General features: G+C 43.2%; 50 protein-coding genes, 1 tRNA gene, 1 pseudogene and 1 riboswitch (1 of these 53 running past the window's edge). Of the genes and pseudogenes, 18 read left to right on the top strand and 34 right to left on the bottom strand.

Translation table 11 applies throughout. From position 1 onward, the window contains the following. A riboswitch (cobalamin riboswitch) is annotated at positions 1-236 on the top strand; it begins 52 nt to the left of the window's first position. Between the two features lie 199 nt (positions 237-435). The 3 genes from Q8J82_RS01675 to cobU all read left to right on the top strand — a co-directional run bounded on the left by Q8J82_RS01675 (position 436) and on the right by cobU (position 3,584). Beyond that, a complete protein-coding gene (locus tag Q8J82_RS01675) occupies positions 436-2,304 on the top strand; it encodes a TonB-dependent receptor domain-containing protein (protein WP_304891156.1) in 1,869 nt (622 codons plus the stop codon). A 78-nt stretch (positions 2,305-2,382) separates the two neighbouring features. Continuing rightward, positions 2,383-2,964 carry a hypothetical protein gene (locus Q8J82_RS01670; RefSeq protein ID WP_304891157.1) on the top strand — a complete coding sequence of 194 codons (582 nt, stop codon included), beginning with the start codon at positions 2,383-2,385 and terminating at the stop codon, positions 2,962-2,964. A gap of 92 nt (positions 2,965-3,056) precedes the next feature. Next, positions 3,057-3,584: a bifunctional adenosylcobinamide kinase/adenosylcobinamide-phosphate guanylyltransferase gene (cobU, locus tag Q8J82_RS01665; RefSeq protein ID WP_305327644.1), complete on the top strand. Its 528-nt coding sequence runs from the start codon at positions 3,057-3,059 to the stop codon at positions 3,582-3,584. 11 nt (positions 3,585-3,595) lie between these two features. Here the strand turns inward: cobU and cobC are convergent, their stop codons facing one another. Genes cobC through cobT form a run of 3 tightly spaced genes read right to left on the bottom strand, consistent with a single transcriptional unit; the run spans position 3,596 to position 5,999 of the window. Beyond that, positions 3,596-4,186 (bottom strand): alpha-ribazole phosphatase, encoded by a 591-nt coding sequence (gene cobC / locus Q8J82_RS01660; protein ID WP_304891159.1) that lies wholly within the window; start codon positions 4,184-4,186, stop codon positions 3,596-3,598. Between the two features lie 8 nt (positions 4,187-4,194). Then, positions 4,195-4,965, bottom strand: coding sequence for an adenosylcobinamide-GDP ribazoletransferase (locus Q8J82_RS01655; protein WP_304891160.1), 771 nt, complete (start codon positions 4,963-4,965; stop codon positions 4,195-4,197). Then, positions 4,962-5,999, bottom strand: coding sequence for a nicotinate-nucleotide--dimethylbenzimidazole phosphoribosyltransferase (gene cobT, locus Q8J82_RS01650; protein WP_304891161.1), 1,038 nt, complete (start codon positions 5,997-5,999; stop codon positions 4,962-4,964). Before cobT ends, Q8J82_RS01655 begins: the two co-directional genes overlap by 4 nt. 221 nt (positions 6,000-6,220) lie before the next feature. Here cobT and Q8J82_RS01645 point away from each other — a divergent pair. Continuing rightward, positions 6,221-6,296 (top strand) — tRNA-Phe (locus Q8J82_RS01645). 303 nt (positions 6,297-6,599) lie between these two features. Here the strand turns inward: Q8J82_RS01645 and Q8J82_RS01640 are convergent. From Q8J82_RS01640 to Q8J82_RS01630, 3 genes are read right to left on the bottom strand one after another with little or no spacing between them, the layout of a single operon-like run. After that, positions 6,600-6,998 (bottom strand): type II toxin-antitoxin system HicB family antitoxin, encoded by a 399-nt coding sequence (locus tag Q8J82_RS01640; RefSeq protein ID WP_304908706.1) that lies wholly within the window; start codon positions 6,996-6,998, stop codon positions 6,600-6,602. 10 nt (positions 6,999-7,008) lie between these two features. Next, positions 7,009-7,191 (bottom strand): type II toxin-antitoxin system HicA family toxin, encoded by a 183-nt coding sequence (locus Q8J82_RS01635; protein ID WP_304890580.1) that lies wholly within the window; start codon positions 7,189-7,191, stop codon positions 7,009-7,011. Between the two features lie 48 nt (positions 7,192-7,239). Then, positions 7,240-7,713: a hypothetical protein gene (locus Q8J82_RS01630; protein ID WP_370868605.1), complete on the bottom strand. Its 474-nt coding sequence runs from the start codon at positions 7,711-7,713 to the stop codon at positions 7,240-7,242. Positions 7,714-7,742: 29 nt separating this feature from the next. On the opposite strand from Q8J82_RS01630, the gene Q8J82_RS01625 reads away from it, so the two are divergent. Further along, positions 7,743-8,750: a transposase gene (locus Q8J82_RS01625; protein WP_304908707.1), complete on the top strand. Its 1,008-nt coding sequence runs from the start codon at positions 7,743-7,745 to the stop codon at positions 8,748-8,750. 24 nt (positions 8,751-8,774) lie between these two features. Here Q8J82_RS01625 and Q8J82_RS01620 read toward each other — a convergent pair whose 3' ends face one another. After that, positions 8,775-10,592, bottom strand: coding sequence for a GGDEF domain-containing protein (locus tag Q8J82_RS01620; protein ID WP_304890583.1), 1,818 nt, complete (start codon positions 10,590-10,592; stop codon positions 8,775-8,777). A 353-nt stretch (positions 10,593-10,945) separates the two neighbouring features. Here Q8J82_RS01620 and Q8J82_RS01615 point away from each other — a divergent pair, with 353 nt between their 5' ends. Genes Q8J82_RS01615 through Q8J82_RS01605 form a run of 3 tightly spaced genes read left to right on the top strand, consistent with a single transcriptional unit; the run spans position 10,946 to position 12,008 of the window. Next, positions 10,946-11,284 carry a rhodanese-like domain-containing protein gene (locus tag Q8J82_RS01615; RefSeq protein ID WP_305327642.1) on the top strand — a complete coding sequence of 113 codons (339 nt, stop codon included), beginning with the start codon at positions 10,946-10,948 and terminating at the stop codon, positions 11,282-11,284. Then, the gene (locus tag Q8J82_RS01610; RefSeq protein ID WP_304890638.1) at positions 11,284-11,517 is read left to right on the top strand and encodes a sulfurtransferase TusA family protein; all 234 of its coding nucleotides are present in this window, start codon (positions 11,284-11,286) and stop codon (positions 11,515-11,517) included. Before Q8J82_RS01615 ends, Q8J82_RS01610 begins: the two co-directional genes overlap by 1 nt. 23 nt (positions 11,518-11,540) lie before the next feature. Then, positions 11,541-12,008 (top strand): DsrE/DsrF/DrsH-like family protein, encoded by a 468-nt coding sequence (locus tag Q8J82_RS01605; RefSeq protein ID WP_305326800.1) that lies wholly within the window; start codon positions 11,541-11,543, stop codon positions 12,006-12,008. A 96-nt stretch (positions 12,009-12,104) separates the two neighbouring features. On the opposite strand, the gene Q8J82_RS01600 is transcribed toward Q8J82_RS01605, so the two are convergent. Genes Q8J82_RS01600 through Q8J82_RS01585 form a run of 4 tightly spaced genes read right to left on the bottom strand, consistent with a single transcriptional unit; the run spans position 12,105 to position 17,747 of the window. Continuing rightward, complete coding sequence (locus tag Q8J82_RS01600) at positions 12,105-14,969, bottom strand: valine--tRNA ligase (protein ID WP_305326799.1); 2,865 nt, start codon at positions 14,967-14,969, stop codon at positions 12,105-12,107. A 33-nt stretch (positions 14,970-15,002) separates the two neighbouring features. Continuing rightward, the gene (locus Q8J82_RS01595; RefSeq protein ID WP_305252581.1) at positions 15,003-15,890 is read right to left on the bottom strand and encodes a hypothetical protein; all 888 of its coding nucleotides are present in this window, start codon (positions 15,888-15,890) and stop codon (positions 15,003-15,005) included. Positions 15,891-15,898: 8 nt separating this feature from the next. Then, the gene (locus tag Q8J82_RS01590; RefSeq protein ID WP_304890634.1) at positions 15,899-16,459 is read right to left on the bottom strand and encodes a LemA family protein; all 561 of its coding nucleotides are present in this window, start codon (positions 16,457-16,459) and stop codon (positions 15,899-15,901) included. A 58-nt stretch (positions 16,460-16,517) separates the two neighbouring features. Then, positions 16,518-17,747, bottom strand: coding sequence for an FAD-binding domain-containing protein (locus tag Q8J82_RS01585; RefSeq protein ID WP_305327641.1), 1,230 nt, complete (start codon positions 17,745-17,747; stop codon positions 16,518-16,520). A 145-nt stretch (positions 17,748-17,892) separates the two neighbouring features. On the opposite strand from Q8J82_RS01585, the gene Q8J82_RS01580 reads away from it, so the two are divergent. The 3 genes from Q8J82_RS01580 to Q8J82_RS01570 all read left to right on the top strand — a co-directional run bounded on the left by Q8J82_RS01580 (position 17,893) and on the right by Q8J82_RS01570 (position 19,677). Then, a complete protein-coding gene (locus Q8J82_RS01580) occupies positions 17,893-18,336 on the top strand; it encodes an NfeD family protein (RefSeq protein WP_305326796.1) in 444 nt (147 codons plus the stop codon). An 88-nt stretch (positions 18,337-18,424) separates the two neighbouring features. Then, on the top strand, positions 18,425-19,267 hold the full coding sequence (locus tag Q8J82_RS01575) for an SPFH domain-containing protein (RefSeq protein WP_304908525.1): 843 nt from the start codon (positions 18,425-18,427) through the stop codon (positions 19,265-19,267). A 59-nt stretch (positions 19,268-19,326) separates the two neighbouring features. Further along, positions 19,327-19,677, top strand: coding sequence for an endonuclease domain-containing protein (locus Q8J82_RS01570; protein ID WP_304908524.1), 351 nt, complete (start codon positions 19,327-19,329; stop codon positions 19,675-19,677). A 55-nt stretch (positions 19,678-19,732) separates the two neighbouring features. Here the strand turns inward: Q8J82_RS01570 and Q8J82_RS01565 are convergent, their stop codons facing one another. From Q8J82_RS01565 to rimP, 20 genes are all read right to left on the bottom strand, one after another. Continuing rightward, positions 19,733-20,479: a molybdopterin-synthase adenylyltransferase MoeB gene (locus Q8J82_RS01565; protein WP_304908523.1), complete on the bottom strand. Its 747-nt coding sequence runs from the start codon at positions 20,477-20,479 to the stop codon at positions 19,733-19,735. 6 nt (positions 20,480-20,485) lie between these two features. Continuing rightward, a complete protein-coding gene (locus Q8J82_RS01560; protein ID WP_305326795.1) occupies positions 20,486-21,250 on the bottom strand; it encodes a type II secretion system protein in 765 nt (254 codons plus the stop codon). Next, the gene (locus Q8J82_RS01555) at positions 21,247-22,971 is read right to left on the bottom strand and encodes a hypothetical protein (protein WP_304908521.1); all 1,725 of its coding nucleotides are present in this window, start codon (positions 22,969-22,971) and stop codon (positions 21,247-21,249) included. The genes Q8J82_RS01560 and Q8J82_RS01555 overlap by 4 nt, the downstream gene beginning before the upstream one ends. A gap of 12 nt (positions 22,972-22,983) precedes the next feature. Further along, the gene (locus Q8J82_RS01550) at positions 22,984-23,547 is read right to left on the bottom strand and encodes a hypothetical protein (protein WP_305327640.1); all 564 of its coding nucleotides are present in this window, start codon (positions 23,545-23,547) and stop codon (positions 22,984-22,986) included. Further along, complete coding sequence (locus Q8J82_RS01545) at positions 23,544-24,173, bottom strand: hypothetical protein (protein ID WP_305327639.1); 630 nt, start codon at positions 24,171-24,173, stop codon at positions 23,544-23,546. Before Q8J82_RS01545 ends, Q8J82_RS01550 begins: the two co-directional genes overlap by 4 nt. Positions 24,174-24,175: 2 nt before the next feature. Then, on the bottom strand, positions 24,176-25,792 hold the full coding sequence (locus Q8J82_RS01540; protein ID WP_305327638.1) for a hypothetical protein: 1,617 nt from the start codon (positions 25,790-25,792) through the stop codon (positions 24,176-24,178). A 168-nt stretch (positions 25,793-25,960) separates the two neighbouring features. Next, entirely contained in the window at positions 25,961-27,166 is a 1,206-nt protein-coding gene (locus tag Q8J82_RS01535) for a type II secretion system F family protein (protein ID WP_304890802.1), read from the bottom strand. Positions 27,167-27,172: 6 nt separating this feature from the next. Continuing rightward, positions 27,173-28,879, bottom strand: a complete 1,707-nt coding sequence (locus Q8J82_RS01530; protein ID WP_304890801.1) for a GspE/PulE family protein — start codon at positions 28,877-28,879, stop codon at positions 27,173-27,175. A gap of 62 nt (positions 28,880-28,941) precedes the next feature. Further along, positions 28,942-30,507 (bottom strand): tetratricopeptide repeat protein, encoded by a 1,566-nt coding sequence (locus Q8J82_RS01525; RefSeq protein ID WP_305327637.1) that lies wholly within the window; start codon positions 30,505-30,507, stop codon positions 28,942-28,944. Between the two features lie 8 nt (positions 30,508-30,515). Then, positions 30,516-32,345, bottom strand: coding sequence for a pilus (MSHA type) biogenesis protein MshL (mshL, locus tag Q8J82_RS01520; RefSeq protein ID WP_305326803.1), 1,830 nt, complete (start codon positions 32,343-32,345; stop codon positions 30,516-30,518). Between the two features lie 160 nt (positions 32,346-32,505). Beyond that, a complete protein-coding gene (locus tag Q8J82_RS01515) occupies positions 32,506-33,972 on the bottom strand; it encodes an ExeA family protein (protein ID WP_305327636.1) in 1,467 nt (488 codons plus the stop codon). 32 nt (positions 33,973-34,004) lie between these two features. Further along, positions 34,005-35,429 (bottom strand): sigma-54 dependent transcriptional regulator, encoded by a 1,425-nt coding sequence (locus Q8J82_RS01510; protein ID WP_304891293.1) that lies wholly within the window; start codon positions 35,427-35,429, stop codon positions 34,005-34,007. A 215-nt stretch (positions 35,430-35,644) separates the two neighbouring features. After that, entirely contained in the window at positions 35,645-37,237 is a 1,593-nt protein-coding gene (locus Q8J82_RS01505) for a hypothetical protein (protein WP_305326788.1), read from the bottom strand. Between the two features lie 648 nt (positions 37,238-37,885). Beyond that, positions 37,886-40,015: a polyribonucleotide nucleotidyltransferase gene (gene pnp / locus Q8J82_RS01500; RefSeq protein ID WP_304891295.1), complete on the bottom strand. Its 2,130-nt coding sequence runs from the start codon at positions 40,013-40,015 to the stop codon at positions 37,886-37,888. 203 nt (positions 40,016-40,218) lie between these two features. Further along, on the bottom strand, positions 40,219-40,488 hold the full coding sequence (gene rpsO, locus Q8J82_RS01495; protein ID WP_304909453.1) for a 30S ribosomal protein S15: 270 nt from the start codon (positions 40,486-40,488) through the stop codon (positions 40,219-40,221). A 135-nt stretch (positions 40,489-40,623) separates the two neighbouring features. After that, the gene (truB, locus tag Q8J82_RS01490; protein WP_305327635.1) at positions 40,624-41,532 is read right to left on the bottom strand and encodes a tRNA pseudouridine(55) synthase TruB; all 909 of its coding nucleotides are present in this window, start codon (positions 41,530-41,532) and stop codon (positions 40,624-40,626) included. Positions 41,533-41,563: 31 nt separating this feature from the next. Continuing rightward, positions 41,564-41,926: a 30S ribosome-binding factor RbfA gene (rbfA, locus tag Q8J82_RS01485; RefSeq protein WP_304891176.1), complete on the bottom strand. Its 363-nt coding sequence runs from the start codon at positions 41,924-41,926 to the stop codon at positions 41,564-41,566. Beyond that, positions 41,926-44,634 (bottom strand): translation initiation factor IF-2, encoded by a 2,709-nt coding sequence (gene infB, locus Q8J82_RS01480; protein ID WP_305252028.1) that lies wholly within the window; start codon positions 44,632-44,634, stop codon positions 41,926-41,928. Before infB ends, rbfA begins: the two co-directional genes overlap by 1 nt. Positions 44,635-44,772: 138 nt before the next feature. After that, entirely contained in the window at positions 44,773-46,239 is a 1,467-nt protein-coding gene (nusA, locus tag Q8J82_RS01475) for a transcription termination factor NusA (protein WP_304890725.1), read from the bottom strand. An 86-nt stretch (positions 46,240-46,325) separates the two neighbouring features. Continuing rightward, the gene (rimP, locus tag Q8J82_RS01470) at positions 46,326-46,817 is read right to left on the bottom strand and encodes a ribosome maturation factor RimP (protein WP_304890717.1); all 492 of its coding nucleotides are present in this window, start codon (positions 46,815-46,817) and stop codon (positions 46,326-46,328) included. A gap of 307 nt (positions 46,818-47,124) precedes the next feature. On the opposite strand from rimP, the gene Q8J82_RS01465 reads away from it, so the two are divergent. The 6 genes from Q8J82_RS01465 to Q8J82_RS01440 all read left to right on the top strand — a co-directional run bounded on the left by Q8J82_RS01465 (position 47,125) and on the right by Q8J82_RS01440 (position 52,634). Next, positions 47,125-47,379 carry a YezD family protein gene (locus Q8J82_RS01465; RefSeq protein WP_304890718.1) on the top strand — a complete coding sequence of 85 codons (255 nt, stop codon included), beginning with the start codon at positions 47,125-47,127 and terminating at the stop codon, positions 47,377-47,379. A gap of 66 nt (positions 47,380-47,445) precedes the next feature. Continuing rightward, positions 47,446-49,017, top strand: a complete 1,572-nt coding sequence (locus Q8J82_RS01460; protein WP_304890719.1) for an OprO/OprP family phosphate-selective porin — start codon at positions 47,446-47,448, stop codon at positions 49,015-49,017. A gap of 143 nt (positions 49,018-49,160) precedes the next feature. Further along, complete coding sequence (locus Q8J82_RS01455) at positions 49,161-50,171, top strand: sulfate ABC transporter substrate-binding protein (RefSeq protein WP_304890720.1); 1,011 nt, start codon at positions 49,161-49,163, stop codon at positions 50,169-50,171. Between the two features lie 93 nt (positions 50,172-50,264). Beyond that, positions 50,265-50,609 (top strand): DUF2325 domain-containing protein, encoded by a 345-nt coding sequence (locus Q8J82_RS01450; RefSeq protein WP_304890721.1) that lies wholly within the window; start codon positions 50,265-50,267, stop codon positions 50,607-50,609. Between the two features lie 74 nt (positions 50,610-50,683). After that, positions 50,684-51,325 (top strand): peroxiredoxin, encoded by a 642-nt coding sequence (locus Q8J82_RS01445; RefSeq protein ID WP_305327634.1) that lies wholly within the window; start codon positions 50,684-50,686, stop codon positions 51,323-51,325. 37 nt (positions 51,326-51,362) lie between these two features. Further along, positions 51,363-52,634, top strand: a complete 1,272-nt coding sequence (locus Q8J82_RS01440; protein WP_305327633.1) for a bifunctional O-acetylhomoserine aminocarboxypropyltransferase/cysteine synthase — start codon at positions 51,363-51,365, stop codon at positions 52,632-52,634. Positions 52,635-52,779: 145 nt separating this feature from the next. Here Q8J82_RS01440 and Q8J82_RS01435 read toward each other — a convergent pair whose 3' ends face one another. The 3 genes from Q8J82_RS01435 to epsC all read right to left on the bottom strand — a co-directional run bounded on the left by Q8J82_RS01435 (position 52,780) and on the right by epsC (position 56,687). Beyond that, complete coding sequence (locus tag Q8J82_RS01435) at positions 52,780-54,657, bottom strand: family 2A encapsulin nanocompartment cargo protein cysteine desulfurase (RefSeq protein ID WP_304908538.1); 1,878 nt, start codon at positions 54,655-54,657, stop codon at positions 52,780-52,782. Then, on the bottom strand, positions 54,644-55,558 hold the full coding sequence (locus Q8J82_RS01430) for a family 2A encapsulin nanocompartment shell protein (RefSeq protein WP_304908537.1): 915 nt from the start codon (positions 55,556-55,558) through the stop codon (positions 54,644-54,646). Before Q8J82_RS01430 ends, Q8J82_RS01435 begins: the two co-directional genes overlap by 14 nt. 82 nt (positions 55,559-55,640) lie before the next feature. Continuing rightward, positions 55,641-56,687, bottom strand: a complete 1,047-nt coding sequence (epsC, locus tag Q8J82_RS01425) for a serine O-acetyltransferase EpsC (protein WP_304908536.1) — start codon at positions 56,685-56,687, stop codon at positions 55,641-55,643. Positions 56,688-57,000: 313 nt separating this feature from the next. Between epsC and Q8J82_RS01420 the strand changes: the two are divergent. Then, positions 57,001-57,534, top strand: a pseudogene (locus Q8J82_RS01420) (sulfate ABC transporter substrate-binding protein); the annotation flags it as partial. Between the last annotated feature and the right edge of the window lie 137 nt (positions 57,535-57,671).

Below are 57,671 nucleotides of genomic sequence, written 5' to 3'. Positions count from 1 at the left end.
CTGGGAAATAGGTGCGTTACCGCTTTAGCCAATAAAGCATTAACTAGTCCTATGCTGCCCCCGCAACGGTAAGTGAGCTTTTGATTTATTCAAATGGTTTTGCAATATGCCACTGAGTTAAACCTTAGAAAAAGGTGAGACTTGGGAAGGCGCTAACCAGTGGGTTTTAAAACTATTTTTAGTTTAAACACCAACGCTCGCAAGCCCGGAGACCGGCCTAAAAACAACGCCTTATGTTAAGGCACGCTAGGAAATACCGCGGGGTGACGGTAAACAAAGGCTGCGCTTTATGTATTGTACTTTCGTACCGCGCTTTCTTTTTTATTGCATTCTTCTGTGTCCCCTAGATTTACAAACAAGACTTAAGCTAAATCTTAAAAAATTAAGTCTCTAAGAATCTACACGCGGGGTCGCGTGCGGGTTAGGGAAAATACAATGAAAAAATCCAGAATAAAACTTATGTCTGCCAGCCTGATAGGCTTGGCTTTTACTACGCCTACTTTTGCTGCTGAAGATATCAACTTGGATGATGTTGTTGTCACTGCTTCACGTGTCCCACAAACACGCGAAAGTGTAATTGCCGATGTCACGGTAATTGATCAAGAAGAAATTAAACGTGCAGGTCAATCAACTTTAGTTGAATTACTAGCGCACCAAGCTGGTATTGAAATAAGCAGCAGCGGGGGTGCTGGCACGGCTTCTGGCGTTTTTATTCGCGGCACTAATACAAGCCATGTTGTGGTGCTGATTGATGGCATGCGTGTGGATTCAGCTACTTTAGGAACTACTGCCTTTGAAAACTTGCCACTTGGTCAAATTGAAAAAATAGAAATTTTACGCGGTCCAGCATCTACCCTATATGGGCAAGATGCGATTGGCGGTGTGATACAAATCTTCACTAAAAAAGGTGAAGGAGCGGTTAAATTTAACGGAAACGTAGGTTATGGTTCATACAATACCAAACGCGCAAATGCTGGCGTAAGCGGCAGCGTGGGCGATACAAGCTTTGCTTTAAATGTTTCTAGCTTGGATACCAATAGCTTTTCAGCAATTAACACCAAAAACAAAGACTATAACGATAAAGACACTTACCGAAATTTAGCTTTCTCTGGCAAAGTTTCGCATCAAATTGAAGTGGGACATGAAATTGGCTTGCAACTTTTACATAGCGATGGACGTGTACATTTTGATAACAGTTGTCCTACTTCTGACCCTGTCACTTTTGAATGTATTACTCAAAAATTTGATAGTAAAACGGATTCTAAACAATACAGTTTTTCAGTGTTTAGCAACAATCAATTTACGGATTTTTGGCTATCAAAAGTACGCATTGGTGAAGGTGTGGATGAAAGTAGAACATTTGATTTTGGTAGCGTTACTGGTGGTGACTTTTATAAAACAAGACAATTTCAATTAAGCTGGCAAAATGATTTTAAATTACCGATTGGGACGCTAACCTTGCTTTACGATAATTTAAATCAAAATGTAAACTCAAGCGTCAGCTATACGGTTGCAGAGCGAGATAATGATGGCTTTGTGGCCAGTTACTTACTCAATTACGATGCGCATTCATTGCAACTTAGCGCTCGCCATGACAGCAACTCACAATTTGGTAGCCATAACACTGGCAGCTTAGGTTATGGTTATAAAATCAACCCGAATTGGCGCATCACTGGCAGTTATGGCACGGCTTTTAAAGCCCCTACTTTTAATGATTTGTATTACCCCTTTTTTGGTAACCCAAACTTAAAACCTGAGCTATCACGCAATATTGAGGCGAGTTTACGTTACCAAGCGGATAACACCTCTGCATCTGCCACGATATATCACCAAAAAGTGAGAGATTTAATTGGTTATGACGATGCTTTTAATGTCATGAACATCAACAAAGCACGCATCGATGGCTTAAGCTTGAGCGCCAATCAACACTTTGACAATCTAAATATGGGCGGCAGCATTGATATTCAGTCACCTAAAGACGAAAAACTCGATAAGTTATTGGTGCGCCGTGCTAATCGACATGCTAGCCTCTATGCCAATTACACACTGGGTGATTGGCGGTTTGGGGCGGAAACCATTGCATCATCTATTCGCTACAATAATTCAACGAATAGCAAATCTCTAGGTGGCTACGTATTGCTCAATGCCACAGTAGACTATAAATTCGCTAAAGACTGGTCAGTGCAAGCACGTGCCAATAATATTTTAGATAAAGAATATGCACTTGCTTTAGATTTTGGTGGTGAGGCCTACAACACGCCAGGAGCTAATTTATTTGTCAATATTCGTTATCAGCCAGAATAATCTAAAGGGTGTAAAAATGTTATGATGCACCCTTACGTTTTAATTAAGTACATAGCAAGCTTTGTAATGGAGAAAAAAATGGAAGAATCCAACAAAACGACTTATACCAAACCGCTATTGATTGCAACTGCAATTGCGTTCTTCATGCTATTGACACGCGGTAGCCATGTGCTAACCAGCGTTTCACTGCCAGATGCAAGTTTAGCTTTGCTGTTAATCGGTGGTTTGTATTTAAGAAAAGCGGCATGGTTTGCATTGTTCGTGGTGCTGGCCACTGCCATTGATTTTGGTGCCGCTGCAATTGATAGCTTTCAGGCATTCTGCCTGACTGATGGGTACTGGGGCATGTTGCCGACTTACGCGGTGATGTGGCTTGCGGGCTTGTGGTTAAGCAAACAAGCAAATAGCTTAGATGCACTTAAATTTGCACTTGCTGGCTTAGTTGCAACATTTCTAGCGTTTGTAATTTCTACGCAAACTTATTATTTATTTTCAGGCCGCTTCCCAAATAACGGCTTAATTGAAACCATGCAATATGGCTGGAATTATTTGCCAAGTTACATGGCTTTCACTGCGATGTATTTGGTGGCTTTTTGGGCTTTGGCTAAAACTTTACCAAAACTAGATTTTGTTAAATCACACACTAACAACGTCGCATAATTGGTTTTAATTTTTGATAGAGCCGCGTTAGATTTAATTTCTAACGCGGTTTTTTTACGCACATTTTATAGTGCTATTTACACGAGGCTATAATGAACAACATCACACTAATATTAGGCGGCGCACGTTCTGGTAAAAGCGTTTATGCTGAAAAACTAGCCAATGAGAGTAACCTGCCAGTAACTTATATAGCCACCGCTCAAGTCTATGATGATGAATTTAAAGCGCGTATACAACATCATAAAAATAGGCGTCCTGTTCACTGGATGCTGGTAGAGGAGCCGCACCACCTTACACAAACACTTGCAGACTTGGCTGCAAGCAATCAATACTTGATTGTGGACTGCCTGACCTTATGGCTGGCGCAGTGGATATGCCCTGACTGCAATCCGCCAAAGGACAGTAGCTGGCAATTAGAGCGAGACCAATTCTTACTGCTGCTACCAACATTCTCTGGCAGAATCATCTTAGTAAGTAACGAAGTAGGTATGGGAATTGTGCCACTCGGTGAAATTAACCGCCAATTTCAGGATGAACAAGGCAGACTCAATCAGGCCGTAGCAACTGTAGCTAAAAATGTGACTTTTATTGCAGCGGGTTTACCAATTAAACTTAAATAGTGTTTATATCACTATAAATTCATAAAATTAACTTTTGGTACTTCACCCTTAAACTCCAATTGCGTCACGCTTGCATGGTCAATGGTGATTCTAAACAAGCGCTTTAAGGGCATATTTAACACCTCGGCAATTAGAGTGCGAATCAGGCCGCCATGCGTTACAACCAATAGATTTTTTTCTTGTGAGTGGCTACTTACATCCTCCACAAAGCTTTTAGCACGCGCGCGTAGTTGAGAGAACGTTTCGCCATTGGGCGGGGCTAGATTGGCATAATCATTCGCCCAATTATCAAAGATTGCCCGCGGAATGGCATCCCACGGGCTCATTTCCCAATCACCAAAATGCAGCTCGCTTAAACGTGCATCATACTGAATATCTGCCCCAGTAAAACCCAAGCGTTCATCCGCACACAACGCCTGTGCAAGCTTATGACAGCGCTGTAATGGGCTCGTATAAATTGCATCAAACCTAAATGATGCCAGCTTGATTTGCAGCTTCTGCCGTTCATCGTCAAACTTGTCAGAAACTTCGACATCACTTTGTCCGTAACAGATACTCGGTGCGATATTTAAAGAAGTATGGCGAACTAACGTGAGTTTCATAATGCAATTTATAGTTTTAAAAACAAGGCTGTACTTGCCAGCAAGCCGACATAAAAGGCTATCTCTGTTAGTTGCTGCATGGCCCCTAAGCAATCGCCAGTGTAGCCGCCAATACGTGCTTTAGTTTTTGCACTAAACCACAGCCAAACAATGGCAACTGGCACAAGTGCAGCCAAGAATTTTATATCTAAAAATGCCATCGGCAACAAACCAAAAATAGTGGCGATAATGAGCTCTTTGACATTTAACTGCGTAGCTAGCGGTTTAGATTTACCCTCTGCCTTCACGTAACTTTGCGTAAACATTACCAATACTGCACACAAACGGCTAAGCGAGTGGCCAGCTATCATTGAAGCTGGGATAAAAACCGCAGACTGGTAGCTGAGCGCCTGATATTTGGTAAGCAATACCAGTACCAGGCCAGTTGCACCATAACTACCAATGCGTGAATCCACCATGATAGTGAGCACCTGCTCACGAGTCCAGCCTCCGCCCAAGCCATCTACCGCGTCGGTTAACCCGTCCTCGTGGAACGCGCCTGTGAGTAAAATTGTAGATGCCATGCTCAATAAAAGTGCCACTTCTAAGGGCAATAAGATGTCACTTAACCAAAACACCAAAGCGCCTATAGCACCAACCAAGATACCAACTAAAGGAAAAAACCGTGTTGCTTTATTCAGGTCAGCTTCATCAAAATGATTAAAATGAATAGGAATGCGGGTAAAGAACATTACCGCAGTCAAAAAATAGTGCCATTGATTTTGAAGTGTGAATTTCATATTTTTTGTGAAACACTTGCTGATTCAAACGAGGCCATTTGATTTATAAAATTAACTGCAGCAAGCACTAATGGATAAGCCAGCGCTGCACCCGTGCCTTCACCCAAGCGCAAATCCATATTCAGCAATGGCTTAACCTTCAAATAATCCAGCATTTTTTTATGGCCAGATTCACCCGAACAATGCGTAAATACACAATAATGTAAAATATCCGGCTGTATTTTAGCTGCAACCAATAGCGCCGAAGTGGTAATAAAACCATCAATTAACAAAATACATTGCCTCTCGGCTGCTTGCAACATTGCGCCTACCATCATCGCTATTTCAAACCCGCCAAAGGTAGCTAACACTTGCATTACATCATTGTTATTTAACTCATGATGCGCAATGGCTTGTGCCAAAATATTGGTTTTATGCAGCAAACCTGCATCATCCAAACCCGTGCCGCGCCCTACACATTGCTCAATAGGAAAATAACACAATATACTCATCAAACAACTCGCAGATGAGGTATTGCCGATGCCCATCTCACCAAATCCGAATACATTACAACCTTTAGCAACCATTGTATTAACAACGCCTGAACCACAAGTAAGCGATTGCTCACACTGTGCTAAAGTCATCGCTGGTTCGTACAGAAAATTATGTGTACCCATCGCGATTTTGGCGTCAATTAAATTTGAATTGGGTGAAAATTGATAATTCACACCACTATCTATCACTTGTAAATGAATATTATTTTGTGCTGAGAATACATTGATAGCCGCACCGCCCTGCAAAAAATTCAGCACCATCTGGGCGGTAACCGCTTGAGGATATGGGCTGACACCCGCATTTACAACGCCGTGATCGCCAGCAAATACCAACATAGTAGGATTAACCAACTGAGGTGTTAGCGTTTGTTGAATCAAGCCGATTTGCAGGGCAACCGACTCCAGCATGCCTAACGCACCCAACGGTTTAGTTTTATTGTTAATTTTATTTTCAAGCGCAGTTTTGACTATCTGACTTGGCTGAACGATATTAAATTTCATCTATATACATCAAGTTTCTTAGCTAATATTTTCTAGGTTAAGATTTTACATGAGTACATATACTTAAACGTAAATCAAAGTCAGGCATTTTATTAATCAAATAAAATTGGTCTTACTTTATTTATTTTGTTTGTATTATTTTTGTCAAACTCTCGGGAAGTTTGCTATAATGCGCGACTTGTAAACATTTACCGATGTTAACAAGTAAAAATAAGCAGTATGGCCGGGTAGCTCAGTCGGTAGAGCAGCGGATTGAAAATCCGCGTGTCACAGGTTCGATTCCCGTCCCGGCCACCAGTAATAAAACTCATACAAATCAACGACTTGCAGATAAAACTCTAAGTCGTTTTTTTACGCCTAAAAATCTAGCTGGGCTAATGGCTGGGCTAATGGATGTAACACAGTGTTGTAGAAATATTCAAAAATAAAAGCGCAATTAAGCGCCTTTGTGTTTTTATGTATCTAACCCTAAAATGCTGAAGCCACCTTTCGGCAGCTTCGCGTCCTTATGCCGAAGCAATCGGGGGAGTAATTGATACTCAATACTATCCTAAGATTTTAAGCCCGTGATGATTTACTACAGACAACAAGCGTTGTGCGCTAAGCCACGTGTAATTCAAGTGCTTTTCTTGCTATATAACCGCTTCTACTTTCACCCATCGCTTTAGCATCAGCATCAATTCTGCGTAAAACTCTTGCAGGCAGGGTAATGTTAACTCTCTCAACCTTGTCGCTTAAACTTGCTAAGTCAACTGGCACAATCGCCCAAACTAGATTCTGATAATCAGCATTTTTTTGATGAATAGAAATTTCTTGCGCAACGGGTACAGAGCCGCCATCATCAATGACCGTCTCTAACCATAATTCTATCGCTTCTTTTGCGTTATCTATCGCATCTTCCATAGTGTCGCCCGCAGAAAAGCAGCCTTCCAAGTCAGGCACAATCACGCTAAAAGCGTGAGTATCATCACCAAGCTCAATTGCAATTGGATATTTCATATTTAACCTTTTAATCTAAACCAGCTAATTTAAGTAACTTTTTAACCAAACCAATTCCTAGATCTTTTTTAGGATGTGGAACGCTAATATGACCACTTTTGTATTGATGCGTATAAATATGGTGAGAGCCTTTGATGCCCCTCAACACCCATCCATCATCCGTTAGTTTTTTAATTACTTCTTTACTGGTCATAGTGTGTATTATACATATCAATTATTGTTGGGCAAGTTTTATGCTAAACTAAAACCCAATCCTTCTAACAGGTTTCTTAAAATCCTTGAAATCCCCACCTTCCAAAACATAGACAGCCTCTTTCCTACTCTTTGCCGTCCTACCCATGGCTGCCATAATCATCTTCACGATTTCACGTGGTCCCTGGTTATCCAAAGCCTCGATCATGCTATCGCTAACTTCAGGTACAAAATGGCTGCCCCAGATATCGCGGTTATCATGCAGAATGTCAGAGTATATAGACTGAATGACGTTCACCATCTGATCAGCACTTGGAGCCTCTACCTCAATGACTGTGAATCTTGAGATAATGGCTTCAGGGATCGCAGCATCATGGTTAGCCGTGGCAACCCAGCTCACATAACTACAATTCATCTCGAGGTCCACCGCCTCATCTCTGAAGTTACATGAGCTTTCGCGATCCAGTAATTGGTATAGTGGCCCAAAACCACTGTAGCGAGAGTCGCCAGATAGTTTATCGATCTCGTCTAACAGAATAATCGGGTTAGCCGTTGTACCAATGGCAATTTCAACAATTAGGTGTTGATGGTCTGACGCTGGACCTTGATTCCACGGTCATGACCCGCTACGGTGTACAAGAAGGTAGCGCACGTGGCTACAACCCGAGCAAGCCCGGGCGCGTCTCGCATCATCCGCTGATGGCGTTTGTGGTCGATATTTGCATGATTGCCAATTGCTGGCTACGCCCAGGCAATACCGCCAGCGCCAATAACGTGGGTGCCTTTCTGGACAGCACGCTCACGAATCTTGCAGGCAAACGCATTGGCCTGCTACGCGCTGATAGCAGCTTTAGCGACAACGTCTTTCTCTACAAACTTGAAGCACAGAATACTTCACACATCATTGCCTTGCGTCTTAACCAGCCATTACAGCGCGCATTGGTAGGTGCGCAGGGTTGGTGGACCATCGACGATGGAATTGACTTAGTGAGCGTGCAGTATCAAGCGCCCAGTTGGCCACATCCGCGGACCGTAGTGGGTATCAGGCAACACATCAACAAACGGGTCAACCCCAAAGGCAAGACACTCTCTTTGTTTGCCGATGATCCAACGATTGGGCAGTACCGCTTTGGCGCACTGGTGACCAACACCACCTTGCCAGCTCAGGAAGTGTGGCGTACTTATCGGGGACGTGCAGATTGCGAGAATCGCATCAAAGAATTGAAATATGACTTTGTGGCAGACAGTTTCTGTCTGAAAGAGTTTTGGGCAACGCAGGCGTGCTTAACCATGGTGATGCTGGCCTATAACTTCATGAGCTTGTTTAGACAAGTAGCGCTCAGGCATAGCCTCATCAGTGGTGGTAAAAATGTGCAGCATACGCTCAACACTTTACGCTTGAAGCTGTTTGCCAAGGCGGGCTATATTGGTACAGAGGGAAGAAAAGACGTGCTACGACTAGCGGTCGCCATGCGCCAACGTCAGTGGTTCGAAGGCGTCTGGGATAAGTCAAAGTCCTTCAACTTGCCCGTCACGTTCAGCCCTGTTTTTACGCCTTGAAAAATCCTAATGGAAAATCTGGGATTAAGGTGGCGGCGCACCGACAACGCGGTTTCGACCAGTCTGCTTGGCCAAGTATAGTGCGGCATCGGCACGTGGCAATACCGCATCAATACTTTCACCTGTGAGGCGCTCTGAAACCCCTGCACTAAACGTAATGAGCACGCGCTCGCTATTATGCATAAAAAAGTTTTTAGTCAGATCACGTTGCACACCTATAATGACATTGACTGCATCTGCCTGCTTAGAGCCCGGCAACAGGATAACGAACTCTTCGCCACCATATCTAGCCAACACATCAGTACTGCGCAGCACACTTTTAACCACTTTTGCCAAGTGTGCTAGTGCTACATCGCCTGTTGAATGGCCCATGGTGTCGTTGATTTTCTTAAAATGATCAATGTCTATCATTGCCAGCGATAATGGCGAGTTATGCCTATCAGCACGACTAAACTCCCTTTCTATTGCATCATCCATGCCTCGTCTATTTAATGCGCCTGTTAAAAAGTCCTCATGCGCGACTTCACTAATATAATCAAGCTTAGTCGTCAGTTCATTGATTTGCTTTTCAGCTTCTTCCACTTTTTTCTGTGTTTCAAGAAAAGCCGCCTGAGAATGCTGTGCTTCAGCATTCATGGTGTGAATGTCGCCCACTAAACTTTGCAGTATGGCGTTAAGCTGGGCAATATCTTCAGTCGCAGAAATTTGCTCTTGGTAATCACTAATCTTGACCTGATAAGTGCCGGTACTTTCTGTAATGTCTGCCAAGCCGCTTACAAAGGTACTCATCATGCCTTTTAGGGTTTCTTTTGCTGCAAGGAGCCCTGGCTTGATATTAGACTGCTTAAAAATCAGCTCTTTAAGACTGCTTTCTGCATTGTAAACAGTATCTAAATTAAGTGGTTTTGAAATAATATCCTGAACAATGGCAATCTGCCCGTGCAGCCATTTATCTTCTACGGTCAGCTCGCCCATGCTTGAAACCAATAATCGTAGCATTTGTACCAGAGAATCCTGCATACGATGCTGTGAATCCGTTTGCATCTCAGCTCTAAGCAAGGTTGATTTTAATGCCTCACTTAGGGCATTAACTTCTTCTGCCGTATTGGACGCTTGTGCACGTTTGATCAGTGCTTCAATTCTTCCAGACGCTGCTGGAATATCTGCAAACTGCGGCAGTACCACCAAGGTAATAGTTCTAATCAACAAGTCACGCCAGCAAATGGCAAGTTTAAGTTGACAGTCATCAGTTACAGCTTGTTGAGTTTGAAGTTTCCCCTCTGACGTTGATTGCGCGTCATCTGGTACTAATGAGATTTCAGGCAAAGTGGTTTCATCCGGGATATTATCAGCGGACAGGGTCACCTCATGACCTTCTCCCCAAGAGGTGGCTAGCGCTTGAATCTTTTGCCCAAGCTGAATGGGGTCACTTGCAAAATTGATAATGACCCGATTCAAGCCCTCTTTTTTTCTGCTTAAAGTGATTCCGCTATGGTTTACATCTAATTGTTTTAACAGGTAACGTAAAAGCGTTGCCCAATTAACACCTTGCATATCGCTAGCCCCTGTTGGAAGTAAGCTACGCAATTGACTTTCTAAACTTTCAACATCCAGTTTTTTAACCGAAGTAGAAATTTTTTGTGCCACCGCCAGGTATTTGGGCGCTTCCTTACCCATGTCATGCAACACTTTATCCAGTGTTTTGCTCAGCATTACAGAATGATCGACAGACTTAACTCCGGAAATCTCATCATATACGCGACGAAAGTTTTCAGGCGTTGGCGGACTCTGGCTTTTTGAAAGCTGCATCAAAGTCTGGCGCGCCAGATCTAAAGGGGTCATTTTTTGTTCCATATTTTTGCCAATACTCAATCTACGTAGTGAGTTGTTACATTATGTAATGTGAATACAATAATAACCATTTCTCTATTATGTCAATTTGAAGATTAGCAACATATTCTTGCTTCAAATGCTAAGTTAACTATTTAAGTTGGCAGGATTTACCATACCAAAATTTGATTGATGATCTTGAACTGAAGTTCGAGCCAAGATAATTCAAAGAGAAGTTAGTCCAATCAAACCCAATATAATTTGGCCTCGCACTAACAATGTAGCGCCTCCTTGACGCTACATTGTTAGTGCGGTTACCCCTCAAAATTGCTATCATTTGTTTTGGTTAAATTTGGCACACGTTAATGAGTACATATATTGAAATTGAAACAAGCGAATTATCCGACATGATGGCCACTAAGCCCATGTTATTGGTAGATGTTCGCAATGATGACGAAGTCGCACGCGGCATTATTTCAGGTGCGATACATATTCCTTTGGCATTGCTGCCCTTAAAATATGACCAGCTAACAAAGGCGGAAAACGTGGTTTTCTACTGCCATAGTGGCGCTCGTTCAGCACATGCGGCTGCTTTTTCTTCTAGCAAAGGCTGTAAAAATGTATACAACTTAATTGGTGGCGTTTTGGCTTGGGCCAAAGCTGGCCATCCATTTGTAGCAAAAGATGAAGGGAATAAGAAATAATGGAATTCGACAAAGAAGTAGATGCAACGGGCTTAAACTGCCCATTACCTATTTTGCGCTGCAAAAAAGGTTTAAGTGAAATTGCAAGCACACAAGTATTAAAAGTAATCTCAACTGACCCGGGTTCAGTAAAAGACTTTAATGCATTTTGCGTTCAAACTGGTCACGAGCTTTTACAGCTTGATCAGGATGACAGCACATTCACTTTTTACATCAAAAAACGCAGTAGCTAAACTGAGTTTAGCTAAAACACAAATTGGCTAAAAAACTCGCTTTAATTGCATCTAAAGGCTCGCTTGACTGGGCTTATCCGCCATTTATATTAGCGTCAACAGCCGCTGCACTGGATTATGAAGTGCAAATCTTCTTCACTTTTTATGGTTTAACCTTGCTGAAAAAAGACTTGGGCGATTTAAAAGTATCTCCGCTAGGCAACCCAGCCATGCCGATGCCAGTCCCCACGCCAAATTTTGTGCAGATGTTACCCGGCATGGAAAGCATGGCCACCATGATGATGAAACAGAAAATTGCAGATAAAGGCGTAGCCTCCATCGAAGACTTGCGCACTGCTTGTTTGGAAAGTGGCGTTAAACTAATTGCCTGCCAAATGACGGTAGATTTGTTTGACTTTAAACCTGCCGACTTTATTGATGGCATTGAATATGGCGGCGCAGCGACTTTTTTTGAATTTGCTGGCGAGTCGAACGTTAATCTGTTTATTTAAATTTAAACTACTACATTTACCAAACAAAAAGGCGCTTCATGAAAGCGCCTTTTTGTTTTCTGCTAGGTCATCTGATTCAACTAACGTTATCTTAATTTAACTCAACTTGGCTAGCTGGCTTTGCAACTTTTCTAAACTGCTACTAAATTCTGCCACTCGCGCTTTCTCTTGTTCAACGACTGCTGCTGGTGCACGCGCGACAAAACTTTCGTTATTAAGCTTGCCGTTTGCCTTGGCAATTTCGCCTTCCAGCCTGGCAATTTCTTTTCCTAGACGTTCTTTTTCAACCGCGACATCAATCTCAACTTTTAACATCAGTTTAAAATCATCCACCAGCATCACTGGCGCATCGGCTTCAGGCAATTCAGCCACAATCGTTACATCTTCTAACTTAGCCAAAGCTTTCAAGTACGGCGCATAAATGGCTAATTTTTCAGCATTGCCTGAAGCGATTAAAGGTACGCGTGCGGCTGGTGAAATGCTCATTTCGCCGCGCAGGCTACGGCAGGCATCTATCATTTGCTTTAGTTGCGCCACCCAGGCTTCAGCGACCTCATCCAGCTTATCAGCCTGTGCGCTTGGGTAAGCTTCGAGCATGATGCTGGCGCCGTGCTTCTCAGTCATTGGCGCAATGGTTTGCCAAATCTCTTCGGTAATAAACGGCATAATCGGGTGTGCTAAACGCAGAATAGTCTCAAGCACGCGAAGCAATGTTCGGCGCGTTGCACGTTTTTCCGCATCATCACCATTTTGAATCTGCACTTTAGCCAGTTCTAAATACCAGTCACAGTATTCATCCCACACAAATTCGTAAATGGCTTTTGCAGCCAAGTCAAAACGGTAGTCTTCAAATGCTTTTTCTACCTCAGCTTCGGTGCGTTGCAGAATGCTCACAATCCAACGGTCGGCTTGGCTAAACTTACGGCCACCCTCACCGCAGCTTGCAGCATCAAAGCCATTGTCATGAGGACTTCCATCTTCTTTTTGTGTATTCATCAGCACAAAACGCGTGGCATTCCATAGTTTATTGCAGAAATTACGGTAGCCATCACAACGTTGCAAATCAAATTTGATGTCACGCCCAGGTGAAGCGAGAGCTGCAAAGGTAAAGCGTAAGGCATCTGTTCCGTAAGCGTTAATGCCCTCAGGAAATTCTTTGCGCGTGCGCTTTTCGATTTTCTCCGCATCTTTGGGGTTCATTAAGCCCGTGGTGCGCTTTTTAATTAAATCGTCTAGCCCAATGCCGTCAATCAAATCAATCGGGTCTAGCACGTTGCCTTTAGATTTACTCATCTTCTGGCCTTCGGCGTCACGAATCAAGCCATGTACATACACATGTTTAAAGGGGATTTTGCCTGTGATGTGTGTGGTCATCATCACCATACGCGCTACCCAGAAGAAAATGATGTCAAACCCTGTCACCAGTACGCTGGAAGGCAGATATTGCTGTAAGGCAATATTGGCGCCGTCTTTGGCTTCGTCCCCTGTCCAATCTAGCGTCGAGAATGGCCATAGTGCAGATGAATACCAAGTATCCAAAACATCATCATCACGCTTCAAATTGCCAGTGTAGCCATCTTTTGCGGCGAGGGCTTTTGCTTGCGCTTCATCAATAGCCACATAAACTTTACCACTTTCTGAATACCAAGCAGGGATTTGATGCCCCCACCATAATTGGCGTGAAATACACCAGTCTTGAATATTATTCAGCCACTGATTATAAGTATTCACCCAGTTTTCCGGGTAGAATTTAATCTCACCGCTCGCCACCACATCCAACGCTTTTTGTGTAATAGATTTACCATCTGCTGCTGGTTTACTCATGGCGACAAACCACTGGTCTGTCAGCATAGGTTCAATAATCACGCCCGTGCGGTCGCCTCTAGGCACTTTAAGTTTGTGTTTATCGGTTTTAACTAAATAACCTTCGGCTTCTAAATCAGCCACCACTAGCTTACGTGCAGCAATGGTAGTTAAACCCCGGTATTTTTCCGGTGCATTCTCATTCACCAACCCTGCTAACGACAAAATCTCTATCATCGGCAATTGGTGACGCTGACCTACCGCATAGTCGTTAAAATCGTGTGCGGGTGTGACTTTTACCACACCAGTACCAAATTCTTTATCTACATAGTCATCAGCAATAATCGGAATTTCACGGTCACAAAGTGGTAATTTGACGTTCTGGCCAATGAGGTGTTTGTAACGCTCATCATCAGGATGCACCATCACCGCCACGTCGCCCAGCATGGTTTCTGGACGTGTTGTAGCAACAGTCAAATGACCTAGCTCATCGGCAAGCGGATAGTTGATGTGCCACATCGAACCATCTTCCTCCTCTTGTACCACTTCCAAGTCAGATACAGCCGTGCCTAACTTCACATCCCAATTAACTAGACGTTTACCGCGATAGATTAGGCCTTCGTTATACAGGCGCACAAAGGTCTCAGTAACGGTTTTATTCAAACCTTCATCCATCGTAAAGCGCTCACGTGACCAGTCTGGTGAGGTGCCTAAACGGCGCATTTGTTTGGTAATGGTGCCGCCTGAGTATTCTTTCCATTCCCAGACTTTTTCCAGAAACTTCTCACGGCCTAAGTCATGGCGGCTCACGCCTTGCGCGTCTAATTGGCGTTCCACAACTATCTGCGTGGCAATACCGGCATGGTCTGTACCCGGTTGCCATAGCGTATTATCGCCGCGCATGCGGTGGTAACGTGTAAGCGCATCCATCAGCGTTTGGTTAAATCCGTGCCCCATGTGCAAGGTGCCTGTGACATTAGGGGGTGGCAGTAATATGCAGAAGTTATCTTTTACTTCTGGATTTAATTCTGTAGGTTGGCTTAACCCGGCGGCATAATAACCTTTGCTCTCCCAAAATTCGTACCATTTGCTTTCAATGGTTTTAGGGTCAAAAGATTTATTAAGAGCGTGTTCTGAGTTTTGCGTATCATTTTTCATGATGCAATTTTAACACAGCCTATTGTAGTTTTTTTAGAGCCAGAAAAAAGCTCCGATTGTCACAATCAATACTGCTAAATGAAAGTAACTCCAGAGTTGATAACGTTGCCTGAGTTTTTGCGGCGACATGCTGGAAATCAAAAACAATCGACCATCTCGCGGTGCCCGCATGATGTGAACGCCTGTTTCAGCGCGTATTGCACGGTGCTGTTTCTCTACTTCACGAATAGCCACGCGGCGCGCCAGCTCCCATTCCTGCAGATCAATTTCACCGTTTCCATCCAGATCAAAACGTTTTTTAAGTTGAACTGGGTCATTCTTCCATTCGGTAAGCAAGGCGCTCACATCTTCTTTCACGCTCAACACTGAATTTGCGCCACCAATAGTAGAGAATTCACCTAACACGTAAATTGAACCACCCGCAAAGAGCATCTCTTCTACATGCTTATAGTTGCCTTGATAACTGACGCGCCTGTCAGGAAACAGCACTTCAGCATCATCAGGGTCAACCACTGAGCTTCCTGTGCCGTCTTTGATTTCAAAGGTGCTATGGCTAACGCCTTTAGCCGTTTCACGCCACTCACGGTCACCACTTCCCTTGGTGTAGACCCAATAACGAAACCAGATACACGACATACCGCTAAGCGGGCTTTTAATGAGATTATCTGCATCGACACTTGCGCGGCCATATAACTCAACGTAGCCTTGCGCTGCCGAACCTATACGGGATGTCGCAATGTCAGCAATGGCGCGAACACGCTTATATGTAGATGCCCAGGCAAACAAACTGATAGCAGCCACTAATACTAAGGAGATGACCGCCGAGCTTTGATTTTGAGAATACAAAACAAATGCAAGTATTCCCAAGTAACTGGCAGAAGTAATCGCCTCAATATAATGAGCCCGCACGCCACTTAACATCACCAGGCCTAGCTGTTAAAACGCTGGCCAATATCAACGTCTCTTAATTCCTCACTCGCAAATTTCAACAAATCACTGGCTTTAAAGTTAAAAATTTTGGCAATCAATACATCTGGGAACTGTTCGATTCGGACGTTATTGATATTCACGCTGTCGTTATAAAACTCACGCCTGTCAGCTATGGCGTTTTCTAGACCGCTGATACGCGACTGTAGATGTAAAAACTGCTCATTGGCCTTAAGTTCAGGATACGACTCAGCTACCGCAAACAACTGACCCAAACCACTTCTTAATGCACTTTCAGCGACACCCAAAGCTGCAACATCATGTGATTCTCGCGCATCTGAAACTCGAGAGCGTGCTTGGGTCACTTTTTCCAAGGTTTCTTGTTCATGCTTCATATATTGCTTACAAGTATCAATTAACTTTGGCAACTCTTCATGGCGCTGTTTGAGTAAAACATCAACATTTGCCCATGCCTTGGCAACATTGTGTTTAATATTAACCAAACTATTATAGGTAATAATTAAATACACTGCGATTACCGCTATGATTAGCCAAAATATCATCTTGCACTCCCTTTTATCACCAATTTATTTTTCTTCAGATTGCTGTAACTTATGCTGCTTAATTATGGGCATCGCCCAACACTAACGGTCCCACCTTTTCCCAGTAACGTGAAAAACGTTTTAAGCGTTTGTCGCTAATTTCTACATTGACAAATTTAGCTACTGGCTGCCATTTTGGTAAAAATGGCGCCAATAACTCTTTAATTTTTAGATTGGGGGTATCTTGCGTAATAACCGACCCCACATTTCGACTCATTAGCACACTATAAGTATCGCCAAACCACACTTCCACGTTCTCCATTTCACTTAAACAATCAGCAATGAACTGCATACGATTAAGCGACCAAGTGCCATGTATCAAAGGGTCAAACACAAAAATTTTAGGAAACGGTTGCTGAAGTAAAGCATGTGCGGCAGAAAGCATTTCATCATGCACAAACACCGCCATTGCGGGGAAGCCGGAAACGGCTTTTTTAGGAATCGGGTTTAATTCATATTTTTTTGCAACCGGCACTAGCGTATGGTTAAACAACCTATCGTTTAAAGTTTCGTAATCCGCGTCAAAAGGGCATTTTGCCTGACATTGTGCACAATACTTTTCACCCGTATAACGGCTAAGATTTTCTTTATTAAAAAAATAAGGTTTTGAGCTAAACGTAGAGGCCACCCATTGCCAGGAAAGGTGATTACTTGCGATATCACCATCAATCAAATTTGCTTCAAACCAATCTGCCGCTGCGCGCCAGTCAGTTTTTCTATGATGGACTATATAGCTTGCAAGCCACATGCGCGCGTGATTATGCACATAACCAGTCGTAAGCAAATCGTTAATGAAGCCATCCATACAAGGCAAGCCTGTTTTGCCCTGCATAATGTCGTTAGCCAAAGGCATATGGCCGATGGCTACTTTAGGCGGCTCCATTTCACTATAAATGGCGTTACCTTCTGCATACCATACTTGCCGCCAGTAATCCCGCCAGGCAAGCTCATACAAAAGCTTATCCGCAGCAGAGGCGAATTGTTTTTTGATAAGCTCAAACGTTTCATTTAATGTTAAACAGCCATGACGCAAATAGGGTGACAAGTGCGTGACAGCGCCATTTAAAAAGTTACGGTTTCTTGCATAGGCTGCCACATCAATACTGTGGAGTTTTTTAAGCCCGCTCAGGCGGCCGCCTACCCAGTCACCAGTCAAATCAGGGCCCGTAGCCGTCGAAAAAACGCGCTTAATATAATGCAAGCGTTCATTACGGTCGTGGGGAATGGTGAGTTTTTGTGCAGGCTTCATGCAATAATTCCAACAAGTTTATGTTAGTGTACTATTTTTTAGCTATGAGTATATGTGCTATTTTCCCATAAGTTTTTATCTAAAATTACGTAAATCCTATGTAATAATAAACAATTAAATTGATGTAAGCCAGTTAAGGAAAAACATGATTGAAACAATGTGGATTTGGGGCACAATAGGCTTAATATTACTTGCGGTAGAAATGGTAACAACCACTTTTTATGTAATGTGGTTTGGCGTGGCCGCCATAATTTTAGCTGTATTGACCTGGCTGATGCCTGACATGAACATTGCGATACAGTTATTTTTATTTTCCATACTCTCAATCGGCTCTTTGTTTATATGGCGCACTTATTACAAAAAAACCAGTACTGATTCACGCGTTGGGCAGGCACAGGGCGAAGAAATCGGCCGTGTTGGTGTCATCATTGAGGCAGTAAGCTCAACACAAAATGGGCGCATTCAATTTACCCAAGGCTTGATGGGTAGCCGTGAATGGGTTGCAGTATGCAATAAAACCCTTGAGCCCGGGACACAAGCCGTGGTGGTTGCGGTAGAAGGTAACTCGCTGCGCGTTAAGGCGCACTAAGCTTTAGTTTTACTTCATAGAGTTTTATTTCTCAATTAACTTATTTTTTTATATTCAATTATTCAATTTTACTGAAGGGTAAATCACCATGTTCGAGTTATCAGGTATTTTAGTCATTGTTGCGGTTATTCTTGCCTTTAAAGGCATCCGCATTGTGCCGCAAGGCGAGGAATGGGTCGTGGAGCGACTAGGTAAGTTTGCTGGCGTCCTTTCACCTGGCCTGCATGTCATTAATCCGCTATTCACCAAAGTCACCTACAAAGTCACCACCAAAGATATTATTTTAGATGTGCCAGAGCAAGAGGTGATTACGCGTGACAACGCAGTGATTTTAGCCAACGCAATTGCATTTATTAAAGTAAGCAATATTGAACGCGCTGTGTATGGCATTGAAAACTTCCGCGAAGCCATGCGTAACATGGTGCAAACCAGCTTACGTTCGATTATTGGCGGTATGGACTTAAACCAAGCGCTTACCTCACGTGACCGCATTAAGGCTGAGCTAAAAATCGCCATTGCTGACGAGGCGCTAGACTGGGGTTTAACGGTTAAATCAGTAGAAATTCAAGACATCAAACCCTCGCACAACATGCAAGAAGCGATGGAAAGACAAGCCGCGGCGGAGCGCGAACGTGTGGCTGTAGTAACCGAAGCTGAAGGTGCCAAGCAATCGCTTATTTTGAACGCAGAAGCACGTCTAGAAGCCGCACGAAAAGATGCAGAAGCACAAATGGTGGCTGCAAAAGCATCTGCTGAATCGATTAAATTTATTACCGAAGCGGTAAAAGAAAATAACGCATCCGCTATGTTCTTATTGGGCGATCGCTACATTACGGCCTTGCAAAAAATATCAGTCTCTGAAAATAGCAAAATTGTCATGATGCCAGGTGATTTAGTGGGTGCGGTTAAAAGCTTGGTGGGCGGAAAGTAGGCGTTTAATTCCTTCCCCTTTTTAGGGGGAAGGCTGGGATGGGGGTGCAATCTTTAACTATGCTCAGAACTCCACCTAATACCAAAAGTTTTTCACGTAAATTACGCAGTGAAATGACTGTGGCCGAATTACACTTATGGCAATATTTGAGAATGCGCCAAGTGCTAGGTCTTAAATTCAGACGCCAACATCCCGCTGGAAAATATATTTTAGACTTTGTCTGTATTGAAGAAAAATTGGCAATTGAGGTCGATGGTGGTCAGCATAGCGAAATGCAAAACCAAGACAGCGAACGCACAGCATGGTTAGAAGCTCAAGGATGGAAGGTTTTGCGTTTTTGGAATAACGAGGTGCTACAGAACGCTGAGGGTGTACTTGAAAGAATTTATAATGCACTATCAAAAAATTAGTTAGAAACGCTGTTACACCCCCATCCTAACCTTCCCCCTAAAAGGGGAAGGAATCTTAAATACCACATACAATACACGCTGAGTCACGACGAAGCTTGATTGTTCGCCACTCCATCGCAAGTGCATCTAGCAACAACAATCGCCCTTGCAAACTCTCTCCAATCCCCATTAACAGTTTCAAAGCTTCAGCCGCTTGCGTAGTGCCTATCATGCCCACCAAGGGCGCAAATACGCCATTGGTAGCGCAGCGCAAATCTGTATCTTCGCCATTATCTGGAAACAAGCAGTGGTAACACGGACTAGTACTTGAGCGCATATCGTACACAGTAATTTGCCCTTCAAACCCAATTGCAGCACCTGAAACCAGCGGCTTTTTCAGCCTAACGCACAGCCTGTTCAATGTATAGCGCGTGGCAAAATTGTCACTGCAATCAATCACTACATCCGCTTCTGCAACCAATCCGACAAACTCATCTTCGGTAGATTTTTGCTGAATTGTTTTTACTGCAACTTCAGGGTTAATTTCATAAATGGTTTGTTGGGCTGAAACCGCTTTATTGATGCCGACGCTCTGCGTGGTATGAATAATTTGACGCTGTAAATTAGTTAAATCAACCACATCAAAATCGCAAATAGTGAGCGTTCCCACCCCGGCTGCGGCCAGATACAAAGCCACTGGCGAGCCCAAACCACCAGCTCCCACAATGAGCGCATGGCTGTTAACAAGCTTCTCCTGACCTTCGTAGCTGATTTGAGGCAACAGGATATGGCGGCTGTAGCGGAGGAGCTGATTGTCGTTCATATGTATTTAGTGTAACTGCCCAGCTTCAATCATCGCGTTGTAAAGTACGTAGGGAGAAATCCAAGTCACTATGTGATCGAACTCACCATTAGGGTCATTTGCACTGCGAGGCTCATGGCCAACAAAAACATTTCCTATATTTAAATTTTCATTTTCATCCGCACCGCCCGATGCGAGTTTACCCGTTGGCCCTAGCGAGTAAATGACTGCGACTGCATTATCCACTAAGTTAATTGTGGCAGTACAGTTTGCCGCAGTTGAATATGCGCATACTCTAATATCTGGCTGCAAAGCTGTGATGCCAACCGTGTTCATATCATTTGTTGTCGTAAAATCAGGTGTTGCTGTGCCGCCATTTTCTGATTGTGTAACTGCATAACGGATGCGATTTCCCCATGCGTCTAATGCAAAACCATTGGTGTCAGTTGGCTGTATGCCTAAAGTTGCCGCAGGTAGATATCGGATGGAACCTGGGGGTAGAATACAAGCCCCGCCGCCCGTAGGGTTAGCGTACCCTTGGCTTCCAGTATCCAACTCGCCAGTTGCAGTTGCAGGGCAAGGCAGACGTCCTTGTGACTGTGCATAGCCTAACAATGCTTTTTTTGCAATTTCTAGTGTATTTTCTGTTTGAGATTGAAAAAGCTGATTACGTTGCGCTTGTAATGGCAACAACAATGCACCAAGCACAAAGCCTAGAATGACTAGCACCACAGCCATCTCTAACAAAGAAAAGCCGCGCTCTAAACTAGAAAAGGTCGTTTTATTCTTCATGGTGACACTACAAATATTTGGTCATTGTAATTTCGACTTCGAGGTTTATTGGTTAGCTCATATATATTTGTTGCGTCGCCTGTTGCATTAACATTTGTATCCATATGATCACTTAAATTACAAGACAACCGAACCTGAGCACTACCTTTCGAAGCAAATGGAACTATTGCTATTGAATACCCCGTAGTAACTGTAAGTGCTGTAATTCCATTTATTCCGCCTGCTGATAAGGTAGGTGAAACTCCTCTTTGAGCTGCGTAATAAACATAATCTTGCCATAAATTATCAGTAAACCATATTGGTAGTATGGAGTTTGTTGTAACGTCATTAAAAGGTGCGTCAGTGCAACTACTATGCGTAAACATTCCACCGCCTGTGCCAGAACAGGAAATATCAGAGCCACAACTTGTTGAACACTTACCTGTTACGCTATCGAACCCACCACCTGTAAATTGATAACTCCCAGCAACATTTGCTGAGCATTCGCCTGCCGCATCACAAATAAACTGTTGCGTAGCTCTTGTGCACGTACCAGCTCCACTGCAAGTACAAATTTTTCCACTAAACTGACAAGCTCCAGCACGATAAGTAAAGTTTAAACTCGTTTTAGTAAAAATAACCGCCTCAACTTCAGCAAAACTACAACTCGACGTGCTAGAAGTCGCAGAAATTCCTGTATATGAGCATGACGAACTATGTGATGCCGCAACGGGCAAAGCACCCGCAAGTTTGCCAACAACACAGCTGTAATTTTTATTGCCTCCCATAATCGCCGCATAAGGATAAAAACGGTTTGCGATTATCGCATTACTTGCTACATAATAATCTTTTAACTGGGTTCCGACCTCTCTGCCTACGCGTTTTTCTATCGTCGCCATTAGTTCATCAATAGTTATATAAACTAATTTGTCATTAAATTGATAAGGTTGAACAAAAGTTAAATCACTCGCCGGCACATTACTACTATCTTCACCAATCACGAAATCTTCATCGGCTGTGGCATAAGCCCTGTTATTGTAAATAGCGGCTCCTTTTTGGAAGCTATCAAGGTATTCACTAGCATTTGGTGCAAAAGCCGACCTATTTTGCCCACCAATTGGACTACCTGGAGCGAGAATTACTGCAGCGACTCTATCAGATACTAAATTACCATTTCTATCTAGAACTTTTAGCCATGGATAAGATTGTATACCTCCCTGCCTTAAATAAGGCGTAACTGCATGTGGTGGGTTATTCATCCCTGGATTTATAACTGGGCTTTCAGAATGCTCGTAATCATGCACCAGATTTCTTGAAACCGCATACCACAAGCGGTTGCCTTGACTGTCTCGCCAATCGCCACCCAACCCAGTTTGCGGGGTTACACATGGATTTGTTTGACCGACAGTTGGTAATTGCCCTAACAAGAAACCGTATTGGAACACCCCCGTATAACAGTCGCTATTACCATCATAATTGCCATCACCATTCCTATCCGGGTAGGGCATTAGCCCTGGTGTATTTGGATGACTCACTGCCCAAGCAAGTAAAGCTTGCTTTGCCGCACCAAGTGCCTGATAAGTTTTTTCATCCTGCTTGGCTTTTGCGGCGTCCGCGTTATAAGCTTTGAGTAAATATGCTGCCGCACCCAGTCCTAATATAAACGCCATCAGGATGAGTACTGCTCCCCCTTGACGAAGCCTGGAATTAGCTTGAGATGAATAGTTATATTGATGTGCCATCGCTATGAAACGCTATTCTGCGTAATCGTCTATCGTTCCACTTCGTTCTAAACTGAGTCTTTTCGCTTTTTCCACAACCTGCATTTCATAAATTTGATTATTTTCAGGTTCGTACATTTGCCCGGCTTTCAGTCGAATATGTTTACCATTTGCAGGTATCTTGATGTCTACGCCCTCTGTACTGGCGTCTTTTTTTGAAAAACCACGCTGATTAAGCCGTCCGATTTTTACACTATCAACCGTGCTATCTTCTTGCACTGTGCGGCCGTTGATCCATAGCGTATTTTTTTGGCCATCATTGCGCTTAACATAACCTTGCAGGGTAATCGGCTCTGGCAACTTAGCGGGTTCAGCATTCAATACAGCTTCTGGCTGTTGTGCTTCTTGTGCGCTAATCACTTTTAGCTTCTGATTCTGCCTGATTACATTTAGGTTGCTGCGCTCATTAGGTTTACTAAAGAGCCGGCCAAGTTTTTCATTTGCTTCTGCTTGCGCCTGTGTCGCTAATGCACCAAGACACAAGCCAATAAATATGCGCGTGAGTACTTTGTATGATAGTCGGATAATGCTCATCATGGTGTTGTAATCACTTGAATTGGAGCTGGCTCACGCAGGGTTAGCCAATCCAGCTCGCATTTTGCATGCAGGTTTGCGATTAACTGGTTACTTAGATTTCCGCCAGCATTTAGTCTGGTAATTTCACAATCACGCAGCATAAAAACCTCTTTGTTTTTTCTACTTAACGCTTCAGTTAATTGCAGTATATCCTCTTCATGCAGCATATCAAGGTCCAGCGTCATGTCAGACCGGTTCAATACAAACCCGCCGAGATTAGGTGCAAAGCTTGGTTTATACGCCTCTTGCAGGCCAATGCTGTATTTAATACTAAATAATTTGTTATTTTTGTGTTGTGTTCGCAGTTCATCCACCCACTCTAGTCGCCGCTCTTCCCCTACAAGACCTTTATTGATAAGCGCTTGATATTGCGGTAAATATTCAGCAATAGTTGCCTTTTCTATACCAGAAGATTGATAGCGTTGCTTGGCTGAATTAAGCAAGTTTTGCTGCGCTTGCATAGCTTGCTCTTGCTGGACACTGTAGTTTTGCGCTAAGGCAATTAACACTAAAGCCACTATAACCACCGCCACTAAAACGATTAAAGTGGTTTGCAGTTTACGCCAGTCTTGCTTGTCTAATTTCATCGCTATTTCACCTCTGCGACTTCTTGAGCTGCATCAGGTGCTTTAAGTATGACTTTAAGCTTAAATAAAGCGGGTTGCGTTTGGGTGGATTGTTCATCGGTTGTGCTACCCTGCAAATTCACAAAAGAACTTACATTCACCGGCTCTTGTAACACTTCAACAAGCGCTACATTTTGGTCAGCTTTTAATTTCCCAACAAACTTATTTACTGTGCCTAGCGCACTTCTATAATCCCCAGTAAAGCCGGAAATTTCCGCAGTAACATAGGCCAGTTCATATAATTTTGTTGCTTCTGCTGTAAACATAGCGCTGGCTTGCACGCTAGCGGCGGGGATTGTGATTAGCGTATCGTTATCTGCAATATTGATGTCGTTAGTTAATGCCCAATGCATTCTATCTAATTGCACTTCCGGCATTTGCTCTAATGCGGCGCTGACTACTTGCATCATACGCCTGGGTGATTTTGGATAAAGCGCGATTGTTTTATCTAACTCAACTGCAGCTTTTAAGTCCTCTGCGCCTATTGTGGTCACAGGGAAGTTTTTAGCGGCCTCTTCATAACGGCGTTGTTGCAGCATGGTGTCTTGTGTTGCTTCTTTTAGTGCAGATTGGTAACTTAAGCCCTGATAAAAAACCGCACCCGCCGCAAATAAACCTAGCATACCTAATCCTAAAGTAGCCATCTTGATAGTCTGTTTTAGTTTGCCAAAATTATATTCTTTAGTCAGCGTTTCTGGCGCAAGGTTATCAACCGCGTGACCACTTGCCAGAAGCTGCATGTGCAATAACTCCGGCATTTGCTCTATTAATTTTGCAGGCAGATTCAGGGTTTTTGCAAACTGACTCAAATTTACATCTGAACACTCAATACCCTGCTCCTGACTGATGCCCTGGCTAATATGCTGCGTTGAGCCATCTATGCTTGCCAATACCAAATTTAGGGGAGTTTCTCTGGTAATAAATCGCTTGCTGATTAAATAGAGCCGCGTTTTTTCTGTTTCGACTAAATAGAAATAGCCTAATTGGTTTGCTGCTTTTGGTACATTCGGCACCAGGCGACTCATGCGTAACCGGCCATTATGCAAATAAGTTTGACGTAACCCGGAAGATAGCTTTTCACATAGCAAGATATGTGGCGCCATTAACTTTAACTGCTTCACTAGCACCTGGCTGAGCATAGGCAACAAATAGATGCCGACTAACTGCACCTTAACATCCTGAATTACTTTGACCCAATCATGTAAAAATTCGGCATTATTCAACGCAACAAATAAGTATTTATCGTCTTTGCGCTTATCTAGCTCACGATTAACAAAGTGAGCTGTGCGATATTCCAGACCCCGATAAAACTGATTGAGCTTGCGCGTGATAAGTTCGTTCTTTGCAGCGCCCGTGGTATGCGGCACGCTTTCAAGTCGGTAATCCTCTTCAACTGCGTCCGCTATTAAATACACTGGCGTGGCTGGGTATTGCCGCAAAAATTCTGCAAATTCTTCATGCCCGGCAGCGTCATTGTTAAAAGCTTGGCTGGCCTGTAACTTGCCTGCGTGCCAAAGCCCAGCCAACAAACTTTGGGAAGTGGCACATAACACTAATTTATTGGGGCGGCTCTTCATCATATTGAATTTAAATTATTTGCCATTTAGGGTGCTTCTATCAATGCAAATTTCCAAACCAAACAAGGCGCGAACAAAAAATTGCAACGCCGCATATGTTTGATATGTAAGGAGTAATTTTTTGTGAGTAACGCAGTGTGGTAACGGAATTTGCATTGATAGAAGTGCCCTTTAGATTTTAAGCTTGCTGAATGAATCGTAAACAGGGCCTAATACCGAATACATAATAAATCCAAGTATCAACCCTAATAAGACTGTGAGTGCCGGCTCTATCATTTTAAGCAAGTGCTGCATGGAATCATTTACATCGCGGTCATAAAAATAACTGACATTAAGCAATGATTTATCTAGCGCGCCAGTGCTTTCACCCACTTTAACCATACGGACAACCAGTTGCGGAAACAAACCCGCATTACGAAAGCTCTCAGACATAGATTCGCCTGCGCTTATTTGTGCATGCACTCGGCTTAGCGCATCTGCAACAACACGGTTACCTACAATTTTTTCACAAATTTTAATCGCATCTAAAATCGGAATGCCTGTTTGATACATTAACGCAAAATAACGGGCAAAGCGCGCCATAATGATTTTATGCAAAATTGGCCCTGTATACGGGAAATTCAGTTTGAATCTATCAAACCGATATCGTGCTATTGGATTAGCCTGAATTACAGCAGCAAGGCCGATGACTATTAAAATGGGTAGGCCTATTATTAGCCACCAATAATCAACAAAACCATTCGACAAAGCAATTAAAATCTTTGTATTCAAGGGTAACTCTTGACCCATATTCCGCAGGAATGAGGCCATTTGTGGCACCAGATAACTCATTAAAAATGCCACCGCACCAAACACTACAACCGCAACAAATGCTGGATACGCCAATAATTTTTTAGCTTGCGACATCAGTTCATCTTGCCAGCGAATGGTATTAAACAAGTTATTAAATACTACTGGCAATTGCCCTGTCTGCTCACCTGCGTTAACCAGGCTTACAAAAACCTCACTAAAAACGTTGGGGTGCTCTGCCAGTGCTTGTGAGAGCATTTTCCCGCCTTCTACCTCTGCGCTCACTGCACCTAAAACTTTTTGAAAATATGGATTGTTACTACCTTCACGCAGATCATTTAAGCACTCTAAAAGTGGCACGCCAGCGCTACTTAACTGTTCAATTTGAAAGCAGAACATGACCAAATCTTGATTGGTCACCTTATTGCGATTAAACAAGCTGGTGGATTTTGCTGCAGCGCGATAAGTAATTAAATCCAAGCCCATCCGCTCTAAGCGAATTTCCAAATCCACTTCATTAAGCGCATCTATCTGCCCCATCGCCGGGCGGCCTAATTGATCAATGGCTTTGTAATTAAATGAAGGCATTTTGCTCTAGGAGTTTAAGCGACTTGTCAGGTCTATCACACGCATCACTTCGGCCAAGCTGGTATACCCTTCTAGAATTCGGCGCACGCCATCCTCGGCCAACGTAACAAAGCCTTTATCTAGCGCCAATTTTTGCAGCTCATCCAAATGTGCTTTGCGTGAAATCAACGAATCAAAATCACTATCGATGCGCAGCAATTCTATAATCGCCATACGCCCACGATAGCCGTTTTGATTGCATTGCTTGCAACCTTTGGGTTTAAAAACTTTAGTCTTGTCACTTGGCTTGAGGCGTAAAATCTTGCGTTCCAGATCATCCAAATCATGCGGCACTTTGCAATGTGGGCATAAAACACGTACCAAACGCTGTGCCACCACGCCAATAATATTGCCCGCCATAATGTCCGGCAAAATACCGATGTCTGATAATCGCGGAAAAACACCTAATGCTGAGTTGGTATGGAGTGTTGTAAAGACCTGATGTCCCGTCATCGCCGCGCGGAAAGCCATGGTCGCGGTGTCTTCATCACGCACCTCACCCACTAAAATAATGTCAGGGTCTTGTCGCATAATAGACCGTATACCGTTGGCAAAATCAACTTTGTTAACCTCGGCCACCGAGGTTTGACGCATCATGGAAACTGGATATTCCACAGGGTCTTCCAATGTCATAATATTGACGGCTTCAGTATTTCGGTATGACAGAAGTGAGTACAGTGTTGTTGTTTTACCGCTTCCAGTTGGCCCTGTGACAATCACAATGCCTTCAGGGCGTGTCATCATCATACGCAGCTCATCTAAAGTATTTTGGCGCAAACCCATACGTTCCATTGGAATGATGGATTTTTCCCTATCCAGCACGCGCAATACTATATTTTCACCGTTGATGGTTGGATGGCTAGACACCCGAAAATCAATCGGGCGGCCACATAAATTCATGCTCAAACGGCCATCTTGTGGGGCGCGCGTTTCTGCAATATCTAAGCCGCTTAACACCTTAAGGCGCACAACCACGCCGCCCCAATAGCTTTTATGCAAGCTACGTACTTGGTGCAACACGCCGTCGATTCGGTAGCGTATGCGCAAAAACGCATATTCTGGTTCAAAGTGAATATCAGATGCGCCGCGTTTAACAGCATCCATCAATAGCGCGCCTACTAGACGCACTACTGGTTGCGTATACTCTTCACCCTCAGCGCTTAAACTATTGTAATCAATTTCACCCGTTTCAATTTCACGCAAAATGCCATCAACAGATAATTCATATCCGTAAAAATGGTCGATATATTCCTCAAGCTGTGCCTCAGCCGCCAGCAATGGCCTAATTTGAATACGCCCACCCAGCATTGCACGTAACTGATCAAGTGCCACCACATTGAACATATCAGCCATGGCAACCACCAATGTTTTAGTGGCTTCTTCATAGGCCACTGGCAGCAAATGATAACGGCGAGAAAAATCTTGTGGTACTAATTTCAAGGCATCTACATCAGCCACGATGGTAGATAAATCGATGCTGTCGTAACCTATCGTATCCGCAACGACATCACGCACCATAACCTCTGTAACAAAGCCTAAAAGCACTAACTGACGGCCCAAGGGCAAGTCACTATGCTCTTGCTCGGTAAGCGCAATACGAAGCTGATCTTGACTGATCAGCCCTTGTTGCACCATCAACTCGCCTAAGCGAGGTTTACGCCGTTGCTCAGCCATTGTATGAACCTACTGTTGTCAGTGTTGTTAATGCCATTGTTCTAATTATTTCAGTCAAAAAATTATTGAAGTTCACGAATTCTCGCCTCTAATTGCACTCTATCCGGGCTAGAACCACCAGATTTATTGAGCAAGTCTAAGGCGCGTTGATATTGTTTTAAGGCAAGGCTGGACTTACCCATTTGATCTAAACTAATCGCCAGATTAAATGCATAGTCTGCGTTATTAGGCGCAAGTCGGCTGGCATTAAAATAAGCCTCTTGTGCTGAAGGCCACTGGCCCTGCTCGGCATACAGGTTACCTAGCGCGGCATGCAAATTTGTACCTTCAGGCTGCTGGGCTATCATGCTCTTAATGCGGCTTTCTGTTCCAACAACATCTGTATTAGCCCTTGCGTTGACCATGGCCGACTGCGCAATGGTGTTTCTTGGTTCAATCTCCAATACTTTTTGATACCACCCTTGGGCATCTGCATCACGGCCTTGCCGCTGTGCAATTGCAGCCATGCCCAATAATGCATCAACGTTACGTATATCTTGCTGTAATACTTGTCTATATTTCTGCTGTGCAAGTGAATCTTCACCACGAGTAAATGCTTGGTAAGCCGCAAGCAATGTAGGGTCCACACCTGGTGATTGCGCCTTAGCAATCAGCGTCAATGGTTTACTTTTTGTATTGCTATGTTCCTCAGCATTAAAAGAAACTTCGCTATCTGCATAATTTTCAACATTATTGCTGCTTGTTTTTTTAGACCGCAACTTGTTAGGCTCAACCTCAATCACATCATCAACAACATCAGGCTTTTGAGCCGATTTACTATTAAATGCCGACTTATCCGTTTTACTATCAAAACCGGCTATTGCGCTAGCGCCCTCTTTTGACGATGGAATTTCTTGAACTAGAACCACCTGATTTGCCGTAGCGACTTCAACTGGCAACTCTATAGATTCAGCTACAGATGTGTCATTTGCCGCCTGAGTCTGTATAGGCAGACTAGGTTTTACAACCACTACATCTGGCGCAGCTAAAATTTTAATGTAGCCATAACCCTGCATGCCCAGCCAAACCAATAAGGCACCTACAACACCCAAAATGATAAGCGTGAATTTTGAACTCGGCTCCTTAACCTCTTGATTAGCAACAAACACTTTTGCCGCCGCTTTTTGATTAAGTTCTACTGTAGGGGTTTGAAACACGGGAAGTAATGTGGCGGTAGCGGCCTTATTTTTAGCATTCGGCACTGATGCAGTTTCTAGTGGCGCGTTTTTTTCAGTGCTGGACGGCACTGTACCAGATTGCGCGCTTGATTTACTTGAGTCCTTAGCGCTGCCTGGCTTTGGTTTGGCATATTGATTAGCTGAAAAAGTCGCGCCCGTTAAGCCCGCCTCTTCTTCTAAAGAAATGTGCTTATCAACAAGTCCATTTTCAATTAAATTACTTTTTACTGGCTCACTTACTGCAGCACTGTCACCAATGGCTTGTGAAGTTTCAACGGCATTTTCCGCATCAACAGGCACCAGTTCCAGCATTAAAGCCGCATCAGCCACGTAGTCACCCGTTTGCTTTTTGTCTTTTTCTGCCTGCTTGTTTTTATCTAAATGATCTAATGCTTTAATGAGTAAACTCATATAAAAGTTTACCTTTCATTTTCAGCTTCTAGCGCTCTCTCAATAGCCTGAGAGGGGAGGTATTGTTTGTAGCTAGACAGTTCATCACTTTCTAAACTAGCGCTTGTAATCACTGTAGGTCGCAAGAAAATCACTAACTCAGTTTTTCGGCTGGCATCATTTTTACCAGTAAATACTTTACCCACTACCGGCACTTTAGAGACACCTGGCACTTTATCGGTATTGTTAAGCACCTCATCTTGCATCAAACCACCCAGTACCGCTGTGTTACCACTAGCGATTTGCAGCATCGATTCCATTTCTCTTACTTGAATTTCTGGAATCAAGCTTTCCGTTCCAGTTTTTAGACTTGGATTAGGATCAGCCTTGTAGCTAAGCACCCGCGAAACGGTAGGACGCACATTGATATTAACATTACCTGTATTGTTGATTTGGGGGGTCACAGTCATTACCACACCCACTGGTACCGTATGCGCAGTTGTTTCTACTGTTGAGAGAACTCCACCACCAACTGCAGCCTGTGACTGCTGCGACTTCACCGTAAAGTAAACTAAATTATCCACCACTTTAAGCACCGCAGTTTGGTTATTCAGCACCATTAATTTAGGGCTAGAGAGCACTGCTGTTTTACCGAATTGCTCAAGCAAGTTGATAGAGGCTGCAATATTGCCAAACATACTTGTAGGATTAACGTATGCTGCGACAAAACCTGCAGCAGGTTTAACCCCGAATGCGTTAGCACTTGTTGTAAGTAAGCCAGAAATAGGGTTTACTGTTGTTTTTGATCCCAATTGTTGGTTAAACGAAAGTCCCCCATTTGAGCCAGCTATTCTGGACCAATCAATGCCAGCCTGATAACTATCATTCAACCTTACCTCGACAATAGTTGCTTCTATTAATACTTGGCGCTTAGCACTACCCATCACTTTATCTAAAAATTCCTGAACTTTTTCGTGCTGCTTGTTCGTCGCCCGCACATTAATAATTCCAGCCTCGCGGTTAACAATTACCGTTCCTGCAAACAATGTTTTATATTCATTTTTTGCGTCCGCCTTTTCTTTCTCTAGCGTAGTAGCATTGATTACATCAGAATCTGCCTTTTTGGCTGACTGTGTATTATTGGCACTTTTTTGATTAGTTGCAGACAAGCTATTGGTTCTGGCAACAATTACCTCTTTATCAGTTTCAGCCAATATATCTTTTATATTTTTTTCTAATGTTTCCCAAAAGTGACTTTTAGATTCACTGGTAACCGATGTACGCGAACTATTACTTGACCCACCAGCACTGCCCGCAGCGTCTAGCGCACCTTGACCTGTACTTGATATTTCCGCGGCTGCGCCAATGAATCCTGCGGTGTCGCGCGACATGTTCACATAATCTACCGCGTAGGTTCGCAATACAGGCTGATCAGGAGTAACAGTCAACACATTATTCTGAATTTTATAGGTTAAATCTACCTGCTTAGACAAACGCTCTAAGATAGCTGGCAATGTTTGGTCAACCGCATTCAAAGTCACACGACCTTGAATGGACGGATGAATATCCACATTTAACTTGCTATCGCGTGCAATGGCAAAGAGCACCTCTTTTACAGGCGTATCGTAAACAACGATGCTGTAAAGCTGCGCCTTGGCTTGGGGTTTGGGTGGAGGCAAGTAGGTGTTGTTAACTACAGGCTTTGGAATGTTTGATGATGCAGCCGGGGATTTGGATGAGTTATCTGTAGCTAATTGCGCTGTCGATTGAGGCGTAGCCGTATTTTGTCCATCTATGTGGCCTTTTGAAGGCTGTATTTTAGATTGGTGTGCACACGCAGACATACCTAATACAAGCATCAAGCATAAATGACCTAATATTTGTTTGTTGTTTGACACAATCTATTAACCCCCAACTTATTGCTTAAATTACATTTTTTGTATATTTTGCATCATAACTCAAAAAATGCAAGAAATATGCACAGAATATTAAATGTTTACAATAAGTTACAAGCTTTATTTATTGCGTTTGCTCAATATCTCTACTTATCCCGGCAAAAGTTCTTAAATATGGTCGACTATTTTTAATCGGCTCCGGGAGGTTTTTCAATGCAGCAAGTGCATCGCTACGTTGAGTAAAGTCGCCATACAAAATCACGGTATACATTACGCCACTCTGCATTTTTCGATACAAATAAATATTGTCAATTTCTAGCTGCTGACTAAGCCTCTCAAGTTCGGCTTTTAATTGTTCGTCCTTCTTTTGTTCTCCGCTTAACTTGGCATCCGTTGGTAAGGATTTAATCTGCAGAGTGATGGTACTCGGTTGCGCGCTAGCTAATAGATTTTGGGTTACTTCCAACCGCTTATCTATTAATGATAGCTTGGCCAGCGATTGTTTGGCATCAATAGTTTTTTCAACAGGGTTAGCAATCGCTTTAGCGGGAGTTTGTATACCATCAACCTTGGCAATTGGCGATGCCACCGCCACTGTTTTTGCGTCATTAATTATTAGTTCGTTAGTTTTAGCAGCTATATTTTCAGATTGGCTTGCACTCGCCTTGGCCGTGATTTTTGGCTGATGTTGATATTGCCACCACCCATAGCCAATGAATGCAGCCAAGAGTGCAATTAACAGGATTGTCCCAATAAAATATTGCTTATAGTTAGTAGTTTTACGGCCAAATTCGCTATCTTGTATCGCGGCTTTTACATGTTTTGGCGTGACTTGATGCACATTGTCAGCAAAAGCAGCCAGTAAAGACTTATCTGCCAAAATATTCACGCGCCGCGCCAAGCCCTCTGCTGCGCTGGATAGTTTTTTGATGGCCGCATCAGAGAACAGATGCGGCCCATGGTAGCCCGCTGTACGCAAACGCAATATTAAATACTCACCTATGTCTTTAGTGCCCAAAGGTTCTAAATGAAAGCTATGCGTGATGCGCTCACGCAGTTGACGAATATGCGTTTCACTTAAATTAGCGTCAAGCTCGGGTTGGCCAAATAGTACGATTTGCAGTAATTTGTCTTGTTTGGTCTCTAAATTTGATAGCAGCCGAATTTCTTCTAGCGTTGCCAATGGCATGCCTTGTGCTTCTTCCACAAAAATCACCACTTGACGGCCTTCTGCATGGCGATTTAGTAAATGCGCTTGCAGCACCTGCATGACTTTTAGCCGGTCGGCATTTTTTGGTAACTTGAGTTGCAGCTCAAAAGCAATGGCGTGCAATACGTCTTCTGGCGCTACGCTTGGGTTGGCAAGGTAAATGCTTTCTATTTTTTCGGGCAATATCGTTTGCAACATCCGGCAAAGCATGGTTTTGCCGCTGCCTACCTCACCCACCACTTTAATAATACCTTCACCATTGGTAATGGCGTAAACAAGTGCATCCAGCACTGCACCCCGATTGCCGCCCGAAAAGAAAAAGTCTGTATTCGGGGTGATTTTGAATGGCGGCTCTTTTAGGCCAAAGTGAGGGTAATACAATTTTTTTCCGTTGCTATTATTGGTACTATTGTCTAGGTTTCTTCTATAGTACTCATGCGGCTATACAAGGTTGTGCGGTTCACATTGAGCAGCTTCGCCGCCTGGCTTAAATTACCATGCGTCATCTGCATTGCGGCCTCTATATAAGCGCGTTCCCAGGTTTTTAGCACTGCATCTAAACTCACATTGGCTTGTCGTTGCAAGTGACGTTGCGCTTGTGCAGTCATGCCGCTTGCATCATTAAAGTTTAATGACTCGTCTTTGTTTTCTGGTTCGGATAAATCAAATTCGGCAATCAACTGATTGGCTGTTACAGTTTTACCTGAGTACTTTGCGATTAAACGTATCACAATATTTCTCAGTTCACGCACATTGCCTGGAAAAGCATAATCCAGCCAGCGTGCATTTGCCGCCGCATCCAATACAAACGGTGCTTGCCCAATCTGTTTAGCGTAAAACTCAGTGAAATGATCTCGTAACAAATGCTTATCTTCACCCAAGTCTCTTACTGGAGGCACGTGAACTGCAAACACACTTAACCGATGATATAAATCAGATCTGAATTTGCCAGCACGCACCTCTGCACGCAAATCACGATTTGTAGCCGCAACAATACGAGCCCGACTCTTACGGGTTTGTGTTTCACCAATACGCTGGTATTCACCATTCTCTAGCACGCGTAACAACTTGGCCTGTAACTCTAAAGGCAATTCACCTATTTCATCTAAAAACAAAGTACCTTCACTTGCGTCTTCAAAATAACCCGCATGTGCAGCGATAGCGCCAGTAAATGCACCTTTGGTGTGGCCGAACAATATAGATTCAGCCAATAATGGAGAGATTGCAGCACAATTGACCGATAAATAGGGATGCAATACACGCTTACTAGCGTGATGGAAGCTACCTGCAACCAATTCTTTGCCACTACCCGACTCACCTTCAATCAGCACGGGAAAAGGCGAATCTGCAAACTGAGTAATTTGCATACGCAAGGCTTGCATGGGCAAGCTATCCCCAAGCAAACCATCAAACTCTTGTTCCGCTTTGATTTCATTTAGCTCAACATCTTGCACTTTAAGCGACTGCAGCAACATGTCTTTAAGTTTTTCAACATCACAAGGCTTAGCAATAAAATCTACTGCGCCTAAAGTCAATGCCCGCTTAACGTTGGCATCATCGCTTTGACCAGACAATACATGTATTTTAATGGTGGGCGAATGTGCCAGAAGTGCGCTGATTACTTTGAAGCCTTCTTCTGGCGTATGCGGCGAAGGGGGCAATCCCAAGTCGACCAAAGCCAATGCAGGTAGACCATCCAGCTGTTGCAGTAAACTTTTCAGCTGCGTATACGATTCAGCCACACATACTTCAAAATGTTTACTTAATACAAAATGTAGCGTATCCGTAATTAAAGGATCGTCATCAATAACCATTAAAACGGGACGAAGAGCCGCCATCAATTAGACCTTTACAAAAAATTTTATAACTTCATTAATCAGCACCACTATAGCCTGAAAGGCTATATGTATCAATTAGTTTGCTGTAGGAATTTTAAAATTTAAGTATGATGGGGCTCATTCTCGCGACCAAGCGATCGCAATCTGAATGTAAAAATATTGCAATTATCGAGCCTGTAACTACTATTGAGTCTTATATAATGCAATTTCAGGCGCTAATCATCAAGTGCTAATTTAAGACGGACATCTAACATATCTCTCAATAGCATAATCTCTTGAAATACCTCTATGCCAAAACCAATGCGCTCAGTACTTCGATTATCCATTAATAGTTCGTCTAAATACGCTTTTGTTTCAACCATATTATCTGTAACTTTACTCTCAGCCGTCCAAAGCATGGTTAACCTCTCAACAATATGTGGCAACTCCTCTAAGCTGGAGGCGGCCAAGCTAGGAAATGCAGTTTTTTCCCACTGCGGCATCATGATGTTAAAACTTTCATGCAACTGTTTTGCATTATTTAAAAAATCTTCTTTTTGATTGCTCTTTCGATACAGATCCAATAAACAAAACCAGTGTTTTAAAGCAGCCTTAGGCGTTTCCTGAATTTGAGTTCTTAACAGCATCATCGCTTCTTTAAAGCGATTTAAATTGATGTAAATTTTAGCTTGTTCCAGAACTTGCTCAACCTCTTCTTTCTTTTCCAAATCAATACTGACTTCTGGTTCTACCTCTGGAATACTTCCTGAGAACTCGCCCTCAGTTACTCGAGTGTCCGTCACTTCATCTGTGACAGAGCTCTGTTCAGCCGAATATCCCTGTTCGATTGCTGATTTTACCTCAAGCCCATCTGAATCAGGCACAGTGGCAGGCTGAATGTTTTTCAGTTTTCTACGACCGTAAATCGCCAAAGGCAAGCCAATCACTAAAATTAGTGACGAAATCAATATCCATATATTCCACGAAATAGGTTCTGACTTGTCTGTGGGAGTTGATGCCACCTTTACTGGCGGTGAAATGTCGGCTTGGGTTTGGGTAGAACTCGCAGCCTGATTCTGTGTAATGGGTTGTAATGGCAGGTTACTTTGTAACTGAGCATCTTGTTTTTGCTTAACAGGTTTATTCTTAGACTCAGCTACAGACAAAGCAAGGTCAAAAAAACGTATCAGTTCAACTTTAAGTGCCGCAAGTTTTGGCGTTAAGTTAGCTAACTTAATATTAAGTTCGTCTAACCCTTGTTTAAAAAGGGCGTTCCTTTTTACCAAGTTATCGTAAATTGACTGTAATTTTGAGCTGACTTCAACCTTTACATCATCCTTAATTCCATAGCTTGCAATTAACTTTGGCTTGTCTTGACTTCCACTAATTTTATTTTTTAAGGGCGCAGAGTCAATGGAACCGCTATTCTTCCCTAGGTACTTGATATTAGGAATAACGATTAAATTTGCATTGTTCGAGGCAGTCGCGGGGTCTAGGTTTGGGTGAATCTCTTGACTTAACTGCAGTGTTTTTACAATAAACCGGTGCTGCATTTTTTTATTTTTTGGATAAAATAAAGCCGCCAATTCTTTAACACTTTCCCCTGGCAATACTGGCCATGTAATGGCTACCTGGCTCTGCACATGCTGATCCGGTTGCTCAGGTGTAAGCAATAAAATTTCATCGAATGTAGGCGTTTCTTGATTTGCTGATTGCGCTAACAGAGAGTTACTCTGCAAAGCAATCAGAAACGCGAACGTAAAATTTGGATAGAGTCGCACTACAAAACCTTTATAGATAATTTGACTATAAACTCTGGTAAATTTCATCACTTACAATCGACACATTTAAATCATATCCATCAGTTGCTTTCTCGGCTCTTTGGAATATTGTTATGTTGAGCAGATTTACAATAGACATATAATTCAATTGTGATTCTTGATTTAAAAAATTTATCATTTCATTCATTTCAAAGTGGCAATTATGACTACTGAAATGCAATGTGCGTGCCAAAGTTTTTTACTACAAAAAATTTATTTAACCTATTGATTATCAAGTATAAAAATTTTCATGCCAAAATTAAACCATAAACTTGTGTTGCGAACCTAGTGTAAAGTGTTGATATTTCGTCAACCCTATTGACGAAATAATTCTGCAGTTCTGTTACAAATAATCAAACTCCTTAATGATTTTTATACATCTATCATATAAAAACCCAAATGTAGACTTTCAGCATACTTTAGCTAAATCTCAACCAGAATGATTAAATACTAATATTTAATTGAGGTTTATCACGCTTTTTGTGAAGATATGGGCTGCTACTATCGGGTAATGTTTATGTTTGCAGATGTGTCACTAAAATATAAATTAATGCCGATGTCTGAAGAATTGAAATGAATACTTCATTGTGAACGCTAGAATTTTTATAAAAAAAACCCGCTTTCGCGGGCTTTTTTTATTACTTACCTTTGTACAGCTTATTCGTCTGCTTCTGTTTCTGCTTTCGCTTCAGCTACAGGCGCTTCAATCAAAGCCTTCATACTTAAACGCACACGGCCTTTTTCATCAGCTTCTACAACTTTCACTTTCACAACATCACCTTCTTTTAAGAAATCACTCACCGCATTTACACGTTGATGCGCGATTTGAGAAATGTGCAACAGGCCATCTTTACCTGGAATCAGCGATACAATCGCACCAAAATCAAGTAACTTAAGCACAGTACCTTCATACACATTACCAATTTCAACTTCCGCTGTAATCTCAGCAATACGACGTTGTGCTTCAGCGCCTTGTTCTGAGCTAGTGCAAGCAATTTTCACTGTACCGTCTTCAGTAATATCAATGCTTGTGCCAGTTTCTTCAGTGAGCGCACGAATCACTGCGCCACCTTTACCAATTACATCACGAATTTTTTCAGGGTTAATTTTCATCACGATAATACGTGGTGCAAAGGCTGACATTTCAGTGTTAGCCGTGCTCATTGCCGTTTTCATGATACCTAAAATGTGCGTACGGCCTTCTTTAGCTTGTGCTAATGCCACCTGCATAATTTGTGCAGTAATACCTGTGATTTTGATGTCCATTTGCAGTGCTGTAATACCATCTTCTGTACCTGCTACTTTAAAGTCCATGTCACCTAGATGATCTTCATCACCTAAAATGTCAGTCAGCACCGCAACGCGGTTGCCTTCTTTAATCAAGCCCATGGCAATACCAGCCACGTGGTTTTTCATCGGCACGCCTGCGTCTATTAGGGCTAAGCAGCCACCACATACTGAAGCCATTGAACTAGAGCCGTTAGATTCTGTAATTTCAGAAACCACGCGCATCGTGTAATCAAAATCTTCTTGATCTGGCAATGCTGCGATTAGCGCACGTTTTGCCAATCGACCATGGCCAATTTCACGGCGTTTAGGTGTACCCACGCGACCAGTTTCACCAGTCGCGTACGGAGGCATATTGTAATGCAGCATAAAGCGGTCTTTAAACTCGCCTTGTAGCGCATCAATCACTTGTTCATCTCGGCCTGTACCTAATGTTGCAACCACTAAAGCTTGCGTTTCACCACGTGTGAACAATGCAGAGCCATGTGTGCGTGGCAATACGCCTGTGCGGATGCTAATTGGACGAACAGTACGGGTGTCACGACCATCAATACGTGGTTCGCCATTTAAAATTTGGCTACGCACAGTTTTAGCTTCTAAATTAAAGATTTCAGTTTTAATTTTGTTCGCTTCTGTAGTAGAAGTTTCTTCAGTAATCAACTCGCTCAATACGCGATTTGTAATTTCTTCCAGCTTAGCTGAACGTGCACCTTTGGCTTTAATTTGGAATGCAGCGTTGATATCAGCAGCAGCTAAACCAGCTACTTTTTCAATTAGTGCAGTATCTGGCTCAGGTGCAACCCAATCCCAAGCGTCTTTACCTGCTTCAGCAGTTAACTCGCCAATCAATTTAATGACTGCTTGCATTTGCTCGTGACCATACACTACAGCACCTAGCATGATTTCTTCTGAAAGCTCTTTAGCTTCAGATTCCACCATCATCACAGCTGTTTCAGTGGCAGCTACTACTAAATCCAACTCAGTTTCTGCTAATTGAGCTTTTGTTGGGTTAAGTACATATTCCTCATTGATGTAGCCTACACGCGCTGCGCCTAATGGGCCGAAAAATGGAATGCCAGATAAAGACATGGCTGCAGAAGCACCAATAATCGCCGGAATATCCGCATCAATTTCAGGGTCTGACGACAACACAGTTGCTACTACTTGCACTTCATTGTAGAACGCTTCTGGAAATAGAGGGCGTAATGGACGGTCAATTAAACGACTTGTTAATGTTTCTTTTTCTGAAGGACGGCCTTCACGCTTAAAGAAACCACCAGGAATTTTACCTGCGGCATAGGTTTTTTCCATGTAATCTACAGTCAATGGAAAGAAATCCTGGCCTGCTTTTACTTCACTTTTACTTGTTACCGCAACTAACACAACAGTATCGCCATAACTCACCATCACTGCAGCGTCTGCCTGACGTGAGATTTCACCTGTTTCAAGGGTGAGCGTATGCGCACCGTATTGAATACTTTTTGTAACTTTATTAAACATTATTTTTTCCTTTATCTTATCAAAAAGCTGTTATTCACTACCCAATAACAGCTAGTTTTATCTCAATGACTAAAAATTACTGTGATATTTTTTGGCTTTATATTTTAGCCATGAAAAAAGCCGACGCATATCACCATGCAATCGGCTTTTCTTATAATTACAAAAGCGAACTTAATATTAACAAGAAGTCACTTTTATAAAAATTACTTACGTAAGCTCAAACGCTCAATCAATGTTTGATAGCGACTTGAATCTTTACGTTTTAAATAATCTAGCAAACTACGACGTTGACTTACTAATGCTAACAAACCACGACGTGAGTGATTATCTTTTTTGTTAGATTTAAAATGCTCAGTTAAGTAGGTAATGCGGCTAGTTAAAAGCGCAACCTGCACTTCTGGGCTAGCGGTATCATTTGGAGCACGTTGATATTCTTTAACGATTTTTGCGGTATCTACAGCTGTAATTGCCATTTTTTTTCCTTAATTAGCGTCAATGCCTAAGCAGAAAACCCACCAAGACATTCATTTACATGAACTGCGCATTTTAATGATAAATCAATGATTTATCAATGACTTTTTACACTATTTGCATTATTAGCCTGACGTTCACCCGTCTTTATCAACAATCAAGCGTTTCGGCGCGATTTTGCCGTCACTTTGCTGCTCACCTAGCCCTAAAAAAACTTGATTCTCGCTATACAATCTTATTAAACCTTGTGGAATTGCGCCGCTTTGCCACACAGCCTGCCCTCGTTGCAAATAAAAAGTGCTATCTTCATCCAATGTCATGGCTGGAAGAGCCAACACTGCGCTGTCTGGCGGAAGTAAAGCAGCTATCCGTTGCGCTTCAGACATTGCTTCAAATTGCTCTAAAGTGATGCTTTGTGCGATTTGATAATTGGCAGTCTGCGTTCTACGCAAACCAATTAAATGCGCGCCGCAACCAAGTTTTTTGCCAATATCTTCGGCCAACGTCCTTATATACGTGCCTTTTGTGCAAGTCACTGTGATAGATGCCACATCTTGTTCAAAAGAATTTAGCGTAATACTGTGGATGGTAATGAAGCGCTCTTTACGTTCAATCTCTACTCCGGCACGTGCATATTCATACAGCGCCTTTCCTTCATGCTTTAACGCTGAATACATAGGAGGAATTTGGCTGATTTTGCCAACAAACTGCCGGCATACTTCTGCAAATTGCGCCTGACTTACATTGACGGGTTGTGTTGATAAAACTTCACCTTCTGCATCACCTGTATTGGTAGTCTCACCTAACTTCAATGTTGCGAAATAGGTTTTATCTGCATCAGTTAAATAGTGAGCAAATTTGGTAGCCTCACCAAAACAAAGCGGCAGCAAACCTGTTGCCAATGGGTCTAGTGTGCCTGTGTGGCCTGCTTTAGCAGCTTGATATAGCCACTTTATTTTTTGCAATGCCTGATTACTAGAAAAGCCGAGCGGCTTATCAAGTAGCAATACGCCATTAATATTTTTTTTTGGTCTTTTGAACTGCAAGAAACTGGCTTCTTATAGCTAGAAGTTAAAGTTATTTTTTGGACTTATCAGGATTTGTGGCTAACGCTTCATCAATCAATTTTGACATCATCATGCCATTATCTATTGAAGCATCATACACAAAATGTAACTGCGGAACAGTGCGTAGCAACATGCGTTTAGCCAGTTGTGTGCGTAAAAAGCCAGCTGACTTTTCTAAACCTTGCTGCATGCTTTCGCTCGCCTTTGCTGCGCTGTAGAAAATCTTGGCGTGTGCCATGTCGCCAGTGACTTCTACAGCAGTCACAGTGACCATGCCAACACGCGGATCTTTAACCTCAAACTGTAGCAAGTCTGCAAGCTCGCGCTGCATTTGTTCCGCCACGCGGTGACTTCGAGAGAACTCTTTAGCCATTACAGAGTACGCGCCACTTCTACAATCTCATACACTTCTAAAATATCACCCACTTCAATATCGTTAAAGTTCTTCAGAGACAATCCGCATTCAAAGTTATTTTTCACTTCTTTTACATCATCTTTAAAGCGCTTGAGCGAATCCAGCTCACCAGTATGAATAATCACATTGTTGCGTAATACACGTACTCTTGAGTTACGCTTAATCATACCATCTTGCACATAACAACCAGCAATCGCGCCTACTTTAGAAATACGGAATACTTCACGAATCTCAACAGTACCGATCATGCTTTCTTTTTGCTCTGGTGCCAACATGCCACCAAGCGCAGCTTTAATCTCATCAACAGCTTCATAAATAATGTTGTAGTAACGCACATCAATGCCCAAGCTTTCAATCAGTTTACGCGCACCAGAATCAGCACGCACATTAAAGCCAATCAACACAGCCTTAGATGCCGCTGCCAGATTCACATCAGACTCACTGATTGCACCTACACCTGTGTGAATGATGTTAACTTTAACTTCAGCAGTAGACAGCTTTTGTAGACTGGTAGCCAACGCTTCATATGAACCTTGTACGTCAGATTTAATGATTAGACCTAAGGTTTGTTGTGATGCGCCATCACCCATTTGGTCAAACATATTTTCAAGTTTTGCAGCTTGCTGTTTAGCTAACTTCACATCACGGAATTTACCTTGACGGAAGTTGGCAATTTCACGTGCTTTACGCTCATCATTTAGCACGATTACTTCTTCACCAGCACTTGGCACGTCAGACAAACCTTGAATTTCCACTGGTATTGATGGACCAGCTTCTTGAATCTCTTTACCAGACTCATCCAGCATCGCGCGCACTTTACCGAAAGTAGTGCCTGCAAGTATCATGTCGCCACGTTTTAATGTACCAGACGTGACTAATATAGTTGCTACCGGGCCGCGACCCTTATCTAAACGACCTTCAATCACCAAGCCTTTTGCCGGGGTATTTTTAGGCGCTTGCAGTTCTAATATTTCCGCTTGCAGAAGCACGGCTTCTAACAGCTCATCAATACCTTTACCTGTCTTAGCTGAAACTTCCCTGAACATCACTTCGCCACCAAAGTCTTCTGGCACCACTTCTTGCGCTACCAGCTCCATTTTTACACGTTCAGGCTCAGCACCAGGCTTATCAATTTTATTGATGGCAACAACCAGCGGCACACCCGCCGCTTTGGCGTGGTGAATCGCTTCAATGGTCTGTGGCATCACGCCATCGTCGGCAGAAACCACCAGAATTACCACATCGGTTGCTTTTGCACCACGTGCACGCATGGCAGTAAAGGCTTCATGGCCTGGCGTGTCCAAAAACGTCACCATACCGCGTGGCGTTTCTACGTGGTAAGCGCCAATATGCTGGGTAATACCACCCGCTTCGCCTGAAGCCACGCGACTACGACGAATATAGTCAAGTAGCGAAGTTTTACCATGGTCAACGTGACCCATCACTGTCACTACAGGTGGGCGCGCTTCCATGATTGCAGCTGCGTGTTCGACTTCTTCTACAAATGCATCAGGATCGTTCGGTGCCGCAGCCTTAGCTTTATGACCCATTTCTTCTACAATAATAATTGCAGTTTCCTGGTCTAGTACTTGGTTAATCGTCACCATCATGCCCATGCCCATCAGCGTTTTAATCACTTCACCTGATTTAACCGCCATTTTATGAGCCAGCTCAGCTACGGTAATTGTTTCCGGCACTAATACTTCATACACAATGGCTTCTGTAGGTGCATTAAATGCATGCTGTGCATCATCATCCTGATGTCTATGCTTGCCTTTAGGCGCGCGCCAGCCTGGTTTACCCGCTGTAATATCACCGCGTGTTTTTAAACCACGTTTTTTGTTCTCTGCATCTGTCCACTCTTTATTATTGCTTTTACCTTTTTTCGCTTCTTTTGCTACCGGTTTTGCTACACCTTCTTTAGCAACCGGCTTATGCAAAGTGCCTTCAGATAATTTTGCAGCTTTTACTTTCGCAGCTTCCGCTTCAGCAAGCTTTCTAGCCTCTTCATCTAGACGGCGTTGAGCCATTTCTTCTTTTTTACGCTTATCTTCTGCTTGCATCGCTGCCAACGCTGAATGACGCTTAGCTTCGCGCTCACGCAGGGCAATTTCCTCTTCGCCCAATAAATCTTTACGGCTAATCGTTTTTACCACTTCCACTACTACAGGTTTTTCAACGACGACTGGCTCGGCAACTTCCGGCAATGCCTCAACTTCTTTAGTCTCTACAGTCACCTCTGCCACTTCAACAACGGCTGGCGGCGCCTCAACGGCAACCTCAACTGGCACAACGCTCTCAATTAGCGTCTCAACCTCCTGCTCAACTAAAACTGGCGGGGTTTCTGTATTCTCAACCAAATCCTGCTCATCGCGCTGTTCAATAACACGTTTCTTACGCACCTCGACTTGAATAGTGCGCGCTCTGCCCGTGTTGTCAGTTTTTTTGATTTCTGTGCTTGATTTACGCGTCAAGGTAATTTTATTTTTTGGCGCAAGCGTACCGTGCTCTTTGCGTAAATGTTCCAACAATGCTGTTTTATCACTTTCACTCAAATGATCTTCAGCTGTTGATTTATGCACGCCAGCACTATTTAGCTGCTCTAATAGCAGTGCTGTTGGTAGCTTTAATTCGCCAGCAAATTGTTCTACGGTTGTTTGTGCCATCTTGTTGCTCCAGTATTCTTTCCTAAGCTTTATTGCCTAGCTTTACAGCTTATTTCTTGTATTGCGCTATTCTAAACTCTGTTGATTTAAACTTTTTTTAAATCACTGATATTTAAACCAGCCTTATTTAAACCAGCCTTATTTAAACCAAGGTGCGCGCGCAGTCATAATCAACGTTTTTGCACGTTCCGCATCCATTTGAGTAAGCTCTACCAACTCATCCACGGCCAACTCAGCTAAATCATCCATAGTAGCCACGCCTTTTGCAGCCAACAGATTTGCAGTTGCATCATCCATACCTTCCATAGCCAGCAAATCTTCAGCAGCTTCTTCAACTTTTTCTTCTTTGGCAATCGCCTCTGTTAACAATGCTGCACGCGCGCGCTTACGTAGCTCTTCAATGGTATCTTCATCAAACGCCTCGATTTCGTTCATCTCAGCCAGAGGCACATAAGCAATTTCTTCCAATGTACTAAAGCCTTCTTGCACCAGAATTTCAGCAACTTCTGCATCCACATCCAGTTTTTCCATGAATAACTGACTCACACCAGCAAACTCGTCCTGGTTTTTCTGTGCCGCCTGGTCTACCGTTAAGATATTTAATGTCCAGCCGGTTAGTTCTGAAGCTAAGCGCACATTCTGACCATTACGGCCGATAGCTAATGCCAACTGCTCTTCGTCCACGACCACATCCATACTGTGCGCATCTTCATCCACCATAATGCTGGAAACTTCTGCAGGCGACATTGCGTTAATCACAAACTGTGCAGGCTCCATGCTCCACAACACGATATCCACGCGCTCGCCAGCCAGTTCGCCAGTTACCGCCTGAACGCGTGAGCCGCGCATACCAACACAGGTGCCCACCGGATCAATACGCTGGTCATTTGATTTAACAGCGATTTTTGAACGCAAACCAGGATCACGAGCCGCCGCACGTATCTCTAACAAACCTTCTTCAATTTCCGGTACTTCTAATTCAAATAATCGCACTAAGAAATCAGGCGTGATTCTAGACAATATTAACTGCGGACCACGGCCACCACGTTCGATACGTGACAAATAAGCACGCACACGGTCACCCACACGCAAGTTTTCCTTTGGAATCATTTGCTCACGTGGCAATAAAGACTCAATACGACCCACTTCAATAATCGCATTACCTTTTTCCATGCGCTTAATCACGCCTGTGACCAGCTTTTCATCACGCGCTAAAAAGTCTTCCAGAATTTGCTCGCGCTCAGCTTCGCGTACTTTTTGTAAAATCACTTGTTTAGCAGCTTGTGCGCCAATACGACCGAACTCGATACTTTCTAACGGCTCTTCGTAATAATCACCAATATTCAAGCCTTTAGCATGCTCACTCTCTTCATCGATTTGATAAGCCGAGTTTTCCAGCAAATCATAATCTACATAGTGCCAGCGCCTGAATGTTTCATAATCACCAGTTTCACGATCGATAGATACGCGAATATCGGCATCATCATGATGTTTTTTCTTGGTGGCTGACGCCAAGGCAAGCTCAAGCGCAGTAAAGATTACCTCTTTACTCACATTTTTTTCATGCGCCAATGCATCTACCAATAATAAAATTTCACGACTCATCATCTATCTCCGACTATAAATTGCAGATTAACTGCTTTATTTCATTAAATTCTTAATATTAAAAAACTATATTTTAAATTTTCGCTTTAAAAAACCGGGCTTAAGCGCGACTTATCAATGTTGGCAAGTGTAATCTTATTGATAACACCCTCACACTCCAGCAACAACTCGTCAGCTTCCACACCACGTATCAAGCCTAAAAAGTTCTTTTTTGTTACTTTTTCTTCTTTACCTTTAGCGCTCACTACCAACTCAATGACAGGCACACGCAACTTAACCGTGGCACGTTCACCAATAAAACGGATAAAGTCCGCTTCTTTTTTTAATACCCGATCCATCCCCGGAGATGAAACCTCCAGGCGGTCGTAATCAATATCATTTTCAACCGCCAGCAAGTTACCCAGCTGATTACTTACCAAAGAGCAATCATCAATGTTAACGCTATCTTTAATATCCGCAGGGTTTAGCTTGTCAATGAAAACGCGCAACAATTTGCCTCGATTAGAAATCTCTAAATCAACAAGTTCATAGCCTAACTGGCTTACCGATTTCTCTATCAACGTATGCAAATCTTGCATGTTTACTCAACCCTATTCCTCTGCTGCAGCCCCGCAATCGTTTGCGTAAGTTGCAGAAACAAAAAATGGGCACAAAGCCCATCGAAAAATTCTCATAGCATTATACCTATCAATTCAATGAATTGGAAACACTACGTATAAAAAGTTGCCTTTAACTTAAATATCGCGCCAATGCCGGACTAATCATTCAAATATCCCTCTATATTCGTTTTAGTTATAAATTTATAAAAAACAATTCTTTTTAATTGTTAAAAAAAGCTTTTATAGTGCATGCCTTGATATTTGTTAAACAGATTTGAGATAAGCCATGTCAGTTATTCAGAGTACTAATCTTCACAACTCGAGTGTTCAGAACTCAAGCCGAAACGCATCAGAAAATAATCGTGATTTTTCGCAAGAGATTCTGCGTGCTGTGGAAGAGCTTAAACATGGCTCTGGTTTTGGCTCGGTTGAAATCGTGCTGCATGAAGGACGTGTAACACAAATTGAAAAGCGGGAAAAACTTAGGTTTACTCAAGACAATGCCAGATCTGTGCCTACTGCTAAAGCAGCGGTTAAATAAGAGATTCTTAAAATCTTTAATACATGAGCTGACCAGTAGGCTGGAAGCTTTCATCGGGAGATACACATGCAATTCAAATTTACAAAATTCGCCACTGTGCTGCTAGCCAGCGGCATTATTTCACTGCCAATCACCGCAAGTGCTAACGACAGCAAAGAGCTTGAAGAGCTGCGCGGTTTGGTACAAGAACTTAGCCAGCAAGTTAAAATACTGGCGCGCAAAGGCGAAATTGGCGAAGAAGATGCTGCAAAAGCAAAAAAAGAAACACCAGTAGTAAAAGCTAGCAGCAGCGGCTTTTCATTTGGCTCAGCGGATGGCAAAAACGAAATTAAGTTTAGAGGGTTAGTGCAAGCAGATCATCGCCATTATTTTGACGGGGCTAATGATGTGCGTAATCGCTCTAATCAGCGAGCTGGCGACCTTGATGCTAACGGCTTTCATGACGCCGAAGACACTTCTTTACTTCGCCGCGTACGTCCAACCATTGAAGGTAAAGTGGGTAAATATGGCTTCCGCTTCACACCTGAATTTGCAGGCGGCAGTGCTTCAGCTGTCGATGCTTATATAGAAGCGAATTTAAACCCGGCATTTAAAATTCGTGCGGGTAAACAAAAGAGTATTGTCGGTCTTGAGCGTCTGCAAGGTGGTGGCGACATCAAATTTATAGAGCGTAGCTATGTGACTAACGCTATTCTGCCAAACCGCGATTTAGGGGTAACTATTTCAGGTGATGTATTAGGTAATAAACTTAACTATGGTGTGGGTATTGTGAATGGTGTGAATGATGGCGGCAATATAAGTACAGGTACAGAATATAACGGGGAGCGCGAATACACAGCACGTTTATTTGCTACACCGTTCAATGATTCGACTTCTGCACTGGCGGGTTTAGGTTTTGGTATTGGTGCTACTTATACAGACTTTACTGGCGAAAAGAACTTAAACTTTACTGACACCTCTTCAGCAGACGCGACCCGCAATGGCTTGCCGAGTTATGTTTCAGATGGTCAGCAAACTTTCTTTAGATACAGTTCAGCTGCCGTTGCTGACGGGAAACGCTTCCGTGTGTCACCACAAGCTAATTTCTACAATGGTCCTTTTGGTGTGATTGCAGAATACGCACGTGTAAGCCAAGACGTAAGCTTAACAACGGGCGGTTCACCAGCAGCTGGTGGTGCCGGGACTAATACAGCATTTACCGCTGGCAGCAACAAAAAGCTTAATCACGACGCTTGGCAAATTGCGACTTCATACCTCATCACTGGTGAAGATGCTTCATTCAAAGGCGTTAAGCCAAAGAGTGACTTTGATTTAGACAAAGGCGGCTGGGGTGCTTGGGAGTTAGTGGCGCGTTACAGTGAAATTAACTTAGATGACGACACCTTCAAAAATCCTGCTGGCTCATTATTTACTGGAGCATACGCTGACTTATCAACCAGTGCTAAATCAGCCAAATCTTGGGTGGCAGGCGTGAATTGGTACTTAAATAGCAACGCAAAAATTGCATTGAATTACTCGCATACCAATTTTGACGGCGGTGCAGGTGTAGGCACTACAGCCGTAAACGGCTCAGGTTCAAATATTCGTGACCGCGAAAGTGAGAACGCATTGTTAGCTCGATTCCAAGTAGCCTTCTAAACAAAGCAACCAACTCATTCCTTACTAGACTTTTTAGCTAAGGGATGAAAAAAGCAGAAAAGATTTAACGTGAAAGAAAATGAAATATTTTCACTGAATATCGATTAAAAGTTTCACAGCATTCAATTAATTAAGGATTACACATGAAAAAAACACTTTTAGCCATTGCATTGCTTTCAGCAGTGTTTGGCGCAACGGCTCCGATATCAGCTATTGCAAAAGACGTTGAAATTCTAAACGTTTCTTACGACCCAACCCGTGAGCTTTACACGGAATTTAATGCCGCTTTTGCTAAATACTGGTTAGCGAAAACGGGCGATAAAGTTACCATCAAACAGTCGCATGGCGGCGCAGGTAAACAAGCGCGCTCAGTGATTGATGGCTTGCCAGCAGATGTTGTAACGCTTGCTTTGGCTTACGATATTGATGCGATTCACGAAAAAGCCAAATTGATTCCAAAGAACTGGCAAACACGTTTAGGCAATAACAGCTCGCCATACACTTCAACCATTGTATTGCTGGTGCGTAAAGGCAACCCAAAGAAAATCAAAGACTGGGATGACTTAATTAAACCGGGAGTTTCTGTGATTACGCCTAACCCTAAGACATCGGGCGGTGCACGCTGGAACTACTTGGCTGCCTGGGCGTATGCGTTGAAACATAACAATAACGATGATGCTAAAGCAAAAGATTTTGTTAAAAAATTATTTAACAATGTGCCTGTGCTTGACTCTGGCGCACGTGGATCTACCACCACTTTCGTAGAACGTGGCATTGGTGACGTGTTCATCTCTTGGGAAAACGAAGCGTTTCTGGCTTTAAAAGAGTTAGGTCCGGATAAATTTGAAATCATTGTGCCTTCATTATCTATCCTTGCTGAACCACCAGTGACTATTATCGACAAAACTGTTGATAAGCGTAAAACCCGTGAAGTATCGCAAGCTTATTTAGAGTATCTCTACTCTGAAGAAGGCCAAGATCTTGCTGGTAAACATTACTATCGTCCAACTAACCCTAAATATGCTGAAAAATATGCCAGCCAATTTCCAAAAGTGAACTTGATTAAAATTGATGACGTATTTGGCGGTTGGCAAAAAGCGCAAAAAACACACTTTTCTGATGGCGGTACATTCGACCAGATCTATCAAAAATAATTATATAGTTATTTAATTTATTAAATTAGTTGTTTAATACGGACGCAGCGCTAGACAAAATCTGGCGCTGCATCTTAACAGGAGGCTCTTACCATGAGTTCAGTTTTAATTGTAGGTGGTGACCAGATTGATGGCATCAAACAAGTACTCAACAATCATGGAGTTGATCAGATCAACCATTGGTCAGGCCGTAAATCTGGCGACAGCAACAAAGTGATTCCGCTAGACACCAAAATCATCGTGCTAATCACCAATTGGATTAGCCACTCCATTACCCATAAAATAAAAAGAAGCGCCATCAGGCGCGGCATCAAAGTGATTTATACGCCTAACGGCGCAACGGCATTACACAATCGCCTAGTAAAATCTGGCTCTGATTTTGAATTGGAGAGTGATTGTGAACACTCATCGATTGCTTACTCAAATTCACTGCATTAATTTTTCTGCAATACACTTTCATTCAATTGCCCTGTCAACAGTATGGGCAAATTTAGCACTTAAGGATTTAGCAAATGGCCACACTGCGATTAGGTGATACTGCACCTGACTTTATTCAGGAATCAAGCATTGGCGTTATTGGCTTTCATAGCTGGCTGGGAAATAGCTGGGGGATATTATTCTCTCACCCTGCCGACTTTACGCCAGTTTGCACCACAGAGCTTGGTGTCACAGCAAGATTGGCTAATGAATTTAAAAAACGTAATGTCAAAGCCATTGCACTATCGGTAGACTCGGTAGCTTCTCACCTAGGCTGGATTAAAGACATTAACGAAACGCAATCGACTGTTGTTAATTTTCCTATATTAGAAGATGCGAATAGAAAAGTTTCCGTACTATATGACTTGATTCACCCGAATGCCAGCACCACAAACACGGTGCGCTCTGTGCATGTGATAGACCCTAACAAAAAGATACGACTCATATTAACTTACCCAGCCAGCACTGGGCGCAATTTTAACGAGATTCTGCGTGTGATTGATTCATTGCAATTAACCGAGTATCACAGCGTTGCCACGCCAGCAAATTGGAAAGATGGCGACGATGTGGTGATTCTGCCTTCAATCACTGACCCAAATGTGTTAATCAGCAAGTTTCCAAAAGGATTTAGATCAATAAAGCCTTATTTAAGATTTACACCTCAACCGAACAAATAAACTTTCAAACAATTTACTGAATACATCAGGGATCATAATGAAACTAGAAACATTAGCCATACACGCGGGTTACAGCCCGGACTCGACAACCAAAGCGGTTGCGGTGCCTATCTATCAAACCACTTCGTACGCATTTGATAGCACCCAGCATGGGGCGGATTTATTTGACCTGAAAGTACAAGGTAATATCTACACGCGCATTATGAACCCGACAACTTCAGTGCTTGAGCAAAGACTGGCGCAATTGGAAGGCGGCATCGGCGCACTGGCGGTAGCTTCTGGCATGGCGGCCATTACCTATGCCATACAAACTATCGCCGAGGCTGGCGATAACATTGTGGCAATTTCAACGTTGTATGGTGGCACATATAATTTATTTGCTCACACCCTGCCTAAACAAGGCATTGAAGTACGCTTTTTTGATTATCACGACCCTGCCGCGCTTGAAAAACTTATTGATAACAAAACCAAGCTGGTTTTTACTGAATCCATAGGAAATCCGTTAGGCAACATTGTAGATATTGAAGCGATTAGCGCAATTGCACATCGTCATGGCGTGCCTGTAGTGGTAGACAACACGGTTGCAACACCGATTTTGCATCGCCCGTTTGAGCACGGTGCGGATATTGTGGTGCATTCACTTACCAAATACATCGGTGGCCACGGCAACTCGATTGGCGGCATTATTATTGATAGTGGCAAATTCCCTTGGGGTGAACACAAAGCGCGCTTCCCAACCCTTAATACACCTGACCCTAGTTATCATGGCGTTAATTATGTGGAAGCGCTAGGCGCAGCAGCTTATATTGCCCGTGCACGGGTTGTGCCATTACGCAATACTGGCGCAGCACTCAGCCCGTTTAATACTTTTCTCATTCTGCAAGGGCTGGAAACCTTGGCCTTGCGCATAGAACGCCACAGTGACAATGCGTTACGCGTTGCGCAATATTTAAAACAACACGACAAAGTGAAATGGGTTAAATACGCAGGCTTAATTGACCACCCAGAACACGGATTGGTGCACAAATACTTAAGTGGCAAAGCATCAGGCATATTAACCTTTGGTGTAGAACATGGCTTACAGGGCGGCACGCGTTTTATTGATGCGCTTAAACTCATTACACGCTTGGTCAATATAGGCGATACAAAAAGCCTGGCCTGTCACCCAGCCACCACCACGCATCGTCAACTGAATGCTGAAGAACTTAAAAAAGCGGGCGTGAGTGAAGATATGGTTCGGTTATCGGTAGGGATTGAAAACGTAGAAGACATTATTGAAGATCTGGAGCAGGCGCTAGCGCAAGTGTAACTGATACAGGTATAACAAAATTGCAATTATTGGAAAGTTAAGAAAAAGTGGTGGCCGCTTAACACTTAAAACAAAGCGGTGTTATCTCCCTAGCTCATTCCGGCACCTGTATTTAACGTACAGGCGCTGGATTTTTTTATACTACTTATAGCCCGCTAGGTGTTTTGTGTGAGGTTAAACGCAATAAAGCATTCACCATCACATCGACTTCTGCCGGGGTATTATAAAAAGCCAGTGAGGGTCTCACGGTTGTTTCCAAGCCAAAACGACGCAAAATAGGCTGTGCACAATGATGGCCTGAACGTACCGCAATACCTTCCTGGTTAAGTGCCGCGCCAACTTCTTCACTCTTATAACCATCAAGAGTGAAAGATAATACGCTGGCTTTTTCTTTAGCGATACCCACCAAGTGCAAGCCTGGCACTTTTTGCATCGCTGCCGTTGCATACTCTAGCAACTCATGCTCATAGCGCGCAATGTTATCAATCCCTATGCGCTCTACATACTCTAAAGCCGCACCCATACCCACAGCATCGGCGATATTTCCCGTACCGGCTTCAAACTTTGAGGGCGCTTCATGATAGACGGTTTTATCAAACGTCACATCTTGAATCATATTGCCGCCACCTTGCCATGCGGGCATATCAGCCAGTAATTCCTGCTTACCATAAAGCGCGCCAATACCAGTTGGACCAAATACCTTATGACCTGAAAACACAAAAAAGTCTGCATCTAAAGCCTGCACGTCTGAGCGCATGTGTGACACCGACTGCGCGCCATCCAGTAATACTTTAGCACCAGCACGATGCGCCATTTGTATCATCTCTGCAGCAGGCGTCACTGTACCGAGCGCATTTGAAACTTGCGTAAACGAGACCAATTTAACACGTGAAGTAAGTAGCTTTTGGTATTCAGACAGCAATACCTGGCCGCTATCGTCCACAGGGGCAACTTTGAGTTTTGCTCCTGTTTCTTGGCACAATTGCTGCCAAGGCACGATATTAGCGTGATGCTCGAGGTGTGAAATTAAAATTTCGTCACCTTCACCAATATGCTTTTTACCCCAGGTTTTTGCTACCAGGTTAATTGCTTCAGTCGTGCCGCGCACAAATATAATGTTATCGACCGAAGGCGCATTGATAAAACGACGTACTGTTTCGCGCGCTTCTTCGTAAGCATCTGTCGCACGCGCAGCAAGTTCATGTGCCGCACGGTGGATATTTGAATTTTCATGCTGATAAAAGTAAGCAATTCTATCAATCACTGCCTGCGGTTTTTGCGTCGTGGCTGCATTATCAAACCATATGAGTGGCCGTCCATTGACCAGTTCGCGCAAAATTGGAAAATCTTTACGCACTAAGTTAGCATCAAATGGCGGATGGGCGGCCGCTGGCAATGGCGCGGTTTGATTAAACGGCGAGTCCTGTAAAAAATAATATGGACTAGCGCTCGCATTGCTTGCAGAATTACCAGAGCAGGCACTGGTAATGCCAGCATGGCCGCTAGATGATCCACCTAGTAATTGATTCAATTCTGATTGATAGGGTACATCCAATCCACCTAAAAGCTGCTCTACATCCAAATCACCAGTTAAAGGTAATGCGCTTGTAATGCCTGGCAAATGCCGTAGTTGTAAGGCTTCAATATTTGCAAAGTCTGGCTTAGTAAATGCAAAGCTAGGCACACCCGAAAAAATCGAGGGCGTTGGCATTTCTAAGGGGCTTTTTGGCGTACCTAAACTTGGCAAAACAGAATCATGGGCAATGTGCGATAACGATGCATTTGACGGAAAGTCATCTTGCCTAGAAAATGGAGAACTTGCAGGAAAGCCTTCTGCATAAATTTCATTGGCAATACGGCTTAGCTCTGCCACATCCAAATGCCCAGTCTCACTGGCCTGCCTACCCAGCGCTAAGACTGCTGCCATGCGCGGATGTTCACCTGGCAGCGCGCCTAACAATGCCTCTGGCTCAAAAGAAGACAAATCGCCCAAACCAGATGAAAATGGTTTATTTGTACTCATAGTAGTTGCCTACATCAACATTTTCCAGCACAGCAATAGCGTCATCCGTTAATACAGCAAGAGAGCAATAGAGCGATACTAAATAGGATGCAATGGCTTTGTGGTTGATACCCATAAAGCGTACAGACAAGCCCATGCTTTGTTGGCCCGGCAAGTTTGGCTGATACAAACCAACCACGCCTTGACGGCTTTCACCTGTGCGTAAAAGCAAGATATTAGTTTTGCCTTTAGTCACCTTTAATTTATCGCAAGGGATAATCGGAACACCGCGCCATGTGATAAATTGTGAGCCAAACAAGGCTACAGTTGGCGGTGGTACGCCGCGGCGAGTACATTCACGACCGAATGCAGCAATGGCTTGTGGGTGGGCCAGGAAGAAAGCTGGTTCTTTCCAAACTTTGGTCAGCAATTCATCCAAATCATCTGGTGTTGGTGCGCCCGTTCGTGATTTTACTTTTTGAGCGTCAGCGATATTATTAAGTAAGCCGTATTCTTTATTGTTAATCAATTCGCTTTCTTGGCGCTCTTTTACCGTTTCAATAGATAAGCGCAATTGCTCTTTGATTTGGTTATGCGGGCTGCTATAAAGATCCGAAACACGTGTGTGTACATCTACCACTGTGTTTACAGCATTCAGTACATACTCACGACCCCATTCCTCATAATCCACAAATGTCGCTGGCAACTCACGCTCATCTTTAGCAGAACAATCTACTTCAATCGCGTTTGGGTCTTTTGCTTTATTTACACGATAGATACCAGCTTCAACAGGAACCCATTGTAATAAATGTACCAACCAGCGCGGTGTAATTGTGCTGAGCATCGGCACCGTTTTGGTGGCATTGGATAGCGTCCGTGCGGCGACGTCGCTCAATGCGGTTTGATGGTTAATGTCTGTCATGTAAATCTCCTAGTAAGTTTTCTGGTTGAATTTATTGGTTAAAAAGTAGGGTTTAAAAAATACATCTTAAAAAATATTGATGCTAATGATGTGGCTGAATTTCGCTGGCTTGTTTACCAGCTTCTGTCGAATTTTTGTGATGTGAGCTTGAGTCTATAGGCGCGGCCAATGTTTGTGCCTGCGTGATATTGCTGCCTTCAGGCACGCTACGCGTGAGCCATACATTGCCACCAATGGATGAGCTGCGGCCAATCGTAATACGTCCAAGTACCGTAGCACCAGCATATATAACGACATCATCTTCAACAATCGGGTGGCGTGCATTGCCTTTAATCAGGTGCCCGTCTTCATCGGTTGGAAATCGTTTAGCGCCAAGCGTGACAGCCTGATAGATGCGCACATGTTTACCTATAATGGCGGTTTCGCCTATCACCACACCTGTACCGTGGTCGATAAAAAAACTCTCGTCAATGACAGCGCCCGGGTGAATATCAATCCCCGTTGCAGAATGTGCAAGCTCGGTCATCATGCGTGCGATAAGAGACAAACCTAAGCCGTGCAACACATGCGCTAGCCGATAATAAATCGTCGCCAAAATACCTGGATAACACACCAACACTTCATCTACACTTCTGGCCGCAGGATCACCCTCAAAAGCGGCCTTAATGTCGGTATCAAGTAACAGGCGTACGGTAGGCAATTGTTTTGCAAACTCGCGGACTATATCAATAGGCGACTTGATGATGTCGCTCAATGACTGATTTTGGTTTAGCTGATTTTTACTTAACTGATTATAAGTGTCTGCAACAAAGTTTAGCTCCAACTTCACTTGCGCAATAAGTTCACGCAAAGCCACATCAAGCGTATGCCCGACAAAATAATCAATGCCTTCATCTTTTAAGTCTGGCAAGCCCAAGCGATTAGGAAACAGCGCTGCAGCCAAGCCCTCTACCACGCCTTGCAATGCTTTGCGTGACGGTAGCTTGGGCGGCTTATCACGCCGCCTTCTCATTTCTAATGAAGACAGCCGCAGGTTGCGTAACTGCGTCACAATTTGGCTAATGCCTAAATCGCTTGTTATTGCAGACGCAACAGCGTCTTCAATAAGATGATGTTGATTTATTTTCATCAGTTTTACTTTTATTGCTTAATATTTTCAGTGATTTAAAAATGCAAAAAGCCAGCGGTCTCTCGACACGCTGGCTTCCGGTTGTCCGGTCAGCACCTGCTAACTAGGTAAATATTCTTTAATTAATAGTGATTGTAACAAACTTCATTCCAACTAATTTCTTATTTCCAATATACACCACAAAAAAGATTGCATGCAAGCAGATTTATTCATATGTAAATTTAGAATATACATATTATTTATAATTCTTTTACATTATTTTAATTGTTGATTAAAGTGCCTGTATTAAAATTTACAACACAAGGTTATTCAGATGTTCAAAAAATCACTTCTTATCAGTTTATTGATTGCTTCAACTGCATATTCATCTTTAAGTATAGCGGCTGAAAATAGTTTGCTCAACGTTTCATACGATGTGACTCGAGAGTTTTATAAAGACTTTAATGGCGCATTTGTAAAGTATTGGAAAGAAAAAACTGGTGCAACCGTTACCATCAACCAATCTCATGGCGGCTCCAGTAAGCAAGCGCGGTCAGTGTCCGATGGCCTTGAAGCTGACATCATTACCATGAACCAATCGCCAGACATTGATATTCTGTATACCCGTGCAAAACTGATTCCTAAAGATTGGCAAAAACGACTGCCTTACGCCAGTTCGCCAACGAGTTCAACAACAGTATTTTTGGTACGCAAAGGCAACCCTAAGCAGATTAAAGACTGGGATGATTTAGTTAAGCCTGGCATAGCAGTGGTCATACCCAACCCAAAAACTTCTGGCAATGGTAAATACAGCTATTTAGCCGCATGGGGTTATGTAATTAAAAAAGGCGGCGACGAAACTAAAGCTTGTAGCGCGTCAACTATCTTGTCCAGTTCAGCGACAATTATCTTGTCTAGTTGACGCTGAGATTTTTACTACTGTTTTTGCATAGATGATTTTCTTCGGTAGCTGCCTCCTTCACACTGAATGATGGTGGCATGATG

Source organism: Methylotenera sp. (assembly GCF_030684185.1).
GTDB lineage: Bacteria > Pseudomonadota > Gammaproteobacteria > Burkholderiales > Methylophilaceae > Methylotenera.
The sequence above is the reverse complement of the archived record's forward strand: the minus strand, read 5'-3'. Positions and strand labels throughout refer to the sequence as shown.

What these genes read in the sequence shown, in the direction of transcription:
- Q8J82_RS01445 (WP_305327634.1), top strand. Translation starts at nt 50,684, where the DNA reads ATGGCCACACTGCGATTAGGTGATACTGCACCTGACTTTATTCAGGAA.
- Q8J82_RS01505 (WP_305326788.1), bottom strand. Translation starts at nt 37,237, where the DNA reads ATGAAATTTACCAGAGTTTATAGTCAAATTATCTATAAAGGTTTTGTA.
- Q8J82_RS01635 (WP_304890580.1), bottom strand. Translation starts at nt 7,191, where the DNA reads ATGACCAGTAAAGAAGTAATTAAAAAACTAACGGATGATGGATGGGTG.
- Q8J82_RS01530 (WP_304890801.1), bottom strand. Translation starts at nt 28,879, where the DNA reads ATGGCTGAGCAACGGCGTAAACCTCGCTTAGGCGAGTTGATGGTGCAA.
- cobC (WP_304891159.1), bottom strand. Translation starts at nt 4,186, where the DNA reads ATGAAACTCACGTTAGTTCGCCATACTTCTTTAAATATCGCACCGAGT.
- Q8J82_RS01585 (WP_305327641.1), bottom strand. Translation starts at nt 17,747, where the DNA reads ATGAAGCCTGCACAAAAACTCACCATTCCCCACGACCGTAATGAACGC.
- Q8J82_RS01455 (WP_304890720.1), top strand. Translation starts at nt 49,161, where the DNA reads ATGAAAAAAACACTTTTAGCCATTGCATTGCTTTCAGCAGTGTTTGGC.
- pnp (WP_304891295.1), bottom strand. Translation starts at nt 40,015, where the DNA reads ATGTTTAATAAAGTTACAAAAAGTATTCAATACGGTGCGCATACGCTC.
- Q8J82_RS01525 (WP_305327637.1), bottom strand. Translation starts at nt 30,507, where the DNA reads ATGAGTTTACTCATTAAAGCATTAGATCATTTAGATAAAAACAAGCAG.
- Q8J82_RS01595 (WP_305252581.1), bottom strand. Translation starts at nt 15,890, where the DNA reads ATGTTAAGTGGCGTGCGGGCTCATTATATTGAGGCGATTACTTCTGCC.
- rimP (WP_304890717.1), bottom strand. Translation starts at nt 46,817, where the DNA reads ATGCAAGATTTGCATACGTTGATAGAGAAATCGGTAAGCCAGTTAGGC.
- infB (WP_305252028.1), bottom strand. Translation starts at nt 44,634, where the DNA reads ATGGCACAAACAACCGTAGAACAATTTGCTGGCGAATTAAAGCTACCA.
- Q8J82_RS01460 (WP_304890719.1), top strand. Translation starts at nt 47,446, where the DNA reads ATGCAATTCAAATTTACAAAATTCGCCACTGTGCTGCTAGCCAGCGGC.
- Q8J82_RS01555 (WP_304908521.1), bottom strand. Translation starts at nt 22,971, where the DNA reads ATGGCACATCAATATAACTATTCATCTCAAGCTAATTCCAGGCTTCGT.
- Q8J82_RS01570 (WP_304908524.1), top strand. Translation starts at nt 19,327, where the DNA reads ATGCTCAGAACTCCACCTAATACCAAAAGTTTTTCACGTAAATTACGC.
- cobU (WP_305327644.1), top strand. Translation starts at nt 3,057, where the DNA reads ATGAACAACATCACACTAATATTAGGCGGCGCACGTTCTGGTAAAAGC.
- Q8J82_RS01610 (WP_304890638.1), top strand. Translation starts at nt 11,284, where the DNA reads ATGGAATTCGACAAAGAAGTAGATGCAACGGGCTTAAACTGCCCATTA.
- mshL (WP_305326803.1), bottom strand. Translation starts at nt 32,345, where the DNA reads ATGCTTGTATTAGGTATGTCTGCGTGTGCACACCAATCTAAAATACAG.
- nusA (WP_304890725.1), bottom strand. Translation starts at nt 46,239, where the DNA reads ATGAGTCGTGAAATTTTATTATTGGTAGATGCATTGGCGCATGAAAAA.
- Q8J82_RS01580 (WP_305326796.1), top strand. Translation starts at nt 17,893, where the DNA reads ATGATTGAAACAATGTGGATTTGGGGCACAATAGGCTTAATATTACTT.
- rpsO (WP_304909453.1), bottom strand. Translation starts at nt 40,488, where the DNA reads ATGGCAATTACAGCTGTAGATACCGCAAAAATCGTTAAAGAATATCAA.
- rbfA (WP_304891176.1), bottom strand. Translation starts at nt 41,926, where the DNA reads ATGGCTAAAGAGTTCTCTCGAAGTCACCGCGTGGCGGAACAAATGCAG.
- Q8J82_RS01600 (WP_305326799.1), bottom strand. Translation starts at nt 14,969, where the DNA reads ATGAAAAATGATACGCAAAACTCAGAACACGCTCTTAATAAATCTTTT.
- Q8J82_RS01545 (WP_305327639.1), bottom strand. Translation starts at nt 24,173, where the DNA reads ATGAAATTAGACAAGCAAGACTGGCGTAAACTGCAAACCACTTTAATC.
- Q8J82_RS01615 (WP_305327642.1), top strand. Translation starts at nt 10,946, where the DNA reads ATGAGTACATATATTGAAATTGAAACAAGCGAATTATCCGACATGATG.
- Q8J82_RS01465 (WP_304890718.1), top strand. Translation starts at nt 47,125, where the DNA reads ATGTCAGTTATTCAGAGTACTAATCTTCACAACTCGAGTGTTCAGAAC.
- Q8J82_RS01560 (WP_305326795.1), bottom strand. Translation starts at nt 21,250, where the DNA reads ATGAAGAATAAAACGACCTTTTCTAGTTTAGAGCGCGGCTTTTCTTTG.
- cobT (WP_304891161.1), bottom strand. Translation starts at nt 5,999, where the DNA reads ATGAAATTTAATATCGTTCAGCCAAGTCAGATAGTCAAAACTGCGCTT.
- Q8J82_RS01550 (WP_305327640.1), bottom strand. Translation starts at nt 23,547, where the DNA reads ATGATGAGCATTATCCGACTATCATACAAAGTACTCACGCGCATATTT.
- Q8J82_RS01670 (WP_304891157.1), top strand. Translation starts at nt 2,383, where the DNA reads ATGGAAGAATCCAACAAAACGACTTATACCAAACCGCTATTGATTGCA.
- Q8J82_RS01540 (WP_305327638.1), bottom strand. Translation starts at nt 25,792, where the DNA reads ATGATGAAGAGCCGCCCCAATAAATTAGTGTTATGTGCCACTTCCCAA.
- Q8J82_RS01440 (WP_305327633.1), top strand. Translation starts at nt 51,363, where the DNA reads ATGAAACTAGAAACATTAGCCATACACGCGGGTTACAGCCCGGACTCG.
- Q8J82_RS01565 (WP_304908523.1), bottom strand. Translation starts at nt 20,479, where the DNA reads ATGAACGACAATCAGCTCCTCCGCTACAGCCGCCATATCCTGTTGCCT.
- Q8J82_RS01435 (WP_304908538.1), bottom strand. Translation starts at nt 54,657, where the DNA reads ATGAGTACAAATAAACCATTTTCATCTGGTTTGGGCGATTTGTCTTCT.
- Q8J82_RS01675 (WP_304891156.1), top strand. Translation starts at nt 436, where the DNA reads ATGAAAAAATCCAGAATAAAACTTATGTCTGCCAGCCTGATAGGCTTG.
- Q8J82_RS01590 (WP_304890634.1), bottom strand. Translation starts at nt 16,459, where the DNA reads ATGATATTTTGGCTAATCATAGCGGTAATCGCAGTGTATTTAATTATT.
- epsC (WP_304908536.1), bottom strand. Translation starts at nt 56,687, where the DNA reads ATGAAAATAAATCAACATCATCTTATTGAAGACGCTGTTGCGTCTGCA.
- Q8J82_RS01430 (WP_304908537.1), bottom strand. Translation starts at nt 55,558, where the DNA reads ATGACAGACATTAACCATCAAACCGCATTGAGCGACGTCGCCGCACGG.
- Q8J82_RS01620 (WP_304890583.1), bottom strand. Translation starts at nt 10,592, where the DNA reads ATGACCCCTTTAGATCTGGCGCGCCAGACTTTGATGCAGCTTTCAAAA.
- Q8J82_RS01640 (WP_304908706.1), bottom strand. Translation starts at nt 6,998, where the DNA reads ATGAAATATCCAATTGCAATTGAGCTTGGTGATGATACTCACGCTTTT.
- Q8J82_RS01450 (WP_304890721.1), top strand. Translation starts at nt 50,265, where the DNA reads ATGAGTTCAGTTTTAATTGTAGGTGGTGACCAGATTGATGGCATCAAA.
- Q8J82_RS01510 (WP_304891293.1), bottom strand. Translation starts at nt 35,429, where the DNA reads ATGGCGGCTCTTCGTCCCGTTTTAATGGTTATTGATGACGATCCTTTA.
- Q8J82_RS01655 (WP_304891160.1), bottom strand. Translation starts at nt 4,965, where the DNA reads ATGAAATTCACACTTCAAAATCAATGGCACTATTTTTTGACTGCGGTA.
- Q8J82_RS01575 (WP_304908525.1), top strand. Translation starts at nt 18,425, where the DNA reads ATGTTCGAGTTATCAGGTATTTTAGTCATTGTTGCGGTTATTCTTGCC.
- Q8J82_RS01535 (WP_304890802.1), bottom strand. Translation starts at nt 27,166, where the DNA reads ATGCCTTCATTTAATTACAAAGCCATTGATCAATTAGGCCGCCCGGCG.